General features: G+C 64.8%; 55 protein-coding genes, 1 tRNA gene and 1 pseudogene (2 of these 57 cut by a window edge). 40 read left to right on the top strand and 17 right to left on the bottom strand.

All coding sequences use genetic code 11. The features are described from left to right. Nucleotides 1–336 carry the 5' portion of a DNA endonuclease SmrA gene (smrA, locus tag EV688_RS08110; RefSeq protein ID WP_117315380.1) on the bottom strand. It extends 276 nt beyond the left edge of the window, so 336 of the gene's 612 nt are visible here — the first part of the coding sequence; the start codon lies at nt 334–336; its stop codon lies beyond the left edge, outside the window. 84 nt (nt 337–420) lie between these two features. Between smrA and cysZ the strand changes: the two genes are divergently transcribed. Beyond that, a complete protein-coding gene (cysZ, locus tag EV688_RS08115; protein WP_117315378.1) occupies nt 421–1,167 on the top strand; it encodes a sulfate transporter CysZ in 747 nt (248 codons plus the stop codon). Nucleotides 1,168–1,209: 42 nt separating this feature from the next. Here cysZ and rhlB read toward each other — a convergent pair whose 3' ends face one another. The 5 genes from rhlB to hemA all read right to left on the bottom strand — a co-directional run bounded on the left by rhlB (nt 1,210) and on the right by hemA (nt 6,563). Further along, nucleotides 1,210–2,361, bottom strand: coding sequence for an ATP-dependent RNA helicase RhlB (gene rhlB / locus EV688_RS08120; RefSeq protein WP_276309854.1), 1,152 nt, complete (start codon nt 2,359–2,361; stop codon nt 1,210–1,212). Between the two features lie 123 nt (nt 2,362–2,484). Beyond that, nucleotides 2,485–3,282: a HesA/MoeB/ThiF family protein gene (locus EV688_RS08125; protein ID WP_117315375.1), complete on the bottom strand. Its 798-nt coding sequence runs from the start codon at nt 3,280–3,282 to the stop codon at nt 2,485–2,487. Further along, nucleotides 3,269–4,105: a peptide chain release factor N(5)-glutamine methyltransferase gene (gene prmC / locus EV688_RS08130; protein WP_117315374.1), complete on the bottom strand. Its 837-nt coding sequence runs from the start codon at nt 4,103–4,105 to the stop codon at nt 3,269–3,271. The genes EV688_RS08125 and prmC overlap by 14 nt, the downstream gene beginning before the upstream one ends. After that, entirely contained in the window at nt 4,105–5,190 is a 1,086-nt protein-coding gene (gene prfA / locus EV688_RS08135; RefSeq protein ID WP_117315372.1) for a peptide chain release factor 1, read from the bottom strand. The genes prmC and prfA overlap by 1 nt, the downstream gene beginning before the upstream one ends. Then, entirely contained in the window at nt 5,187–6,563 is a 1,377-nt protein-coding gene (hemA, locus tag EV688_RS08140) for a glutamyl-tRNA reductase (protein ID WP_117315370.1), read from the bottom strand. Before hemA ends, prfA begins: the two co-directional genes overlap by 4 nt. Nucleotides 6,564–6,829: 266 nt before the next feature. On the opposite strand from hemA, the gene EV688_RS08145 reads away from it, so the two are divergent. The 8 genes from EV688_RS08145 to ychF all read left to right on the top strand — a co-directional run bounded on the left by EV688_RS08145 (nt 6,830) and on the right by ychF (nt 13,710). Then, entirely contained in the window at nt 6,830–8,617 is a 1,788-nt protein-coding gene (locus EV688_RS08145; RefSeq protein ID WP_162883805.1) for a tetratricopeptide repeat protein, read from the top strand. Between the two features lie 12 nt (nt 8,618–8,629). Continuing rightward, complete coding sequence (gene lolB, locus EV688_RS08150) at nt 8,630–9,247, top strand: lipoprotein insertase outer membrane protein LolB (RefSeq protein ID WP_117315366.1); 618 nt, start codon at nt 8,630–8,632, stop codon at nt 9,245–9,247. Next, nucleotides 9,244–10,104, top strand: a complete 861-nt coding sequence (gene ispE / locus EV688_RS08155) for a 4-(cytidine 5'-diphospho)-2-C-methyl-D-erythritol kinase (protein ID WP_117315364.1) — start codon at nt 9,244–9,246, stop codon at nt 10,102–10,104. The genes lolB and ispE overlap by 4 nt, the downstream gene beginning before the upstream one ends. Before the next feature lie 9 nt (nt 10,105–10,113). Further along, nucleotides 10,114–10,188 (top strand) — tRNA-Gln (locus EV688_RS08160). A 54-nt stretch (nt 10,189–10,242) separates the two neighbouring features. Further along, entirely contained in the window at nt 10,243–11,178 is a 936-nt protein-coding gene (locus tag EV688_RS08165) for a ribose-phosphate pyrophosphokinase (protein ID WP_117315362.1), read from the top strand. Between the two features lie 104 nt (nt 11,179–11,282). Beyond that, nucleotides 11,283–11,966, top strand: coding sequence for a 50S ribosomal protein L25/general stress protein Ctc (locus tag EV688_RS08170; RefSeq protein ID WP_117315361.1), 684 nt, complete (start codon nt 11,283–11,285; stop codon nt 11,964–11,966). Nucleotides 11,967–12,002: 36 nt separating this feature from the next. Then, a complete protein-coding gene (gene pth / locus EV688_RS08175) occupies nt 12,003–12,593 on the top strand; it encodes an aminoacyl-tRNA hydrolase (RefSeq protein WP_117315358.1) in 591 nt (196 codons plus the stop codon). A gap of 22 nt (nt 12,594–12,615) precedes the next feature. Beyond that, the gene (gene ychF, locus EV688_RS08180; protein ID WP_117315356.1) at nt 12,616–13,710 is read left to right on the top strand and encodes a redox-regulated ATPase YchF; all 1,095 of its coding nucleotides are present in this window, start codon (nt 12,616–12,618) and stop codon (nt 13,708–13,710) included. Between the two features lie 32 nt (nt 13,711–13,742). Here ychF and EV688_RS08185 read toward each other — a convergent pair whose 3' ends face one another. Then, nucleotides 13,743–14,507, bottom strand: a complete 765-nt coding sequence (locus EV688_RS08185; RefSeq protein WP_162883804.1) for a 4'-phosphopantetheinyl transferase family protein — start codon at nt 14,505–14,507, stop codon at nt 13,743–13,745. Nucleotides 14,508–14,605: 98 nt separating this feature from the next. On the opposite strand from EV688_RS08185, the gene EV688_RS17405 reads away from it, so the two are divergent. The 5 genes from EV688_RS17405 to EV688_RS08205 are packed head-to-tail and all read left to right on the top strand — an operon-like array spanning nt 14,606 to nt 19,779. Next, the gene (locus EV688_RS17405) at nt 14,606–15,550 is read left to right on the top strand and encodes a hypothetical protein (protein ID WP_162883803.1); all 945 of its coding nucleotides are present in this window, start codon (nt 14,606–14,608) and stop codon (nt 15,548–15,550) included. Further along, nucleotides 15,547–16,515, top strand: a complete 969-nt coding sequence (locus EV688_RS08190) for a diacylglycerol/lipid kinase family protein (protein WP_162883802.1) — start codon at nt 15,547–15,549, stop codon at nt 16,513–16,515. Before EV688_RS17405 ends, EV688_RS08190 begins: the two co-directional genes overlap by 4 nt. A 2-nt stretch (nt 16,516–16,517) precedes the next feature. After that, complete coding sequence (locus EV688_RS08195) at nt 16,518–17,471, top strand: hypothetical protein (RefSeq protein ID WP_117315352.1); 954 nt, start codon at nt 16,518–16,520, stop codon at nt 17,469–17,471. Beyond that, nucleotides 17,468–18,778 (top strand): O-antigen ligase family protein, encoded by a 1,311-nt coding sequence (locus EV688_RS08200; protein WP_117315350.1) that lies wholly within the window; start codon nt 17,468–17,470, stop codon nt 18,776–18,778. Before EV688_RS08195 ends, EV688_RS08200 begins: the two co-directional genes overlap by 4 nt. A gap of 56 nt (nt 18,779–18,834) precedes the next feature. Continuing rightward, nucleotides 18,835–19,779 carry a hypothetical protein gene (locus tag EV688_RS08205; protein ID WP_117315348.1) on the top strand — a complete coding sequence of 315 codons (945 nt, stop codon included), beginning with the start codon at nt 18,835–18,837 and terminating at the stop codon, nt 19,777–19,779. 322 nt (nt 19,780–20,101) lie between these two features. On the opposite strand, the gene EV688_RS08210 is transcribed toward EV688_RS08205, so the two are convergent. Continuing rightward, nucleotides 20,102–21,208 (bottom strand): mitochondrial fission ELM1 family protein, encoded by a 1,107-nt coding sequence (locus EV688_RS08210; RefSeq protein ID WP_131917587.1) that lies wholly within the window; start codon nt 21,206–21,208, stop codon nt 20,102–20,104. A gap of 111 nt (nt 21,209–21,319) precedes the next feature. Between EV688_RS08210 and EV688_RS08215 the strand changes: the two genes are divergently transcribed. Next, a complete protein-coding gene (locus EV688_RS08215) occupies nt 21,320–22,207 on the top strand; it encodes a glycosyltransferase family protein (protein WP_117315735.1) in 888 nt (295 codons plus the stop codon). 16 nt (nt 22,208–22,223) lie between these two features. Here EV688_RS08215 and EV688_RS08220 read toward each other — a convergent pair whose 3' ends face one another. Genes EV688_RS08220 through EV688_RS08230 form a run of 3 tightly spaced genes read right to left on the bottom strand, consistent with a single transcriptional unit; the run spans nt 22,224 to nt 25,378 of the window. Beyond that, entirely contained in the window at nt 22,224–23,387 is a 1,164-nt protein-coding gene (locus EV688_RS08220) for an aminotransferase class V-fold PLP-dependent enzyme (RefSeq protein ID WP_117315345.1), read from the bottom strand. A gap of 36 nt (nt 23,388–23,423) precedes the next feature. Next, on the bottom strand, nt 23,424–24,389 hold the full coding sequence (locus EV688_RS08225) for a sulfotransferase domain-containing protein (protein ID WP_117315344.1): 966 nt from the start codon (nt 24,387–24,389) through the stop codon (nt 23,424–23,426). Beyond that, nucleotides 24,386–25,378 carry a sulfotransferase domain-containing protein gene (locus tag EV688_RS08230; RefSeq protein WP_205686508.1) on the bottom strand — a complete coding sequence of 331 codons (993 nt, stop codon included), beginning with the start codon at nt 25,376–25,378 and terminating at the stop codon, nt 24,386–24,388. The genes EV688_RS08225 and EV688_RS08230 overlap by 4 nt, the downstream gene beginning before the upstream one ends. Before the next feature lie 143 nt (nt 25,379–25,521). Between EV688_RS08230 and EV688_RS08235 the strand changes: the two genes are divergently transcribed. Beyond that, on the top strand, nt 25,522–26,148 hold the full coding sequence (locus EV688_RS08235; protein ID WP_117315342.1) for a 2OG-Fe(II) oxygenase: 627 nt from the start codon (nt 25,522–25,524) through the stop codon (nt 26,146–26,148). 31 nt (nt 26,149–26,179) lie between these two features. On the opposite strand, the gene EV688_RS08240 is transcribed toward EV688_RS08235, so the two are convergent. Continuing rightward, nucleotides 26,180–27,304 (bottom strand): mitochondrial fission ELM1 family protein, encoded by a 1,125-nt coding sequence (locus tag EV688_RS08240; RefSeq protein ID WP_131917589.1) that lies wholly within the window; start codon nt 27,302–27,304, stop codon nt 26,180–26,182. Between the two features lie 3 nt (nt 27,305–27,307). Continuing rightward, entirely contained in the window at nt 27,308–28,249 is a 942-nt protein-coding gene (locus tag EV688_RS08245) for a sulfotransferase domain-containing protein (protein ID WP_162883801.1), read from the bottom strand. Nucleotides 28,250–28,520: 271 nt separating this feature from the next. Here EV688_RS08245 and EV688_RS08250 point away from each other — a divergent pair, with 271 nt between their 5' ends. The 5 genes from EV688_RS08250 to EV688_RS08270 all read left to right on the top strand — a co-directional run bounded on the left by EV688_RS08250 (nt 28,521) and on the right by EV688_RS08270 (nt 34,305). Beyond that, a complete protein-coding gene (locus tag EV688_RS08250; protein ID WP_117315337.1) occupies nt 28,521–29,729 on the top strand; it encodes a Bcr/CflA family efflux MFS transporter in 1,209 nt (402 codons plus the stop codon). Nucleotides 29,730–29,873: 144 nt separating this feature from the next. Beyond that, nucleotides 29,874–30,299: a type VII toxin-antitoxin system MntA family adenylyltransferase antitoxin gene (mntA, locus tag EV688_RS08255; protein WP_117315336.1), complete on the top strand. Its 426-nt coding sequence runs from the start codon at nt 29,874–29,876 to the stop codon at nt 30,297–30,299. Between the two features lie 68 nt (nt 30,300–30,367). Beyond that, complete coding sequence (gene lptF / locus EV688_RS08260) at nt 30,368–31,462, top strand: LPS export ABC transporter permease LptF (protein WP_117315334.1); 1,095 nt, start codon at nt 30,368–30,370, stop codon at nt 31,460–31,462. Beyond that, nucleotides 31,459–32,532, top strand: a complete 1,074-nt coding sequence (gene lptG, locus EV688_RS08265) for an LPS export ABC transporter permease LptG (protein WP_117315332.1) — start codon at nt 31,459–31,461, stop codon at nt 32,530–32,532. The genes lptF and lptG overlap by 4 nt, the downstream gene beginning before the upstream one ends. A gap of 51 nt (nt 32,533–32,583) precedes the next feature. After that, nucleotides 32,584–34,305 (top strand): ABC transporter ATP-binding protein, encoded by a 1,722-nt coding sequence (locus EV688_RS08270; RefSeq protein WP_117315330.1) that lies wholly within the window; start codon nt 32,584–32,586, stop codon nt 34,303–34,305. A 98-nt stretch (nt 34,306–34,403) separates the two neighbouring features. On the opposite strand, the gene EV688_RS08275 is transcribed toward EV688_RS08270, so the two are convergent. Further along, entirely contained in the window at nt 34,404–35,693 is a 1,290-nt protein-coding gene (locus EV688_RS08275; RefSeq protein WP_117315328.1) for a mitochondrial fission ELM1 family protein, read from the bottom strand. Nucleotides 35,694–35,767: 74 nt separating this feature from the next. Between EV688_RS08275 and EV688_RS08280 the strand changes: the two genes are divergently transcribed. The 4 genes from EV688_RS08280 (at nt 35,768) to EV688_RS08295 (ending at nt 39,548) form a co-directional block, all read left to right on the top strand. After that, nucleotides 35,768–36,046: an acyl carrier protein gene (locus tag EV688_RS08280; protein ID WP_205686507.1), complete on the top strand. Its 279-nt coding sequence runs from the start codon at nt 35,768–35,770 to the stop codon at nt 36,044–36,046. Nucleotides 36,047–36,133: 87 nt separating this feature from the next. Next, nucleotides 36,134–37,336 carry a serine palmitoyltransferase gene (gene spt / locus EV688_RS08285; RefSeq protein WP_205686506.1) on the top strand — a complete coding sequence of 401 codons (1,203 nt, stop codon included), beginning with the start codon at nt 36,134–36,136 and terminating at the stop codon, nt 37,334–37,336. Continuing rightward, a complete protein-coding gene (gene murA, locus EV688_RS08290) occupies nt 37,336–38,586 on the top strand; it encodes a UDP-N-acetylglucosamine 1-carboxyvinyltransferase (RefSeq protein ID WP_117315327.1) in 1,251 nt (416 codons plus the stop codon). Before spt ends, murA begins: the two co-directional genes overlap by 1 nt. Next, nucleotides 38,586–39,548, top strand: a complete 963-nt coding sequence (locus EV688_RS08295) for a metallophosphoesterase family protein (RefSeq protein WP_117315325.1) — start codon at nt 38,586–38,588, stop codon at nt 39,546–39,548. Before murA ends, EV688_RS08295 begins: the two co-directional genes overlap by 1 nt. Here EV688_RS08295 and EV688_RS08300 read toward each other — a convergent pair. Both EV688_RS08300 and EV688_RS08305 read right to left on the bottom strand, forming a co-directional pair. Beyond that, the gene (locus tag EV688_RS08300; protein WP_205686505.1) at nt 39,496–40,305 is read right to left on the bottom strand and encodes a nucleotidyltransferase family protein; all 810 of its coding nucleotides are present in this window, start codon (nt 40,303–40,305) and stop codon (nt 39,496–39,498) included. The genes EV688_RS08295 and EV688_RS08300 overlap by 53 nt on opposite strands. Before the next feature lie 6 nt (nt 40,306–40,311). Next, on the bottom strand, nt 40,312–41,454 hold the full coding sequence (locus EV688_RS08305; RefSeq protein WP_205686504.1) for a hypothetical protein: 1,143 nt from the start codon (nt 41,452–41,454) through the stop codon (nt 40,312–40,314). A gap of 265 nt (nt 41,455–41,719) precedes the next feature. On the opposite strand from EV688_RS08305, the gene EV688_RS08310 reads away from it, so the two are divergent. The 11 genes from EV688_RS08310 (at nt 41,720) to EV688_RS08360 (ending at nt 55,400) form a co-directional block, all read left to right on the top strand. Continuing rightward, entirely contained in the window at nt 41,720–43,495 is a 1,776-nt protein-coding gene (locus EV688_RS08310; protein WP_205686503.1) for a fatty acyl-AMP ligase, read from the top strand. A 38-nt stretch (nt 43,496–43,533) separates the two neighbouring features. Beyond that, nucleotides 43,534–44,460: an NAD-dependent epimerase/dehydratase family protein gene (locus tag EV688_RS08315; RefSeq protein ID WP_279388112.1), complete on the top strand. Its 927-nt coding sequence runs from the start codon at nt 43,534–43,536 to the stop codon at nt 44,458–44,460. A 4-nt stretch (nt 44,461–44,464) separates the two neighbouring features. Continuing rightward, entirely contained in the window at nt 44,465–45,463 is a 999-nt protein-coding gene (locus EV688_RS08320; RefSeq protein WP_117315322.1) for a lysophospholipid acyltransferase family protein, read from the top strand. Nucleotides 45,464–45,484: 21 nt separating this feature from the next. Continuing rightward, the gene (locus EV688_RS08325; protein WP_162883799.1) at nt 45,485–46,111 is read left to right on the top strand and encodes a sterol desaturase family protein; all 627 of its coding nucleotides are present in this window, start codon (nt 45,485–45,487) and stop codon (nt 46,109–46,111) included. 3 nt (nt 46,112–46,114) lie between these two features. Further along, entirely contained in the window at nt 46,115–47,077 is a 963-nt protein-coding gene (locus EV688_RS08330; RefSeq protein ID WP_117315320.1) for a lysophospholipid acyltransferase family protein, read from the top strand. A 55-nt stretch (nt 47,078–47,132) separates the two neighbouring features. Then, nucleotides 47,133–48,329 carry a hypothetical protein gene (locus tag EV688_RS08335; RefSeq protein WP_131917592.1) on the top strand — a complete coding sequence of 399 codons (1,197 nt, stop codon included), beginning with the start codon at nt 47,133–47,135 and terminating at the stop codon, nt 48,327–48,329. Nucleotides 48,330–48,414: 85 nt separating this feature from the next. Continuing rightward, nucleotides 48,415–50,373 carry a hypothetical protein gene (locus EV688_RS08340; protein WP_131917594.1) on the top strand — a complete coding sequence of 653 codons (1,959 nt, stop codon included), beginning with the start codon at nt 48,415–48,417 and terminating at the stop codon, nt 50,371–50,373. Then, nucleotides 50,373–51,362 carry an HlyD family secretion protein gene (locus EV688_RS08345; RefSeq protein WP_117315314.1) on the top strand — a complete coding sequence of 330 codons (990 nt, stop codon included), beginning with the start codon at nt 50,373–50,375 and terminating at the stop codon, nt 51,360–51,362. Before EV688_RS08340 ends, EV688_RS08345 begins: the two co-directional genes overlap by 1 nt. After that, the gene (locus tag EV688_RS08350) at nt 51,359–52,756 is read left to right on the top strand and encodes a TackOD1 domain-containing metal-binding protein (protein WP_117315313.1); all 1,398 of its coding nucleotides are present in this window, start codon (nt 51,359–51,361) and stop codon (nt 52,754–52,756) included. The genes EV688_RS08345 and EV688_RS08350 overlap by 4 nt, the downstream gene beginning before the upstream one ends. After that, nucleotides 52,749–54,053 (top strand): glycosyltransferase family 2 protein, encoded by a 1,305-nt coding sequence (locus EV688_RS08355; RefSeq protein ID WP_205686502.1) that lies wholly within the window; start codon nt 52,749–52,751, stop codon nt 54,051–54,053. The genes EV688_RS08350 and EV688_RS08355 overlap by 8 nt, the downstream gene beginning before the upstream one ends. 225 nt (nt 54,054–54,278) lie before the next feature. Continuing rightward, on the top strand, nt 54,279–55,400 hold the full coding sequence (locus EV688_RS08360; RefSeq protein WP_205686501.1) for a family 8 glycosyl hydrolase: 1,122 nt from the start codon (nt 54,279–54,281) through the stop codon (nt 55,398–55,400). Nucleotides 55,401–55,471: 71 nt separating this feature from the next. On the opposite strand, the pseudogene EV688_RS17795 reads toward EV688_RS08360, so the two are convergent. Further along, a pseudogene (locus EV688_RS17795) lies at nt 55,472–55,651 on the bottom strand (HigA family addiction module antitoxin); the annotation flags it as partial. A gap of 94 nt (nt 55,652–55,745) precedes the next feature. Between EV688_RS17795 and EV688_RS08370 the strand changes: the two are divergent. From EV688_RS08370 to EV688_RS08385, 4 genes are all read left to right on the top strand, one after another. Beyond that, nucleotides 55,746–56,045, top strand: coding sequence for a BrnT family toxin (locus tag EV688_RS08370; protein ID WP_117315311.1), 300 nt, complete (start codon nt 55,746–55,748; stop codon nt 56,043–56,045). Further along, nucleotides 56,032–56,301, top strand: a complete 270-nt coding sequence (locus tag EV688_RS08375) for a BrnA antitoxin family protein (protein WP_117315309.1) — start codon at nt 56,032–56,034, stop codon at nt 56,299–56,301. The genes EV688_RS08370 and EV688_RS08375 overlap by 14 nt, the downstream gene beginning before the upstream one ends. A gap of 152 nt (nt 56,302–56,453) precedes the next feature. Continuing rightward, complete coding sequence (locus EV688_RS08380; RefSeq protein ID WP_117315307.1) at nt 56,454–56,705, top strand: helix-turn-helix domain-containing protein; 252 nt, start codon at nt 56,454–56,456, stop codon at nt 56,703–56,705. 34 nt (nt 56,706–56,739) lie between these two features. After that, a protein-coding gene (locus tag EV688_RS08385) for a HipA N-terminal domain-containing protein (protein WP_117315305.1) crosses the window boundary here: on the top strand, nt 56,740–56,863 show its start. 302 nt of this gene lie beyond the right edge of the window; 124 of the gene's 426 nt are visible here — the first part of the coding sequence; its start codon is at nt 56,740–56,742; the stop codon falls past the right edge of the window.

Below are 56,863 nucleotides of genomic sequence, written 5' to 3' on the forward strand. Positions count from 1 at the left end.
GAACGCAAACAGCTCCGCCCGGGCCTGGCGCACGGTCATGCGGTGCATGTCCAGTCGCGCCTCGGCTTCATAGCGGCCCTGCTTCAGTTTGCGGAACACGCCGTTCTGGATGCCTGGACGCTTGAAATCAAGGACATACCAGGGATCAAGCGGGGCAAAGCCCTCTTCCGCGAGGAAATTGGGGTCGCGCTCCCGGGCCATTGCCGCGGCTTCGCGCCGCTTGGCCAGAGTGGCGGCATCGACAGCAGAATCGGGGGGACGCCGCACGCGGCGCTCGCGGCGGATCGGCGCCACGTCTGCCACCTCTTCCCAGAAAAGCTTTTCATCATCGGCCATAACGCACTCCTTGGCGCATTATACGCAATCTGACCCTCGTTTTCGGTAAACTGCCCGCAACGCCCATTCAACGGAGTTTTCACCATGCGCGGCAATGCCCTGCACGGGGCCGGCTATGTCATGCGCGGCGCGCGGCTGCTCTCGCACCCGAAACTGCGCATCTTCGTGCTGGTACCTTTACTGGTCAACATCGTCATCTTCGGCAGCCTGATCGGCTGGGGCTACGCCTGGCTGAGCGCAACGCTGGATCAGACCCTGGCCGCGCTGCCCGAGTGGCTGCGCTTTCTGGAATGGATCCTCTGGCCACTGGTAGTCATCGCCACCAGCCTGATCACCGGCTACCTGTTCACCGCCGTCGCCCTGGTCATCGCCTCTCCCTTCAATGCACTGCTGGCGGAAAAGGCCGAGGAACTGGTCACGGGGCAACCCGTGGCGGGCCTGGAAGGGCTAATGGGGGCACTCGCCAGCGTCCCCCGCGGCGTGTTCCGGGAAATCGCCAAGCTGCTGTATTACGTGCCGATGGCGCTGTTCGTGCTGCTGGTCAGCGTGATTCCGGCGCTCAACGCCATCGCGCCTCTGCTGTGGCTGCTGCTCGGTGCCTGGATGATGAGCATTCAGTTCGTGGACTACCCCATGGACAACCACCAGCGCTCCTTTGCCGACGTCAAGGAGGCGGTGCGCAGCCGGCGGCTGTCGAGCATGGGTTTCGGTGGGCTGGTCGCCCTGTGTACCGGCATTCCCATCGTGAACTTTTTCGTGGTGCCCGCCGCGGTGGTCGGCGCGACCCTGCTCTGGGTGGAGGAGCTGGCGGCGGTCAACCCCGGCCGCTGAGGCGCGGCGCCAGGGCTGGTGGCCGATAGTGGACCCGCAGGCTCAGGCGAGCAGCTCCGCCGGTGGGTGAGTGCAGGTGAGTTTTTCGCCCAGCAGCGCCTCGAGATCGGGCAGCAGGAAGGCATCGTCCTCACTGGCAAAGCTGATGGAAATGCCGCTGGCGCCGGCTCGGCCGGTGCGCCCGATGCGGTGCACGTAATCTTCCGGGTCCTCCGGCAGATTGTAGTTGACCACGTGGCTGACGCCGTCAACGTGGATGCCGCGACCGGCAACGTCGGTGGCCACCAGCACGGCGATCTCGCCCTTCTTGAACTGATCGAGGGTCTTGCTGCGCTTGGCCTGGGGGATTTCCCCGGACAGGATGCCGCAGCTGATGCCGGCGCGCTGCAGGCGTTCGTGCAGACGCCGCACCTGGTCGCGCCGGTTGGCAAATACGATGATGCTGGTGGCGGCGTCGCTGCGCAGCAGGTTGGTCAGGATACGGAAACGCTCCTCGCTGCTGGCCAGGTAGATCTTCTGATCCACCGTGTCGGTGGCCACGCTGTCGGGCTCGATCTCGACCTTGACCGGCTCCCGTGTCCACTGCGCGGACAGGTTGATGATGTCCTGGGTGAAGGTGGCCGAGAACAGCAGGGTCTGACGGAATTCCTTGGGCGGCGTCGCCCGCACGATGCGCTTGACCTGGGGAATGAAGCCCATGTCGAGCATGCGGTCGGCCTCGTCGAGCACCAGCACCTCGACACGATCGAGGAACAGGTCACGACGGGTCATGAAGTCGATCAGGCGCCCGGGAGTGGCGACCACCAGGTCCACCACGTGGTGCCCGATGCGGTTGAGCTGTTTCTGGTAGTCCATGCCGCCGATCAGCGTCACCGTGCGCAGACCGGTGTGACGGCCGAGTTCCTCGGCGTCGGCGCCGATCTGCATCACCAGCTCGCGGGTCGGGGCGATGACCAGTGCGCGCGGCTCGCCAATGAAGCGTTCTTCCTCTACCGGATTCTCCAGCAGATCGTTGAAGATGGTGATGAGAAAGGCCGCCGTCTTGCCGGTACCCGTCTGCGCCTTGCCGATGGCATCGTGACCGCGCAGCGTGAAAGGCAGAATCTGTCCCTGGATGGGCGAGCAGTACTCGAAACCGAGGTCGGCAATGCCGTGCATGATTTCCTGGCGCAGACCGAGATCGTGAAAGCGCACCTTGCCGTCGACTTCGGGTACCGGAAAGTCGTCGAGACTCCAGACGGTATCCGTGCTTGCGGCGCTGCTGTCGCGCCCCCCGGAGGCGCGCTTTGCGTCGGGATGCTTGCTCAATGGGCTTCCTTATTCATCGGTTTTACCGGCGCGAAGTGTAGCACTCTTGTCCGCGGCCTGTTCACCCCCGCAGTCGGGGCAGCCCGGGCGGGCCTGTAGCGCCAGGCGCTGAATCCGGTAATCGCCCAGATCCAGCGTCAGCAGCGCGCCCGCCAGGGAACCCGGCATGCCGCTGAGCTGCTTGATCACCTCCAGCGCCAGCAGACTGCCGACCACGCCGACAACCGGCCCCAGGACGCCGCTGTCGCTGCAGCGCAACGCCGACTCCGCGCCTTGCTCGGGATACAGACAGCGGTAGCAGCCGCCGCCGCTGGCCGGGTGAAATGTCGCCACCTGACCTTCCGTGCGCACCGCCGCCGCCGACACCAGCGGAATACCCGCGGCAATGCAGGCACGGTTCAGGGCAAACCGCGTCGGATAGTTATCCGTGGCATCCACCGCCAGATCGACCCTGGCGCAGGCATCGGCCAGACCGTCCATGCCCAGCCGCTCTGGCATGACCCGCACCCGCACCCCGCTGTTAAGGCGTGCCACCGCATCCGCTGCCGACTGCGCCTTGCTGCGACCCAGATCCGCCTCGCCGTGGGCGATCTGTCGCTGCAGGTTGCTCGCATCGACCGTATCGCCATCCACCAGGCGCACTTCTCCGACACCCGCCGCCGCCAGGTACAGCGCCGCCGGGCTGCCAAGACCACCGAGCCCGACCAGCAGGACGCGGGCACGACCCAGCGCCTCCTGCCCGGCAATATCGAAGCCCGGCAGCAGCAGCTGGCGACTGTAACGCTCGAGCTCGCTATCCGACAGCATGCCACTGGCCCGCGCTGACGCGCTCGTTGCCGCCGAGGTCCCTGCGGGTGGTGACGTTCCCGAAACCCTGCGCAGACAGCCGTTGGCGCACTGCCGCCGCCTGATCCCAGCCGTGCTCCAGCAGCAGGAAACCCGCCGACGCCAGGTGCGGCGGGGCGCCGGCGATAATGCGGGTCAGGTCATCCAGACCGCGTTCACCACTGACCAGGGCCTGGCGCGGCTCAAAGCGCACATCGCCCTCCCCGAGGTGGCGATCCCCCGCCGCCACATAGGGCGGATTGGCAACCACGAGATCAAAGCGCTGCGGCGGCAGCGCCGTGAACCAGTCCGAGTGCAGCAGCGTTACCCGACCCGGCGCGAGGGCGGCCACATTGCTGTCGGCCACGGCCAGTGCCGCGCGATCGGCGTCAACTGCCAGCACACGCCAGGCGGGACGCTCGCTGGCCAGCGCCAGCGCGATGGCACCGCTGCCTGTCCCCAGGTCGAGCACGCAGGCCGCTGCCGGCAGGGGCAGCTCGAGCGCCCAGTGGACCAGTGCCTCGGTATCGGGGCGCGGGATCAGGGTTGCGGGCGTAACGCGCAGGGGCAATGACCAGAATTCGCGCCGCTGGGTCAGGTAGGCGATGGGCACCCCGTCGCCCCGCTCCTGCAGAAGCCGACGATAGGCGGCGACAGCCGTTTCATCGACCTCGCCCTCGGGCCAGGCATACAGCCAGCTTCGGGGTCGCTGCAGGCAGTGGCAGAGCAGGATCTCGGCATCCCGGCGCGGGTCCTCGGTGGGCAATCCTGCGGCCTCGTACAGCAGGGCCTGTACCGTCGCCATTACTGGGCAGACAGCGCCGCCAGCTGGTCGGCCTGGTGCTCGTTGCGCAGTGGCTCTATCACGGCATCCAGATCGCCGCTCATCACCTCGTTCAGCTTGTACAGCGTGAGATTGATACGGTGATCGGTCAGTCGGCCCTGCGGAAAGTTGTAGGTGCGTATGCGATCGGAGCGATCGCCGGTGCCAACCAGGTTGCGGCGCTGCTCCGCCTGTTCCGCCGTTGCGGCATCCTCTGCGGCATTGTTCAGGCGGGCGTGCAGCAGGGACATGGCGCGCGCCCGGTTCTTGTGCTGGGAACGCTCGTCCTGGCACTCCACCACGATTCCGGAGGGAATGTGCGTGATGCGCACCGCGGAGTCGGTCTTGTTGACGTGCTGCCCACCAGCGCCGGAGGCACGGTAGGTGTCGATCCGCAGATCGCCCTTGTTCAGCTCGATCTCGGCCAGTTCCTCGGCTTCCGGCAGCACCGCAACCGTGCAGGCCGAGGTGTGAATACGGCCCTGGGATTCCGTGTCGGGCACCCGCTGCACCCGGTGCGCGCCGGACTCGAACTTGAGGAAGGCATAGACATCGCGTCCCTCGAGGCGGCAGATGACCTCCTTGTAGCCGCCGTGCTCGCCGGGGCGCTCCGACAGCAGCTCCACCCGCCAGCCTTTCGTTTCCGCGTAGCGTGAGTACATGCGGAAAAGATCGCCGGAAAAAATCGCCGCCTCGTCGCCGCCGGTGCCCGCGCGTATCTCGAGGAAAACGTTGCTGGAATCACGTGGATCACGCGGCAGCAGCAGGCGCTGCAGTTCCAGCTCAAGCACGGCGAGACGCGCCTCGGCTGCCTCGAGTTCATCGCTGGCCATGGCGCGCATGTCGGCATCGCTGTCATCCAGCATCGACCGGGCCTCGGCAAGATCGTTCTGCACCTTGCGGTAATCAGCGTAGCAGCGGACGACGTCTTCGAGTTCGCTGTATTCCCGGGAGAGATCGCGAAAGCGGGCCTGATCGGCGATGGTCTCGGCATCGCCGAGCAGCGCGGATACCTCCTCGTGGCGATCGCTGAGCGCATCGAGTTTCTCCAGCAGTGAGGCTTTCACTGCCGGCCGCGTCCGCTCTTTTCCGCCGCTCTCAGAATCGGTGTGATGGAGGCCGATACGGGAGGCTCGTCAATCCCCTCCTGCGCCACCGCCTCCATGGCCTGCTGCAGTTCAATGCCCAGCAGGCCCTGCGCGTGCGCCAGTACGTCCTGACGGCCTTCGGCACTGGCCTGCTTCAGTCCCTTGGTTGGTGCGTGGATGAGTTTGTTGGTAATGCCGCGCGACAGCTGTGTGACGACCTTGACCGGGTCGTCGCCGCGCTCCAGGCTCGCCAGAGCACGCTCGAGTTCCTGCTCCCGCACCTGTTCGGCGGACTGGCGGTAGGCCTTGACCAGATCGACCGCGGCCAGCGAGCGCCGCTCCTCGCAGTAGGCCTGCACGCCGAGCAGAATGATGTCGTCCGCCTTGCGCGCCTCGTGCTGACGGCTGCGCATGTTCTGTTCGACGATCTGCCGCAGGTCGTCCACCGTGTACAGATACACGTCGCGAAGCTCCCCGACCTGCGATTCGATGTCCCGCGGTACGGCGATATCCACCATCAGTATGGGGCGGTGCTTGCGCTTGCGGATGGCCTGCTCCACCGCTCCCTTGCCGAGAATGGGCAGCTGGCTGCCGGTGGCGGTGATGACAATATCGGACGTCGGCAGCTGATCGGGAATATCGGCGAGCAGGATCGCGTCGGCGCCGAATCGCTGGGCCAGTTCGCGGGCCCGCCCCAGCGTGCGATTGGCAATGGTGACGTTGTTGACGCCGGCCTCGATCAGGTGTCGCGTGACCAGCTCGATGGTTTCGCCGGCACCGACCAGCAACGCGTTGCACTCGGACAGGTCGGTGAAGATATGGCTGGCCAGATCGACCGCGGCATAGGCCACGGACACCGGATTCTCGCCGATGGCCGTATCGGTGCGCACTTTCTTGGCGATGGAGAAGACGCGGGGGAACAGACGTCCGAGTTCCGTTCCCACGGTGCCGGCCTCCGAGGCCACGGCAAAGGCCGACTTCAGCTGGCCGAAGATCTGTGGCTCGCCCAGCACCATGGAGTCGAGACCCGCGGCAACCTGCACCAGGTGGCGCAGCGCATCCTCGGCCTCGTGGTGATAGGCCGCGGCGCGCAGCTCATCGACGGAAAGATGGTGGTAGTTTGCCATCCAGGCAATGACCTGGGCCGATTTGTCCGCGAGAACGCTGCCCTCGCGTGCCACGGCGTAGATCTCCGTGCGGTTGCAGGTCGACAGAACAACGGCTTCGTCGAGCTCGGCGGTGGCACAGGCGTGTACCAGAGCTTCGCTCACCTGCTCGGGCGCGAACGCCACGCGCTCGCGGACCTCGACGGCCGCCGAATTGTGATTGATGCCCAGCGCAATAAGATTCATAGCGAGATGTCAGACTCTCCGCGATCATTGTGGGCAGCGGCTTCGCTGCCTCTGCCTGCCTGCTGTCGCGACACCCGATTGGCCGGACAGTGAATCAACCCGACACAATTTTACCAACTTGCGCAACAATTGATAGCGCGGCCTTGGGTTGCCGACAACTTTTCGGCATCGGGCCCCGGCCCTCGCCTGCCCGTCCGCGCTGTGGGTTTCGACGGGTGAGTATGTCATTATTGGGCAATACCCTATCGAGCGATCTAAGCGAGTCCATGACCCTGCGACCCCTCATTGCGAGCTGCTTCATTCCTGTCGTTCTGGCCTGCGCCGCGCAGCCACAGACGCCCGCCAACGCACCTGCGTCAAACCTGACTCAGGCTGCCGATGCTGCCGCTGTCTCCGTGCCGCGAGAACGTCCTGCCGAAACGGCCGATACCGCACCTCCGACGCTGGACGAATCGACCTACCGAAGGCTGCCGGACGACAGTGTCTACCCCCTGCTGGCGGCCGAGTTTGCCCTGCGCAAGCGCGATTACCCCACGGCGATGAACCTGTACATGGAGCAGGCGGCGAAACTGCGCGACCCCGCGGTGAGCGCACATGCCACGCACCTCGCCCAGTATCTCCAGCGCGAGGATGCAGCGCGCGAGGCTGTCACCCTGTGGGTAGAGCTGGAGCCCGACAATCCGGAGCCACACAACACGCTGGCAACGCTGCTGGTTCGTGAGGGACGCCTGCTGGAGGCGGTCGAACACCTCGCCATCGTGGCCCGTGACGACGAGTCCAATGCCCGTTTCCCCATTCTCATGAACGGCTTCGGCGACCTTGATCCAGAGGAGCAGCAGGCAATGGTGGAGGCGCTCGATGCGCTGATGCCCGACCTGTCCGACAGTATCTCCCTGCTCATGACCCGGGCTCTGGTCGCCGACGAGATGGGTGACCCGGAGCGCGCTCTGGCCCGGCTCGGCGATGTCTTTGCGCAGGAACCGTTCCAGCACCAGGCGCTGCTGCTGGAGGCACGCATGCTGCAGGAGCAGGGCAGCGAGACGCCCTTTGCGCGCATCGAGCAGGCGCTTGAAGACGATGCCGGACGCGACCGGCTGCGACTGCAGTACGCCAGGCTGCTGGCGCGGGACGACATGGATGCGGCGCGGGAGCAATTCGAGATTCTGTCCGCGGGTAACCCGGAGGACGGCGACCTGCTGTTTTCCCTGGCGCTGATCAACGAGGAGCTCGATGATCCGGAGGCGGCCAAGCGCTATCTGCAGCAGCTGCTGAAGCAGCGCCAGCGTACCAGCGAAGCGTATTTCGTGCTGGGTCGCATCGCCGAAAGCGAGGACGACACCGCACAGGCGATCGAGCACTACATGCAGGTTGGCGACGGCAAGGATCTGCTGGCGGCCAGCATGCGCATTGGTGTGCTGCTGCTGGCGCAGGACCAGCAGGCGCGCTTCAGCGGCTACTTTGCCACGCTGCGCCAGAGTTATCCGGCGCGCAGTGAACAGCTGTATGCGCTGCAGGCCAATCTGCTCAATGAGGCGCGCCGTGACGATGCCAGCCTGGCGTTGCTCAACGAGGCCATCAACACCTTCCCGGATTCCACGTCGCTGCGCTACGCGCGCTCGGTGGTCTACGAGCGACGCGACAACATCGACGCTGCCGTCGCCGACCTGCGCAGCATTATCGGGCGCGAGCCCGCAAACGCCACGGCACTGAACGCGCTCGGCTACACGCTGGCGAACCGGACGGACCAGCTCGACGAGGCCCACAGCCTGATCCGCGAGGCCCTGGCACTGGAGCCCAACGAGCCGGCCATTCTCGACAGCATGGGCTGGGTTCTCTACCGGCAGGGCGAGTACGATGCCGCCATCGATTACCTCACCCGCGCCTATGCCGGCTTCCCCGACCCCGAGGTGGCCGCGCATCTTGGCGAGGTGATGTGGATGAACGACGACCCGGAAGGCGCCCGCAACATCTGGCGCGGCGCCCTGCTCCAGGATCCGGAACACCCGGTGCTGCGCGAGACCCTGCAACGGCTGGGGGTGGATGATCTGCCCTGAGGACAGCGCGGCGTGAGCACAGGCGGGAAACGCGCGTACAACGCGCTGCCGGTCATCGCACTGTCCATCCTGGCTGGCTGCGCGATACAGCCCGCCGGCCCACCGCCGGCAACGCAGTGGCAGACCTACCAGGAGCGCGCGGCGTCCCTCACGCACTGGGATCTGTCGGCGAAGGTAGCCCTGCGCTGGCGCGGCGGCGCGGAAAACGCCAGCCTCAACTGGTCGCAGGCCAACGACCGCAGTGAAGTCGACCTCTCGGGCCCCTTCGGCGCCGGCGCCGTGCGCATCACGCAGCAGGGCGACCGGCTGGAGGTGGAGCGCGGTGGCGACCGCAGCGCCTACGACAGCAGCACGCCTGAAACGCTGGCAGCGGCGACCGGCTGGCCGATACCGGTGAGCGCCCTGCCCTTCTGGCTGCGTGGCCTGCCGGACCCCGATCAGTCCATTGAACAACTGTCGCTGCAGGACGGGCGCGCCGAGGAGATCCGGCAGGGTGGCTGGAAGATTTCCTACACCGCCTACACGCCGGCGGGAAGCGGCTCCCTCCCGGCAACGCTGCGCATCACCCATGCCGGCGACAACATCAGCCTGCGCCTGGTCAACGCGCGCTGGGCGCTGCCAGACCAATGACTGACGGCCGTCGCCTGCGCATCCATGCGCCCGCCAAGATCAACCTCTTCCTGCACATTACCGGGCGCCGCGACGACGGCTACCACAACCTGCAGACGGTCTTCCAGTTGCTCGACATCGGCGACTCCCTTGTTGTCGAGACGAATCGCAGCGGCGTTATCGCACTCGACGGTCCCGATCTCGGCATCGCCGACAGCGACAACCTGGTGGTGCGTGCGGCAATGGCGCTGAAAGCCCTGCCGGGTACCCCCGAGCACTGCGGTGCGACAATACGCCTGGAAAAACAGCTGCCCAGCGGCGGCGGTCTGGGCGGCGGCAGCTCCGACGCGGCGAGCACCCTGCTGGCGCTCAATGCGCTGTGGGGGCTGCGGCTGTCCACCGCCGCGCTGCAGCGCACCGGCGCCGCCCTGGGTGCGGATGTGCCGGTATTCGTGCTTGGACGCAGCGCCTGGGCCGAGGGCATCGGCGAACAGCTGACACCGCTGGATCTCCCCCCGGCGTGGTATCTTGTCCTCAAACCCGACTGCGCCGTGCACACCGGGGAAATATTTTCCCACCGGCAATTGACACGCGACACACCGCCCATCACAATGCACGCCTTTTTCGCGGGGGACTCCCGGAACGATTGCGAGCCGATTGTGCGCCAGCTCTACCCTGAGGTGGATAATGCACTGAATTGGCTGCAGAATTTCGGGGAAGCGAGATTGACCGGCACAGGGGCGTGTATATTCTGCCGCTGCGGGTCCGAGGTGCAGGCAAGGCGCATCGCGGAGCAGGTGCCAGCGCGCTGGAAAGCGTGGGTGGCAGCGGGCATCAACCGGTCTCCCGCCGTGAAAAACACAGAGTTGTTACTCTGAGCCAGCTTTTGGGGTGTCGCCAAGTGGCAAGGCACCGGGTTTTGATCCCGGCATTCGCAGGTTCGAATCCTGCCACCCCAGCCAATTTCCGGAATCCGACAACGTTCTCCTGGGGTACGCGCCGTGTCCGCAAAAATGATGGTTTTCACCGGCAACGCCAATCCCGAGCTGGCGCGCCGGGTGGCCAGTCGCCTGTATCTTTCCCTGGGCAAGGCCGATGTCGGTCGCTTCAGTGACGGCGAGATTGCGGTCGAGCTGAACGAGAACGTGCGCGGCAAGGACGTGTTCGTGCTGCAGTCCACCTGCGCGCCCACCAACGACAACCTCATGGAACTCCTGGTAATGATCGATGCGCTGCGCCGTGCCTCTGCCGCGCGCATCACCGCCGTCGTGCCCTACTTCGGCTACGCGCGACAGGACCGCCGGGCACGCTCGTCGCGGGTGCCGATTTCCGCCAAGGTGGTAGCCGACCTGATGGTCGCCGTCGGCGTCGACCGCGTACTGACAGTCGATCTGCACGCCGAGCAGATTCAGGGTTTCTTTGCCTGCCCGGTGGACAACGTCTACGGCTCGCCGGTACTCAACGACGATATCGTGGCCTGCCACTACAACAACCTGGTCGTGGTATCGCCGGATATCGGCGGCGTGGTGCGCGCCCGGGCCATCGCCAAGCAGCTCGACGACGCAGAGCTCGCTATCATCGACAAGCGCCGTCCCCAGGCCAATGAAGCCCAGGTCATGAACGTGATCGGCGCGGTGGATGGCCGCACCTGCCTGCTGGTAGACGACATGGTCGATACCGCGGGCACGCTGTGCAATGCTGCCGACGCGCTGAAGGCGCGCGGCGCCACAAAGGTTGTTGCCTACTGCACGCACCCCGTGCTGTCCGGCCGCGCCCTGGACAATATTCGTGGCTCCGCGCTCGATGAGCTCGTGGTCACCGATACGATTCCCCTGAGCGACGAGGCCCGGGCCATCAGCAAGATCCGCCAGCTCACCATCTCGGATCTGCTGGCGGAGTCCATCCGCCGCGTCTCGAACGAGGAATCCATCAGCGCGCTGTTCTCTGCCTGATAGCCCTGCCCTTCCCGGGCAGGGCGCAGAGAGAGCGCTTACGTAGCCGTGTCGGCAAGGCTGGTCGCAAGCCTGCCGGCATTTGAAGCATAGGAGTCACGACAATGTCTGACCAACTGGAAATCAACGCGATCCCGCGCGACGACCTGGGGAAAGGTGCGAGCCGCCGCCTGCGTCGCCTCGCGAACCTGGTACCGGCCATTATCTACGGCGCGGGCAAAGACCCACGTCCGCTGAGCATCGTCAGCAAGGATCTCGAAAAGGCCCTGGAAAACGAAGCCTTCTTCTCCCAGGTCATTGCCGTAAAAATTGGCAGCGACACCGAGAAAGCCATTCTCAAGGACCTGCAGCGGCACCCGGCAAAAGAGCTTGTGATGCACGCGGATTTTCTGCGCATCGACGAGAAGGTGGAGCTCAAGGTCAACATCCCGATCCACTTCATGAATGAAGACTCCTGCAAGGGCGTCAAGCTCGAAGGCGGTGTTATCGAGCACCAGGCCACGGAAATCGAGCTGCTGTGCCTGCCGGCAAACATTCCCGAATACATCGAGATCGACATGCAGGATCTGAGCATCGGCGACAGCATCCACCTGTCCGACGTGAAGCTGCCGGAAGGCACCGCATCGGTCGCGCTGTCACTGGGCGAAGACCACGACATGCCAATAGCCGCCGTTGTGGCGCCGCGCGTCGACACTGAGGAAGAGGACGATGCCGAGGGCGAGGATGCGCCGGCTGCGGACGAAGTGCCCACGCAGGATGACGACGAGGATGGCAAGGGCGACGAGTAATCCGCGCCCCGTCATTTGCACCGGCGTTTCCGGGGTATGTCTGCCGCAGTGGCACTGATCGTCGGCCTCGGCAATCCCGGAGACGCCTACCGCGGCACCCGGCATAACGCCGGTGCCGACTTTGTGGAAGCCCTGCTGCGCCGCCACGGCGGCGCACTGTCCTCCGAGAGCCGTTTTTTCGGCCAGACCGCCCGCCTCACCATCGCTGGACACGACGTCCGCCTGCTCATTCCGGACACCTTCATGAACCGCAGCGGCCAGGCCGTGGGCGCCATGGCAGGTTTCTTCAAGCTGGCGCCACCGCAAATTCTCGTTGCTCACGATGAGCTGGATCTGGCTCCCGGCGTCGCGCGCTTCAAGCGGGACGGCGGTCACGGCGGCCACAACGGGCTCAGGGACATCGTGCGTGCGCTGGGCAACGCCACCGACTTCCAGCGGCTACGCATCGGCATCGGCCACCCGGGCAGCGCGGATCGCGTCAGCCCCTATGTTCTCGGGCGCGCACCCACGGCGGAGCGCGAGATGACCGATGCGGCGATCGCGGCGGCGGCTGACGCACTGCCGCTTCTTCTGGATGGCGATCCGGTCAAGGCCATGACACAACTGCACAGCTTCAGCGCCAGCTGACGCTGCCACCAAGGAACACTGTATGGGATTCAAATGCGGGATTGTGGGACTGCCCAACGTCGGCAAGTCCACCCTGTTCAATGCGCTCACGCGCGCCGGGATCGACGCGGAGAATTTTCCGTTCTGCACCATCGAACCGAATGCCGGCATCGTGCCGGTGCCGGATCCGCGCCAGGCGGCAATCGCTGCCATTGTGAAACCGCAGCGGGAAGTGTCGACAACGATGGAGTTTGTCGACATTGCCGGGCTGGTGGCGGGAGCGTCAAAGGGCGAGGGCCTCGGCAACCAGTTCCTCGCCAACATTCGCGAGACCGATGCCATTGCCCATGTTGTCCGCTGCTTTGACGACGATAACGTGATTCACGTCGCCAACCGCATCAGCCCGGCCTCCGATATCGAGGTGATCAACACCGAGCTGGCGCTGGCAGACCTGGAAAGCTGTGAAAAGCAGCTGCAGAAGGTAGTGCGCACCGCCAAGGGCGGCGACAAGCCCTCCATTGCCATGAAAGCCCTGCTGGAAGATCGCCTGCTGCCGCACCTCAACGAGACAAAACCTGTGCGCGGCCTTGCGCTTGACGACGCAGAGCGCGCCCTGGTCCGCCAGCTCTTCCTCCTCACTGCCAAACCGACCCTGTACATTGCCAACGTCGACGAGGACGGCTTCGACAACAACGCTCACGTGGATGAGGTGCGGCGCATCGCGGCCGGGGAAAACGCCGAGGTCGTGGTGGTGTGCAACAAGCTGGAATCGGAAATTGTCGAGCTCGAGGACGCCGAGCGCGCGGAGTTTCTCGCCGATCTCGGCATGGAGGAGCCCGGCCTTGACCGCGTGATCCGCGCCGGCTACCAGTTGCTGAACCTGCAGACCTACTTTACCGCCGGGGAGAAGGAAGTGCGCGCCTGGACCGTGCGCGTGGGCGCCACCGCACCCGAGGCCGCCGGTGTGATCCATACGGATTTCCAGAAGGGCTTTATCCGCGCCGAAGTGGTTGGCTACGCGGATTTCATTGCCTATAACGGCGAGCAGGGCGCGAAAGACGCCGGCCGCTGGCGCCTCGAAGGCAAGGACTATGTCGTGCAGGACGGCGATGTTATCCACTTCCGGTTCAACGTCTAGCGAAGCGGTCTTGAACCGACAGCGAAGCGGGTTTACACCGACAGCGACCCGGACCAGCCGCGCAGCGACATCCGCGACCAGTCGCCCCGCGGCATACCGATCCAGGCATCCACGCTGACCGGCTGAGCCTCGCCAGCCAGCACACAGAGCGAGGCACAGGCATCGCCGTCCGTCTCGCCGTGGAGGAAACGCCCGGTGTCGTGCTGGGTGGCGTTCGCCACCGCCAGTGCACCGTCCTGCAGGCTGAACGACACGGCTCCCAGCTGTGGGGCCAAGGCAAGCCCGTGAGCTTTCACCCACGCCTCCTTCAGGGTCCACAGTCGGTAGAACAGGGCCTCCCGGGCAGCGCCCGCGAGCGCTTCCAGCGCCAGCTGCTCCGGGTGGCTGAAATAGCGCCGCGCCAGGCGCATCACGTCCCGCCTGCCGGCCGAGCGCTGCTCCACATCCACGCCGAGGGAAAGCGCGTCGCGTCCCGTGTGCCAGGCCAGCGCCACCCACTCGCCGCTGTGACTCAGGTTGAACGCCAACGGCCGGGGCGGATCCAGAAGCGCAGGCTTGCCGTGGCGTCCCGCGACAAAGACCAGGCTCGATGGCGTCACGCCGAGGGCCGCGGCCAGCTCCGTGCGCACCAGGGCGCGCGCGACAATGGCCCGGCTTGCATGGATAGCCGGCAATCGCGCACAGCGCTCCTGCTCCGCCAGGGACAGGAGCGGCAACAGCGGCTGCGCCGGATCGGCATCGGCTGCGCCGTTTCGCTGTGCCGACAGGCGGCAGAAGCGCAAAGAGACTGAAAGCAACGAATTTGTCCTGAAAATTACCACGGGGTGCCCCGACGCCGGACCCGCCGGCCCGATGTATGGTAGCTTTGCGCCCCAAATCGACGGGATCATTGCATATGCTCTCAATCCGGCACAACTGGCACAGCGCGATGCCGCTGCAGTGGATGGCTCTGCTGCCGTGGCTTCTGGTGTGCCTGCTGTCCGGTTCCGCACGGGCCATGCAGATGCCGCCCTGGCAGCAGCTCGTGTTTGAACAGAAAAGTTTCTGGGCTACCGCCCGCGGCGTTCTCACGCTCAGCGAATTTACCGACGCCCGCGGCGCACGGGACCTCGACTCGGCGCAGGCCAGCGATACCCAGCGCTCGTCGGGCTACCTGTCGCTGGAGGTCAACAACTATGTGGCCAGCAACAGCGAACAGATCACGCTGACGCTGGATGCCGCCACCGGCGCCGCGCAGTTCCGCTGGCGTCTCAGCCGCGGGCGGGACTCGCGCGTGAAGATCCATGAGTACCACGATACGCTCATCGCCCGCGAGCGGCGCGAACCTCCCGCGGGGGATGACAGCGTATCCCCCGCAGACTGGCCGGCCACCCACGAGATGAACCTGCCGCTGCCGCCCCAGGCGGAGGGGCGACACATCGTCGCCACGCACGCCCTGCTCGTTCTGCTGCCGACCCTGCTGGAGGATCCGTCGCGGGCAGACAACTACCTGGTGCATACCGACCTCAACTTCTTCCGGCTGGAAGCGGACCTGTCGGACAAGATCGTGACCATCGGCAACACGCTGACGGTGGACGGCGAGCGGCGCCGCAAGGACCGCCGCTGCCAAGTGCTGACACTGCGCCTGGTGCCACTGCCGGGCAACCCCGAAGAGCCGGACGTCATGCTCATGGGCATGAGCGGAAAAATTCACGTGTTCATCGACACTGCCACCGGCCTGCCGCTGCGTCTGCGCGGGGATGCACCGCGGATTGGCAGCGCAGAACTGAACCTGATCGAGGCCAGCACCCGAAACACTCGCAATCCGGCCCAGCGCCTGCGGCCCTCGCCCCCGCCGTGAGCAGGCCCGGCGCCCGCGTCGGCGTGATCAGCAACCCCACCAGCGGCCACAATCGCGATCACTTCGGCGCCGTCGAGACGACCCTGGCATGCTGTCCCGGCGTCATACAGCATGCCGTAACCGCCACCCCCGCCGACATTCCCGCAGCCCTCGCCCGTCTCGCTGACTCCCGGGTCGACACCCTGGTGGTCAACGGCGGCGATGGCACGGTGGCAGCGGTTCTCGGCGCCATGCTCGAGGGCGCTGCATTTCCCCGACCGCCGGCGGTGATCATCCTGCCGGCCGGAACCGCGAACATGACGGCCGGGGACGTCGGCGTCCGCGGCAGACTGCGGCCGGCTGTCGCCCGGCTGTGCCGCTGGGCCACGTCTCCCGCCGCCGGGCAGAGCGCCGGCGAACGCACGCAGCGGTGCCTGATGCGCCTCGACATGAACGGGACGCGGCATTACGGCATGTTTCTCGGGGCGGGCGCGATTATCGGCGGCACCGAGTTTGCCCACCGGGAAATTCATGCGCGGGGCGTGCGCGATGATGCGAGTCTGGCGCTGAGCACGCTGCGCACTGTCTGGGGTGTCCTGCGACAGGATCCAGCTTTCAGCAGGTGCAGCCGGGTTTCCATCCGCAGCGATGGCGCTGCTGTACGCGAGCACGATGCGCTGATTCTGGCACTGTCCACCCTGCAGCGACTGTCATTTGGCATGCGCCCTTTCTGGGGCGAGGGAGACGGCCCCCTCAGATTGACCGTCGTCGACCGGGAGTGTCGGCGCTTTTTACCCAATTTTATCCGTATCATAGCCGGCAGACCCGGCCGCGGAGCACGCCCCGAGCGCGGCTACCACTCCACCAATGCAACGGAGCTGCATATGGATATCGCAGGCCCCATCAATCTGGACGGCGAGGTGCTGACGCCCACCGGCCCGCTGGTCGTGGCAGCGACTGCGCCTGTCACCTTTCTGCGTCTGTAGCCATGCAGCAGGAGCACATCGACCCGTTCTTTGCCGACCTGCCCCTGGATAACGACGACCAGCAGGCGCTGAATGCCTTGCTGGATGCGCTTGAGGCGCAGTACAACCAGTCCGTACTGGGCATCATCGTCTACGGATCCTGCCTGCGCAGCGGCGATATCTTTGACGGCCTGCTGGACATCTACCTGCTGTGCAGCCGTTACCGTGACGCCTACGGCGCCGGCGCACTCGCCGCCGGCAATCGCCTGCTGCCGCCCAACGTGTTTTACGCCCAGCAGGAAACGGCCGGCCGCATGTTGCGCAGCAAGGTCAGCGTCCTGTCGCTGAAGGACTTTCGGCGCGCCTGCAGTCCCGGCCATTTCGAATCCTATTTCTGGGGCCGCTTCGCGCAGCCGGTCGCGCTGCCGCGGGTTCGGGATGACAGCGTGCGACGGGGCATCGCAACGGCGCTGCGCGATGCGTCGCGGACACTGCTCAAGCGCAGCCTGCCGGCACTGCCTCCCAGCGGCTGCATCAGTGACCTCTGGGTAGAGGCGCTGCAGCTGAGCTATGCCACCGAGCTGCGCACGGAGCGTCCGGGACGCACCCGGGAGCTTGTGCTTGCCTCGGAGACTTTCTACCTTGAGGCGGCCCGGCGGGCCGCCGAAGATCCGTCGCTGCAGCTTGTCCTCGATTTTTCGGTATCTCCCCCTATCTACCACAGCAGTGCCTCCTTGCGACGCCGCGGACTCTCACGGCTGGCCTGGGCGCTGCGTCGCACCAGCGGCAAGCTGCGTTCCATTGCGCGCCTGGTGAAAGCGCTGTTCACTTTCGGCAACGGTCTGGACTACATCGCATGGAAGCTGGAGCGTCATTCGGGTGAGCCCATCATCATCCCGCCGCGCGTGCGGCGCTGGCCACTGCTTTACAGCTGGGGCTTTTTCTGGCGGCTTTACCGTCGGGGCATCTTCCGGTGATTCAGCGCCTGTCGCGCGCAGCAACACAGGACAGCGGCAGCATCGGTCTTTACCTGTTTGCCTTCACCGCTTTCAGCCAGCGCGCACTCGCGGTCATCGGCTGCCTCCTGATGCTGTACGCACTCTGGCGCGACCGGCGTGCGGCGTGGCCGCAGCTGCGCCAGGCGCCGCTTTTCTGGTGCACGGCGGCACTGGCTGCCTATACCGTGGCCCGGACCGTGCTCGCGGTCGCGAACGACCCCGGGAACGCTGCTCTGCACGCCAAGGATGCAGCGAGAATTCTCTATCTCTGCGCCTTTGTGGCAGTTGCCTGGGCGCTGCGCGGCGACCACAGGCGGATACTGCGCTTTCTCGTCACCGCCGCGGCAGGCTTCGTGATCGCTCGCCTGTGGCACTTCGACTGGCAGTTCGACTACCCGCAGCCCTGGTGGCAGATGCGGCTCGGACTCGGGCTGGAAACCATAGGTCTGGGCTATTACGCCGGTACGCTGCTGATCGGACTGCTGCTGTTTGCGCCGCGCGTGCTTGCCCATGCCCACGGGCCCTGGGGCCTTGCGGGTACCGCCCTGCTGCTGACCGTGGGCGTGGCTGCCAGCCTGCAGTGGGTGATCCTGTCGCAGTCTCGGGCCGCCTGGCTCGGACTACTGCCCCTCGCGGCTCTCGCGGCGCTGTTTGCCCTGCGCAGCAGCTGGCAGCGCGGCGGTCTCCCGGCGCTGGCACGCATGAGTGCGCCGCTGGTCCTGCTGCTGGTGATCGCCGGACTCAATGCACCCAACCTGATACAGCGCCTCAGCGAGGAACAGCACACCATAGGGTTTTTGCTCAGTGGCAACCTGGACGCGATCAGCAGCGCCGATGAGCGCGGCTGGGAGCACAGCATTGGAACCCGCATTCAGATGCTGGAGGCAGGCTATCGGCAGTGGCTTGAAGCGCCCCTCCTGGGTGCCGGCCCGGCGGCGAGCAAGCTGACGCTGCTCGCCAGCGACGATCGGGTGCTGCAGCAGTACAACGATTACCACAATGTCGCGCTGGACCTTCTTGTCCGCCTTGGCATGGCTGGACTGCTGCTGTTTCTGTTTTGTGTCAAATACACGCTGAGCAGTGGCTGGCAGGCCTGGCGCCGCGGCCAGCTGCCCGCCGATACTGCGCTGTTCCTCGCCGGCGCCCTGTGCCTGCTTCTCGCCAGCAGCCTGAGCAACTTCCGCCTTCTCAACTTCGATTTCCGCTATTGGCTGTTTATCGTCACGGCCCCCCTGACCACCTTCGCGATCTGCGGTTCAGGCGCACGCAACAGCCCCCGCGGATAGAAAAACCCGCTGCCTTGATTTATAGTTCGCGACGTCATTGCAACGGTGGAGCGGGCATGCGGGCCGGCGTTTTCATACAGACCAACCACAAGCAGATCACCGGCGCGATAGTGGCGGCACACGCGCTGCGGCGCTATTCGTCGAACAACGACCGGTTCGACGTAACCCTGATGGACACCGCCGACTATCCCTTCTTTCAGGAATACGAGGGTCAGGAATACCTGCGCGACGGGGTACCCCGCACCTGGCTCAACGATGATCTGCAGTCCTTCACACCTACCCGCTTCATGCCCCCGCAGCTGATGGGCTATGAGGGTCGTGCGGTGGTCATCGACCCGGACATCTTTGCCACCACGGATATCTGGGACCTGCTTTCCCGCGACATGCAGGGCAAGGCCATCATGTGCCGCATGCGCTCGGGGCCCAAGGGACTGGTCGACAAGTGCATGGCCTCCAGCGTCATGCTGCTGGACTGCGCGAAGCTCTCCCACTGGGATGCCGAAGCCAGGTTCCGCGCCATGTTCACCTTCGAGCAGGACTACCAGCCGTGGATCTGCCTGAAGGAAGAGCCGCGGGACAGCATCGGCTTCTTCGAGCCGGAGTGGAACGACTTCGACAAATTCACCACCGACACGAAAATGCTGCACACCACGCGCCGCCGCACCCAGCCCTGGAAGACCGGTCTGCCAACGGACTGGCGCCCCGCCGAACGCTTCCGGCTGTTCCCACCGGCGGCCTGGATCATGCGGGCGCGGCGCAAGCTGTTCGGTGAATATGCGTTTCTGGGCAACTACCGACAGCATCCCGATATCAACCAGGAGCGCTTCTTTTTCGGGCTGCTGAAGGAGTGCCTGGCCGAGGGCAAGATCACGCAGGAGCAGCTGCGGGAGGAGATGGCGCGGAATCATGTGCGGCATGATGCGCTGGAGGTGCTGGCGCGCACGCCGGATCTGCCGCCGGCGCCGGTGCATCCGCTGGCGGGGGTTTCCCGGGCGGCTTGATCGCTCTTTCCTGATTACCGATTGATCGCCGGCCTCACCCGTCCCTGATTGCGCTCCGATCGCCGGCCTGCCCCTCGCGTCCCCGTTCCGCCGACACGCAAAGATGCCATCCATGGCGGCTCGTCTGCGGCCATCCTGGCCGCAGACGGTCGGCGGAACGGGGACGCGAGGAGCAGACCTGGTTTAGAGCGGGAGCCAGGGGAAGTGGTATCCGTCCTGCTAGCGAGAGCGGAATTGCGGGCTGTTCAAACTGTGGATTCAGACCTGGCCATCAAGCGCGCACGTGATCGATTCGAACGTTCGAATTGAAAATCAGTGTCAGCTAATGCCCTTCCAGCAAGGTTCTGACTTTCTGTGCCGTGATCGCGAGTTCGTTGGCTCCGGGTGGAGGAGCAGCGCAGCTATCAACAACGGCGCCAAGCCCCTCTTCGGCTGAGGCAGTATTCAACCACTGTGCCTCGCCGGCGCTTACCAGGGCGTTCTGTATGCGTCCGATATCGCGGCGCATGCGCTGGGGTGCAAAGCGCATGGCGAGTCGGTGGCTCACGGGTTTGTAGCGCCAGGCGTGGCGGTGGCGCCACCAGCGTGTTTTCGGGTCGTCGTGCATGTCGAAGATGTAAAGCGGCTTTCGCTGTGCCCGGGCCTCGGCCAGCATGGACATGGATTCGCCGGTCACGATAAAGGCGTCGGCGCTGGCCAGGATGCCGCGGTAGGGGTTGGGGGCGTCGGCGGACCAGCGGTGCACGAAGGCGGGTACATCAATGGCTTCAACGCAGGCATCCATGGCGGCACGCGGCGTTCGCGGGCTGTCGGTGAGAATGATGGATCCCGACGAGGCCCGCGCCAGGGTACTGGCCAGCTGGCCGAGGCGCCGACCCTTCTCCGGGGTAAACACGAACTTGCCGCTGTCGCCGCCGAGCAGCAGCGCGATGCGCGGTGAGGGCAGCGTCGCCAGCTGTGGTGCCAGCGCCGCGGCTTCCTGATCCAGCGCATCAGCATCGTGGTGAAACAGCGGCAGGCGATTGTGCCGGATGTTCGGCAGATCCGGCAGGAGATACTGGGGTGTAGTCACGATCAGGTCGTAGGTCGAGAGTGGCGCCCAGGGCCGGCCGACATGCACCAGTCGGGTCGCGCCAGCGCTTTGCGACTGTATCCACCTCGCCACGGGCTCGTTGCGACGACCCGCGCTGATCAGCAGATCGGGCCAGGGGGGTAGCAGTTCGCTGGATCGGCTGCGGTCGATACCGGCAAGGGTAGCGCGCAGGGCGAGATGCGTGGTGAGTTCCCAGGGCCTTGCGTGAATGCGGATAGGACTCCAGGGCCAGCCAAGGGCATCGGCCAGCGCGGTCACCTGCGTATTGTCGCCGGCCTTGTAGCCGAGCAGGCACCAGACCCGTGGCGGCGACTTGTCGGGCATCTCAGGGGACACGTGAAATCCTTGCTCAAGGGTGTAGACGCAAAACCGGCGATGGGTTCGGGCATTTATGCCGGCGCCGCTAGCGCGTAAACTATCGCACAGGACAGACACCGGGTGAACGCCGTGAAGCCAACCGTTTTCATACACACCAACCACAAGCAGATGCTCGGCGCACTGGTCAGCCGCTACTCGCTGCAGAAGAACAGCGCCGACGCCGATGCCTTCGATGTGCGCTTTATCGAGGTCAAGGACTTCCCCGTCATGGCAGAGCATGAGGGCCGTCGCTACCTGCGCGATGGCGAGATGCGGCCCTGGCTCAACGACGACCTGCAGTCCTTCACCCCACTGCGCTTCGCCCCGCCGCAGCTGATGAATTACGAGGGCCGGGCCATCGTCATGGACCCGGATATCTTTGCCGTCGGCGACATTCTCGAGCTGCTGCAGCGAGACATGCAGGGCGCCGCCATCCTGTGCCGCCCCAAGTCCGGCAACAAGGGCCGCAAGGGCGCCTATGCCTCCAGCGTCATGCTGCTGGACTGCGCGAAGCTCACGCACTGGGATTTCGAGCGCGACTTCACCGCCATGTTCGAACCGGCACAGCGTGACTACATGGACTGGATCTCACTCAAGCTGGAGGATCCGGCGACCATCGGCCTGTTCGAGAGCCACTGGAACGACTTCGACCACCTGGACGGGAACACGAAGCTTCTGCACAACACCAAGCGCAAGACCCAGCCCTGGAAGACCGGCCTGCCGATCGACTATCGGCCGGCAGACACCTTTCAGCTGTTCCCGCCCCGCCACTGGCTGCGGCGGGCGCGCCGGGCACTGTTTGGCGACTACAAATTTGCTGGTACTTATGCAGCGCACCCCGACCCTGCTCAGGAGGCGTTCTTCTTTGGACTGGTGCGCGAATGCATCGAGAAGGGCGTGATCAGCGAGGGACAGCTACGGGATGAGATCCGGCAGGGGCATGTAAGGGGAGATGCGCTGGAGCTGGTAGGCGCCTGACAGCGCCCCTGTGAGGTCAGCCCCCGCTCGGATCTGATCCCGGAACCAGCAACTCCCCATGGCTGTCCAGGGCCGCAAACAGCGCCTCGATGTCCTCCACACTGTTGTAGAAATGCGGCGAGATGCGCAGATTGCCGTCGCGGCAGGACACGACGATGTCCACCTCGGCCAGCCGCTGCACCAGGGTATTCATGTCGGTAGAGCGCAGCGCGATCATCGCGCCGTGGGGCCAGTCGCCGGTTGCCGAAATCCAGCCGCGGGCAGCCGCCTCGCGCTTGATGGCATCGGTAATCGCAATGTTCTGCGCCTCGACCGCCTGCATGCCGACCTCACGCAGGATCGCAAGCCCGGCGCGACAGGGATTGATAGCGCTGACATCCGGCGTGCCGGCCTCGAAGCGCCGTGCCGAGTTGGCGGGCACGTTCCCGGCGATGCTCATGGCGGCCACGTCTTCCTGGGCAAACCAGCCGCTGGTGGTCGGCAACAGCTGCGGCACAAGGTCTGCTTTCACATACATGAAGCCGAGCCCTGCGGTGCCCATCAGGTATTTCAGATAGCCCCCCAGCAGCACATCGACATCGATCGTCGTCACGCCCACCGGAAAGGTGCCAATGGCCTGATAGCCATCCAGCACCACCATCGCGCCGTGCGCCCTGGCAATCCTCGCGATGGCGTTGACGTCGAGCCGGCGGCCATGGCGGTAGCACACCCAGGGAATCGCCACCAGCAGGGTCTTGTCGTCAATGGCATCGACGAAGCGCGCCGTGGCATCGTCTGCATTCGCGCAGTCATCCAGCTCGACGCAGTGCACCTGCGCGCCTCTCCGCTTCTGTGCATGCCAGATCTGCGCGGTGGTCGGGAAGTCGTGGGAGGTCACCACTACCCTGCTGCGCTCGCCGGTGAAGTCCAGGCAGCTGGCCAGGGCATTCACCGCGGCAGACAAGGTGGGCACCAGCGCGATTTCCTGCGGCCCGGCACCCAGCAGCGATGCGGTCTCCGCGCGCAGGGACTCCAGATCCCCCACCCATTGCTCCCAGCAGGCACCCTGGGTGTCGCGGTCGTCGAGATACTGCTCCATCGCCCGGCGTACCGACACGGCCAACGCGCCATAGGAACAGCTGTTCAGGTAGGTCTTGTTGTGCAGTATCGGAAACTGGCTGCGTATGCTGTCAATGTCCATGCGAATTGCCTTGCCTCTTGCCGCGGGTACGCGCTGTCATCGGGTCTGTTCCCGGGTCGCGTCCCGCGAATAGCCGTACAGCGCATCCAGTGAGTTGCGCAGCTGTTGATCAATCGCTGCAACCTGTTCGTCATCAAAGTAGTCGCGGTAGCCGCCCACCTTGGCGCGGCGCACCTTGTAGCTGTCCGGGTTGTCCCGGTCCCGTGCGCGCATGCGGCCCGCGAAGCGGAAGGTATCGGCGCCCTCCATTTTCTTCATATTGTCGAACGACGCATGCTCGATGGCAGCTGCCTGCTCTTCCGGCGTGGCCTCCACCTGCATGAAGGCCAGCAGCGTTGCCAGCTCGCCCTGCGGATCGCTGCGCAGATCCTCATAGCGCAGCACATGCAGGCGCTTCACGCGCGGTGCCTCCGCCGCCCAGACGTTCAGGTACTCCACCACCGCGCGCAGACTGCCGCCGTCATTGTCGCCGGTGACGAACTCGAACAGGCTGGTGTCACGGTCCCGGGGTGGGTAATTGTTCAGCGTCACCTTGTTGGGCTTGAGGCGGAATTTCCACTGGAAAAACTGCGACACGGCGACATCGCGCGGGTCCCGGACCATCAGCACCACAGGCTTGTCGTAGAACGGTGCCTTGCTGGCAGGGTCGTCAATGACATCCTTGATGTAATTGTCGTGGGTGAAGAAGATCTTCGGGACCGCCGGATTCATGTTGTGGAAGTTGTCAAAACCCAGTAGCGCATTCTCCGGCAGGCCGTGCTGGATGCGGAACAGGTGCGACAGCATGACCCGCAGCCAGGTGCGCCCGCTCTTGCCGAAGGACACCACCACGATGTCGGCCTCGCGCAGGCGCGCCAGCTGCTCGCGGCCCCGCAGCCTGCGCTCTGCAGTAACCACCTCCGCCCCGGACGCATTGCGCAGGCGCCAGTTGAGCACGCGGCGCGCCAGTTTCTTGCGCAGCGTGGAGGCTGCGTGGCGCAGCTGCTGGACCGCGTATTTCACGAGGCCTTCGTCCCGACATGGCTCTCAACCTCGGGGGTGACCCCTGCGCCATCTTCACCGTCGGCATAGCCGAACACCGGATCGAGCGTTGCCACTATGCTGGCGAGCTCGGCGCACTGCGCCTCGTCAAAGTGCTCGCGATAGCCGCCGACCTTGGCCTTGCGCACCTTGAAGGAGGCCGGGTTCGCCTGGTCACCGGGCTTCACCCGCGCTCCGCTGCCCTTGAAAAACTGCTCCTGCTCCATCTTCTTCATATTGTCGTAGGCAGCAAATGCCACCGCCTCGGCAACCTGGGCCTCGGTGGCCGGCGTTCCCGTGAACGCCAGAATGCGGGCGAGCACCGCACCGGGGTCGCTGCGCATATCCTCGTAGCGCACGATCAACAGGTCGTCGAGCTGATCCTGCGAGCGGGCCCAGTCGTTGAAATAATCGACAATGCGCGGCACACCGACCGCAGGGTCGGTCACGAAGGTCCAGGCATCGATGTCCGCGCCATGCGCCGGGTAATCGTTGATGAACTTCTTGACAGGACGCATGCGGTACTGCCACTGGAAGTACTGCGATACCGCCACGTCCCGCGGGTCACGCACCAGCAGCACCATCTTCTTGCCGGCGAAATGCGCTTTGCTGTCGAAATTCCCGGTGTAGTCGCGAAGATAGTTGTTGTGGGTAAAGAATACGGCGGGAAGATGCGGGTCGCGTCGCCGCAGGTTGTCGAAATCGAGCAGTTCGCTGGCGGGCAGGTCACCGATCAGCGTGTAGGCGCGGGACAGCATCACGCGCAGCCAGGTGCGGCCGCTCTTGCCCCAGCTCATGAGTACCCAGTCGGCACGCTGCAGCCGGAGAAATTCCTCGCGCCCGCGCAGCCATCGCTCCAGGCGCTTGCGTCGGGCGGCGGGCAGCCAGAAGAGCATTCCCAGCAGACCGATGCGTCCCGCGGCGCGCAGGTTATCCACAACGAGCAGGTCGGCCATAGAGGCGTTGGCCATGCGCAGCAGTACTCCCGGTGTCGAAAAAGCAGGCTCGCGATCATACCGGAATCCTTGACCTGCCGCAGCAAAGCGGCATTTTCACACGGGAATCCCGGGGCGCAGGCTGCCACTGTCGCGACGATCCGGGGTAATATTGCGTCATGGATATGATCAATCTTGCAGCCCTGCAGCAGGCAACCATAAGCACCGATCCGTTCCCCTACACGGTGGTGCCCGATTTCCTGTCTGCCGACGCACTCGCCGCGGCAAACGCCGACTACCCGGCCATCACCTCGGCGGCCAACCACGCACTGGACGACCTGTCCTACGGCCCGGCCTTTGCACGACTGATCAGCGAACTGGAATCGGACGACTTTGCGCGCGTTCTGGGTGACCGTTTTGACATGTCGCTGCAAGGGCTGCCCACGACAATTACCGTGCGCAAATTCTGCGAGCGCACCGACGGCAATATTCACACCGATCACAAGAGCAAGATCATCACGGTGCTGGTGTACTTCAACGAGAACTGGAGTCACAGCGAGGGCCAGCTGCGCATGCTGCGCTCAAACCGCAGTCTGGACGATTACGTTGCCGAGGTGCCGCCGCTGGGAGGCACGCTGCTGGCCTTCAAGCGCACGCCGCATTCCTGGCATGGCCACAGCCGCTTTGTCGGCGAGCGGCGCATGCTGCAGCTGAATTATCTCGACCGCAGCCCGCTGGCCGTCGTTGCCCAGCGCATCAGCCGCACGGGCACGCATTTCGCGAAGAACGTCCTCGGGCTGCGTTAGTGGCGATACGTTAGCGGGGATCTTTCTGAGCTCAGGGCCCAGCGGAGCCTGACCCCGGCGCGAATAACGCCCTGATGCGCCGCACAACCTCACCGAGATCATCAGGTATCCCGAGGCCACCTTTCGCAGACGGCTCACCTGCCCAAACGGCGAGGCCTCGCTCTATCAGTTCTCGGTGGAACGCCTCAAAATCGCGGGTCACCGACACCACGCCGAACACGTCAACGCGATACAGCCCGCGCGCCGCGGCACGGCGGAACCGGTGGAACACGCCCGCGCCATCGGGATTGTTCAGCCAGGTCGCAAGTCGCCTGCGCCACAGATCCGGCGCACCAAAACGCCCGGCGGGCAACGGCAGAATCGCCAGCGGCTTGCCCAGCCGCATGACCTCCACCTGCATGGAAATACTGTCGGCGGTGACGGCGAACGCATCCGCGGTGCCCAGCAGTGCAAGGTAGGGATTGTCCTCGGGCAGCGCCTCTGCGGAGAACGTGTAGAGTCGCGCCTGCGCCGGCAAATCGCGTTTCAACACGTCCACCACATCGGCCGTGGTGCGCCGACTGGTGGTGATCCAGGGCGTGCCACCGTCGGCAATAACGCGCTGCGCCTCCGCCACCAGCCGGTGCGCGACCCCGGCATCCATCACAAAGGGGTTGGTCTCGCCGCCCACGAGAATGGCAACCAGCGGCCGCGGCAGCCCGGATAGTCGCGCGGCCCAGTCCCGGGTGGCGGCCTGCACCGCGGCCACATCGACCTGCATAAAAGGCAGAACGGTGGTGACCACGTTGGCAAACGGGGGCAGCTGGTTTTCACGGCTGGCAACGATCAGGTCGAAATCGCGCAGGTAGCCCGAGGGCTTGCCCACCAGAACCACGCGCGTGCGGCCACCGCTCTGCCGGCGCACCCACAGCGCCGCCATCGAGGGCCGGCGGCCGCAGGTGATGATCAGGTCGGGCCAGGGTGCGCCAAGGGCATCGGAGCGCGCAGGGTCCAGATGCGACAGGGTGGGTTCAAAGCGCGGCTTGCCGTATATCCACTGCGGCAGGGGCTGCAGGAACTTGCGCTCTACCGGCCAGCCCAGCGCCTCGACAATCGTCTCCACCTGCCCATTGTCGCCGCGCTTGTCGCCGAGCATCACCCAGGTGCGCGGACTCACGGCTCAGGCTTTGGCGTCGTCGCGGCAGTAGCCGAGCCCGGGATCAATCCGCTCCCGCACCAGCGCCTCCAGATCCTCGACCTGGTCCGGCGCAAAGTCCTCGCGATAGCCGCCCACCTTGCCGCGGCGCACCTTGTAGGTGCTCGGGTCATTGCGATTGACCAGCTTCATGCCGCCCTGGCGGAAGGTGCCGCTGGTTTCCAGTTTCTGCAGGTTGTCAAAGGAGCCCCACTCCACCGCGGCGCGAATCTCGTCATCCGAGAACGACTCGCCAACGTGCTCGAGAATCCGCGACAGGGTCGGCACCGGGTCACTGCGCAGGTCCTCGTAGCGCACCAGCAGGCCGTGGGGCAGCGCCGCGATATTGCGCACCCAGGTGTTCTGGTAATCGATGAGAAACGGCAGGCCGATATCCGAGTGCCTGACGAACTCCCACATCTGCACCTTGCGCCGATCAATGGGGGTCTCGATAGCGTGGTTGATCAGCTCCTGCTTGGCGCGGGACTGGCGCTTGGTGAACTGGTGATACCAGGACACGGCGATATCAATCGGGTTGCGGGCCAGGAACACCACCGGCTTGTGCCGCATCGGGTTGTCCGGCGCATCGGCCGCCAGAAGCCTGCCCACCTCGCCCTCGTAGCTGTAGCAGCCATTGGTTGCGGCGATGCGCGGAATCTCGGGAATGCGCCGGGCAAATTCGTCGGTGTTGATGAGCGTCGATTCCGGCAGGTCATAGCGCAGCTGGTACAGCCGCGACAGCATGACCTTGAGCCAGGTATTGCCGCTCTTGGGATGGCCGATAATCAGAAAACTGGCCCGCGCCGCCTTGGCCAGCTCCAGTTTCGCCAGACCACGGCGCCGCAGGCCCACGCGCCACCGCGCTGGCAGTACTTCCGTGGGGGCGATGATAAGTGCCTTTTTGACGCCGTCACTCAGGTTCAACATGCGTTTCCACCGCTGGCGCGCGCGCAGCGCGTTGCCGAAAAGCGCCGGATTATGCGGTAAACTCCTGAAAATCGCCAGTTGCCGCAGCCCTCGCTTCCAAGCGAGAGCCGTAAAAACTCCGCGGAGATTTTGCACCCGCCACCGCATCTCCTAGCGGAGCCACCGGCCCAAGCCGCAGGCGCGAAAAAAGCGGTGACAGACGCGACATGTTACAATCCCGGTGTTAACGCCCTGCAGCCATCGCCGGGCACACGTACCGCCCGGAATCCGCATGACCCAGTCACAACACACGCCGCTGGCGATCGTGTTCGCTCTCGGCTTCACCATGATGCTGGGGCCGTTTGCGATCGACACCTACCTTCCCGCGTTTCCCATCATGGCGGAGGCGCTTGGCGTCGACATCCGGCAGGTGTCCCTGAGCATCTCTGTCTACATGTTTGCCTTCGCGATCGGTCAGCTTATCGGTGGGGCACTGTCGGACAAGTTCGGCCGCCGACGTGTCCTGATCAGCGGACTGTTGTTGTTTGCCGGTGCCAGTTTTCTTCTTGCAGAGGTCGAGTCACTCGAGTGGCTGCTACTCGGGCGCATGCTGCAGGCGATTGGCGGCGGCTGGACCGGCGTGTCCATCCCCGCGCTGGTGCGGGACAGAGTACAGGGCCAGCAGGCCGCAAAGCTGTTTTCGATGATCGGCCTGGTGGCGATCATTGCGCCCGCCATTGCCCCGGCGATCGGCAACCTGCTGCTGCAGTTCGGCGGCTGGGGCCTGATCTTTCAATTCCTCGGCGTTTACGCGCTGTGCATGCTGCCACTGCTGGCAGTGACCGTGTTTCGCAGTCCGCGACGCCCACCGCCCCAGCGTGGGGCGATGACGATCATGGCGCGCTACCTCGAAGTGCTCAGAGAGCGCCGCGCCCTGCCCCACATCGGCTGGCAGACCGCCGGCTTCGGCGGCCTGATCATATTCGTGACCTGGTCTGCCTACATTTACCAGGTGCACTACGAGCAGTCACCGCGGGCATTCACACTGCTGTTTGCCTGCAACATCATCACCATGTTCGCCTGCAACCTGCTGAACCGCTTCCTGCTCAACCGCATGCCGTCGCTGCAGATCCTGCGCGGTGCAACACAGGTGCAGGCCCTGGCCGCGGCCTGGCTGCTGGCGGTCGCCCTGTTCGACGGTCCCGTACTCGCCTTCCTGCCCGGCATGATGCTGTACGCCGGCACGCTGGGGGCCATCAGCCCGAACAACCAGGCCTGTTTCCTCGAGTACTTCCCCAGCAGCAGCGGATCGGCGGCGGCGCTCATGGGTACCGCCACCTTTGGCCTCGGCGGCCTCGCCAGCGGCCTGACCACGCTGTTGCCGCCCTCGCTGCTGACCGTCACCCTGTGCATGATGGCCTGTGCACTGGCGAGCCTTGCCTTTATGGCCTTGCGTGGCAGGGAGAGTGATGCGGCGCTGGAGGCAAGCGGCGCAACGTAAGGTGCGGTATTCGAAAGCATCAGTTCACATCACATCTGCTATTATCTTCTGCGCGGCAATCAGGCAAGCATTGGAGGAGCCCTCTGAGCGCCGGCGCATCAGTTTTAGCCACCAGAAGTCTGTCCACAGCCGATAGAGGCCTACATGGAATCACCGGCAAGAAACGAGATCCATAACGAAAGCGCATTGCTCGAAGCACTCGCTGAACTCGCTGCTGAGAATGCAGATATTGCGGTGCTCTGGCTGTATGGCTCCCGAGCCACGGGACATGCCACGGCCATCAGCGATATCGACCTGGCGATAGCCTTTGAACGACACGATGAAAGTGCCTGGGAGCACAGGCTGCGTCCAGAAACCCTGGCACTTGAATGGGCGCAATCACTCGAACTGCCGTCGAGCCAACTCTCCATCGTCGATATCAATACCGCCCCAATTCATCTCGCCCTGAATATCATAAAGGCCGACCGTGTCCTGTACGTCAGGGACCCTTCGAGGCTGGCGCGTGAAGAGAATCGCATCAGCTCAATCTGGGAAATCGACCATCTTCACCACCAACGTCAGGCTGAATAGCGGCTACGCGCCGTCTATCGACCAGTTCCTCCCGCACTGAGCGCACCAGCTGCGCTACAATCCCCCCGATGATCATAGACCGCTACCTGAGTCGCGAAATCCTGCGCCCCTTTGCCGTCGGCCTCGGCCTGCTGGTACTGGTGTTCGTGGGCTTTTCCCTGGCGCGGCAGCTGTCCTTCGCCGCGGCGGGCCAGGTCGACCTTTTTACCGCCCTCAAGCTGGTGGCGCTGAACACCCTGGTGACGCTGGAAATCCTGCTGCCCTCGGCCCTCTTTTTTTCGGTGCTCGCCGCGCTCGGCAAACTGTACAGGGATGCGGAGATGAACGCCCTGTTTGCCGCCGGCGTCAGCCCCATGCGCGTCATGGAATCGGTGTTCAAGTTCGCGGTGATCTTCGCAATCATCACCGGAGTGATTTCCATCGCCGGCCGCCCCTGGGCCTTTCGCGAGAGCTACCGGCTGGAGGCGCAGGCCGCAGCGGAGTTCGACCTGCGAAAAATGGCCACGGGCGAATTCGTCACCATGGGCAACAGCGACTACGTGTTCATCGCCGACGGCCTGGACCTTGAGCAGGGTATCCACGAGGGCGTGTTCCTGCAGAAGCTGCACCGCGGCGGCGAGCGCTCGGAGCTGATCTACGCCGAGTCCGCCGCGCTGCCCATGCTGAACCCGAACGAGCCCTTCACCGCGCAGTTCTTCCGCGGTTTTCACTACCTGCTGGACAACCGCGAGACGCTGGACGTCACGACAGAGTTCGAGACGCTGACTATCCGCCTGCCGGCCACCGAGGCGCAGGAGCGCTACCGGCGCAAGGCGGAGTCGATGCAGGCGCTGGCGCTGTCGGGCGACCCCAAGGACACCGCCGAGTACCAGTGGCGACTGACAACGCCGCTGGCCACGCTGCTGCTGGCGCTGATCGCGGCGCCGCTGGCGCGCTCCAACCCCCGGGAGCCGCGCACGCGCAGCTTTTTTATCGCCATCACCACCTATATCGGCCTGTTCAGCCTCACCAGCATGGTGAAAACCTGGATCGAGCAGGAGCGCATCGGTGCTTTCCCGGGACTCTGGGGCGGCTATGCGCTGTTCCTGATCCTGCTGGTCCTGCTGCTCTACCCGCCGCGCCTGCGCCGGCGTCCACCGCGTGACGCGACGGCAAAAGCATGACGGTTCTCACCCGCTACCTGGCCATTACGCTGCTGCGCGGCTGGCTGACCACCTTTCTGGTCATCGCCGCCGTGTTTGGCCTGCTCGGCTTTATCGGTGAGCTGGACGCCGCGGTGGGTGACTATCGCGCACCCGCCATCGGCCTGTACACGCTGATGATTCTGCCGCAGCAGCTGATCAGCCTGGCCCCGGTCATCATGCTGCTGGGGACGATCATTGCCATGGCCGGTCTGCAGCGTGGCAGTGAGCTCACCGTCATCAGCTGTGCCGGCGTGCCACCGCGGCAGCTACTGGCGGCCATCTCTGTCCCCACCGCGGCCCTCATGCTGGTGCTCTGGCTGGCGATGGAATACATAACGCCGGCGCTGCACCAGCGTGCCGAAGAGCTGCGCCTCGACCTGCGCTACGACAACGCGCACAGACTGCCTTCCGGTGGCCTGTGGTCGAAAAGCGGCCGGCGCTACATCCACCTCGGCGCCATGAAGGATGACGGCCAGCCGGCGGATATCGATCTCTACGAGTTCGGAGAGAACGGGCAGCTGCAGCGTGCCGTGCGCGGGGAGACCGCCCGGGTGGGCGCCGACCGCACCTGGGAATTCAACAACGTGATGGAAAAGCGCCTGGTGGACAACACCCTGGAAACCTCGCGCACAGCCTCACTGGCCATCGACAACCTGTGGGCGGCGCGCGAGCTGCCGGTGATCTCGCTGTCCCAGGACAGCATGCGCCTGTCGGTGCTGCTCAGCTATGGCGGCTACCTGGCCGACAACGAGCGCGACGCCAAGCAGTATCTGAGCACGTTCTGGCAGCGACTCACCATGCCGCTCACCGTCGCGGCCATGATTCTTCTGGCAACGCCGGTGAGCGCAGGGGTTGGCTCCCAGCGCGGCGGCAACTTCGGCGCCACGCTGGCCATCGGCGCAGTGATCGGCATCGGCTTTTACCTCGGCTCGCAGATCCTGTTCGCGCTGGGACAGCTGTTCAACCTGAGCCAGCCGCTGGTGGCGCTGGCGCCGACCGCGATCATCAGCGCCGTTGCCTGGCTGCTATTCAGGCGCATGCACTGGTAACATGCGCCCGCGCCCGGCGGCGCCACGACCTTTGCCGCGAACGGAATTTCCATGCGACTGATGCTCAGCTTCTTCCGCGCCTATCGCGGACCGACCCTGCTCATGCTGCTGGCGCTGCTGCTGTCGGGCCTGGCCGAGGGCATCGGGCTGTCGGCGCTGCTACCGGCGCTGAACATCGCCCTGGGCACCGGCCGCATGGACACCGGCGCGGCGGACCTGTCGGGCTACGAGGCGGTGATTGTCGAGACACTGCACAGCCTCGGCATCGCCACCACCCTGGGCAACATGCTGCTGCTGGTTCTCCTCGGCATTTTCTTCAAGAGCGTGTTCCTGCTGCTGGCGCAGCGCCAGGTGGGCTACACCGCCGCCCAGGTGGGCACCGACCTGCGCCTGAACATGCTGCGCGCCATCCTGCGCAGTCGCTGGGAATACTTTCTGCACCAGCCGGCGGGACGCCTGACCAACGCCCTCGCCACGGAGGCAGAGCGCTCCTCGCAGTCCTTTGTCCACGGCGCCACCGCCATCACCTTTCTTATACAGTCCATGATCTACGGCGCGGTGGCTTTTGCCCTGTCCTGGAAGGCCTCGCTGGTGGCCATTGTCGCCGGCGCCATTGTCATCGGCCTGTCGCACTTCCTGGTGCGCATTACCCGGCGCGCCGGGCGCCGCCAGACCAGTCTGCTCACCTCGCTCATCGGCAACCTCACCGACATTCTGGCCTCGGTGAAGGCGATGAAGGCGATGGCGCGGGAGGGCCAGGCGGATCGCGTGCTGGCCAGCGATACCGGCAAGCTGAACAAGGCACTCAGGCGTCAGGTCATTGCCGCGGCGGGGCTGGACGCGGGGCAGGAGCTCATGTTCGCCGGCTTTATCTGCCTCGGCATCTATGTGGCGCTCGGCATCTACGACATGGAGCTGCCCACGGTCATGGTGCTGGTGGTGGCCCTGGGACGCGCCTTTTCCTTCCTCGGCAAGGTGCAGAAGCAGTACCAGAAGCTGGTGCAGGGCGAGAGCGCCTACTGGGCCATGCTCGACAGCATCTCAGAGGCCCGGGACGCGGCGGAGAGCGCTGGCGGCGCCGCGCCGCCGACCCTGGCAACAGGCATACGTTTCGAAGGCGTGGGCTTCAGCTACGGGGAAAATGCCTCGGTCTTTCACGATCTGACTCTCGACATCCGCGCCGGCAGCCTGACCACGCTGGTCGGCCCCTCGGGCACAGGCAAGACCACCCTGGTGGATCTTGTCATCGGCCTCCTGCAGCCCACGCAGGGGGAGATCCGGGTCGACGGTGAGCCGCTCTCGGGGCTCGACCCGCGCGCCTGGCGCCGACAGATCGGCTACGTCCCCCAGGACACGGTGCTGCTGCACAGCAGCATTCGCGACAATGTCACCCTGGGCGATCCGGACCTGACCCCGGAGGCCATAGAACAGGCGCTGCGGGATGCCGGGGCCTGGGATTTCATCCAGGCACTGCCCGACGGGGTGGATACCGTGGTCGGCGAACGCGGTGGCAAGCTTTCGGGCGGACAGCGCCAGCGCGTGGTGATCGCCCGCGCGCTGATCAACCAGCCACAGCTGCTGATTCTGGACGAGGCCACCAGCGCCCTGGACCCGGACAGCGAACAGGCGGTGCGCCAGACCATGGAAGCCCTCAAGGGGCGCATCACCCTGCTGGCGATTTCCCACAACCGCGGCATGGTCGAGGCGGCAGACTGTGTCTATCGCCTGCGCGACGGCCGCGCCGAGCCGGTCATCGCCGGGGATGTTGCCTGAGCGCAGCGGACGTTGACTCAGGGTCCCGCCGTCTTCCAAAGCGCTGCCGTCTCCAGAAGCGCGGCCATCCCCCGAAGCACGACGACGCCGTTATCGGCTCAAGGGTCAGCCCTGTCCCTGACCAGCGCCTCGAGTCGCGCCAGCGCACGCTGCATGTCGGGGGAGCTGAGAGTGCCCGGCGAGGAGAGAGTGCCCGGCGAGCTGCAGGAACCAGGCGGCAATATCGTGTTCGTCGAAGCGGGATCGCCAGGGCACGGGTCCCCGTCAGCACCAAAAGCCAACCCGCCCGGTTCCAGCCACCTGGCCCGCCCGCTGTCCGCCAGCGCGCGGTGCACCAGGGAAATGTCACGGCTCCAGGCATCGGGAAACCAGCGGATCAGCTGTGCGAACAGCGCGCCGCCGAGGCGCCAGTCACGCGGGCCATCCACTGGCAAATCCGCCGGCACATTCGCCGGTGCACCCGCCAGAGCCCCCTCACCGCCGGCGTGACGCGCTGCATCGCGGCGCATGCCGCCGCTGTCGAACATGCACACAGGGCGACCGGTGGCACAGGCCTCGGACAGCATGGCGATGCTGTCCGCGCTCACCACGAAGGCATCCGCGAGGGCCAGAATCCCCGGGTAGGGATTGCCGTCGCGCTCACCGGAGCCCTGAGCGCTGCCCGCGCCGGAATGTCCGCTGCCGCCCTCCGTCCAGCAGTACAGGTCATGCGGGCAGGCCGCCGGCGCGGCAGCCAGACGGCGCTGCAGCCGCGCGTTGACCGACGGCGCCGTGCGCGCGCTGGTGGCAATCAGCAGCGACCCGCCACAGCGCCTCGCCGCCGCCATCGCCTGATCCAGCAGCCGATCCGCCGCCCGGGGTCCGAAGGTGTAGGGGCCGCTGTCACCGCCTATCAGCACACCGATCCACGGCCGCGGCAGCGGCGCAAACCGCGGTTCCCAGGTCGCCGCACTGTGCGCGAGTCCCCCGGCGGTGAGATCGTGCAGGGTAAGGTCGTTGTGCAGGACCTTCGGGTGCCGCGGCACCCGGTACTGCGGCGTGGTCACCAGCAGATCGAAGTCCTGCAGTCGCCCCCAGGGCCGGCCCACGTGCACATAGCGCGTGCGGCCGCCGGAGGCCCGCCGCAGCCAGCGAGCCACCGGCTCGTTGCGTACGCCGGCCGTGATCACGAGATCGGGCCAGGGCGCGGACAGCTTGTGCCGGTCCGCGCGCTGCACGCCAGCCAGCGACGCCTGGCGTAGCAGGTGCGGCCAGAACACGCCCTGCCGGTAGCCCAGCTGCAGCGTCCGGCAGGGCCAGCCGAGGGCCCCGGATGCCGCCGTCGCGAGGGCGCGCACCTGCCGCCGCTCCCCTGCACGGTAAGCGTCGATTAACCAAATGGCTGGCATTCACAGAAGTCCGTGGGTATAGTTTCCGGCGTGGATTCTGGCGCCTGGGGGGCGCTGGCGCAAGGAGGGTCTCCGTGACGACGTTCGGGGAAAAGGCCGTAAACGACAACGGATCGGGGTACCAGACCTACCTCGCATTCCTGTGTGAGCTGCTGCAGAAGCACAACCGCCAGCAGGTGACGATCGGCGAATCGACCGGGCTGGTCACCGATCTTGGCCTCAGCTCGCTGGAAGTCATGGAGCTGATCGAGCAGACAGAGGACCACTTCGATATCTCGATCCCGCTGAACATCCTTCCGGACGTGAACACCGTGGCGGATCTGGCGCAGAAAATTCAGCAGCTCAGAGGCTGAGCACGGCACCACCCGACTGGCGCAATACGACCAACGCAATACGACAAAGCGATTATCCTTGCACACCGACACAACCCGGTAACTGGCATGCTGTTTGACAAATTCCAGGCGATGGCCGACTTCCAGACCGAACTCTCGCGCCGGGACGTCAAGCCCTTCGGCGCCATCACGGATGAGGTTATCTCCGCCACCGAGGGCGTGGTGCAGGGGCGGCGGGTCATTCTCGCCGGCACCAACAACTACCTCGGCCTGTCCTACGACCCGCGCTGCATCGAGGCGTCACAGGCCGCCGCGGCCCAGTGGGGCACCGGCACCACCGGCTCGCGCCTGGCCAACGGCAGTTTTGCCGAGCACGTGGCGCTCGAGGCCGAAATGGCCGATTTCTACGGGGTCGGCCAGGCCATCGTCTTCTCCACCGGCTACGCCGCCACCATGGGCATGTGCGCCACCGTCGCCGGCCCGGATGATGTCATCCTGCTGGATGCCGACAGCCACTCCAGCATCTATTCCGGGGTCAAGCTCAGCGGCGCCGAGATCATCCGCTACCGCCACAGCAGCCCCGATGACCTGGCCAAGCGCCTGCGGCGCCTGGGCGATCGCGCCGGCCGCACCCTGGTCATCGCCGAAGGCATCTACAGCATGCTCGGCGACGTGGCGCCACTGCAGGAGATAGCCGCCATCAAGCGCGAATACGGGGCCTACCTGCTGGTGGACGAGGCGCACTCCATGGGCGTGCTCGGGGAGACCGGCCGCGGCGCCGCGCAGGCCGCCGGTATCGAGGACGACGTGGACTTCATTGTCGGCACCTTCAGCAAGAGCCTGGGCGCGGTGGGCGGCTTTGCCATCAGCCGCCACGCCATCCTGGACACCATCCGCTACTGCATCCGCGCCTATATCTTCACCGCCTCGTCGTCGCCCTCGGTGGTGGCCTCGGTGCGTCAGGCACTGCGCATCGTGCGCGAGGAACCAGAGCGACGTGAGCGCCTGTGGGACAACGCCACGCGTCTTTACAACGGCCTGCGCGAGCTCGGTCTGCCGGTGGGCCCGGCGGTCAGCCCGGTGGTTGCAGTGGAATTCACCGACCGCGAGCAGGCCATCGCCGCCTGGTACCAGCTGTTCGACAGCGGCGTCTACGTCAATCTTGTGGTGCCCCCGGCGTCGCCCTCCACCAACTTCCTGCTGCGCAACAGCATGAGCGCGGCGCATACGCCGCAGCAGATCGACCACATCATCACGGCCTATCGCGGTCTGCTCGACGCCGGGCTGGCCACGCCGAAAACCGCCGCCTGATGGCTCGCCTGGTCATTACCGGCAACGGCCCGCTGCGCGGCGAGGTGCGGATCGCAGGCGCCAAGAACGCGGCGCTGCCGGTGCTCGCTGCGGGACTGCTCAGCGCAGAGCCGCTGCAGGTGAGCAATGTCCCCGGCGTGCGCGATATCGACACCGCCATCCGGCTGCTGGAGCTGCTGGGCTGTGTGGTGAAACGCCAGGACGACAGCGTGCATATCGACAGCAGCGGCGTGAACAACGTGCGCGCCCCCTACGAGCTTGTCAAGACCATGCGCGGCGCGGTGCTTCTGCTGGGGCCGCTGCTGGCGCGTTTCGGTGAGGCGGACGTTTCGCTGCCCGGCGGCTGCGCCATCGGCGAGCGACCGGTGAACGAACACATCGAGGGGCTGCGCGCCATGGGTGCGGAGATCACCATCGACAGCGGCTACATCAAGGCCAGGGCCTCGCGGTTGAAAGGCTGCCGCTACGCCTTCGATATCCCGTCTGTTACCGGCACCGAAAACCTGCTGATGGCGGCCACCCTGGCCGAGGGCGATACCGAACTGGAAAACGCCGCCATGGAGCCGGAGGTGGCCGACCTGGCGCGGCTGCTCAACGGCATGGGCGCGCGGATTCAGGGGGCCGGCACCAGCATCATCCGCATCCGCGGGGTCGAGGCGCTGCACGGCACGCGCCACGCGGTGCCGCCGGACCGCATCGAGACCGGAACCTTTCTCGCCGCCACCGCCGCCACCCGCGGCAAGGTCACGCTGCGCAACACCGACCCCTCCTTCCTGCTGCATGTGCTGACCAAGATGCAGGCGGCGGGGGTCAGGCTGACCTGGGGCGATGACTGGATCGAGGTCGACAGTGAAAATACCCGCTGTCGCGCCATGAATGTCTCTACCGCGCCCTACCCGGCCTTCCCCACCGACCTGCAGGCCCAGTTCATGGCGCTGAATGCCCTCGCCGACGGCGTGGCGACAGTGGTCGAGAACATCTTCGAGAATCGCTTCATGCACGTGGCCGAGCTGCGCCGCATGGGAGCGGACATCGAGCTGCAGGGCAATACCGCCATCGTGCGCGGCCGTGAGCGCCTGCAGGGGGCGCCGGTCATGGCCACCGACCTGCGTGCCTCCGCCTGCCTGGTCATCGCGGCGCTGGCGGCGGACGGCGATACCACCATCGATCGCATCTACCACCTCGACCGCGGCTACGCCGGCATTGACGACAAGCTGGCCCGCCTCGGCGGCATTATCCGGCGCGTGTGATGACAGGTGGCGACGAGGTTGCCTTCGTCCATTTCAGTGATCCGCACCTGACGGCGTTGCCGCCCCTCTGGGGTCAGGTCCCATCGGGGCCCGATCCCGAAAACCGCATGAAGCGGCGCCTGAGCCACCTGTCCTGGCAGCGCAAGCGGCGCTTCGAGCACCGCCACGAGGTGCTGGCGCTGCTGGTGGCGCATATCCGGCAGGCCAGCCCCGCACAGATCCTGCTCACCGGCGACCTCACCCACATTGGCCAGGAAGACGAATTCCGCGAAGCGGCGCAGTGGCTGCGCTCGGTGGCCTCGCCGCGGGATCTGGCCCTGGTACCCGGCAACCACGACGCCACCGCCAGTGACAGCCGCCGGTTCCAGCGCGAGCACTGGGCCGATTACCTGCGCGGCGACGACGGCAGCGACAGCTGGCCGTCGCTGCGCGTGCGCCAGGGCGTTGCCTTCATCGGCCTCGATTCCGCCGTGGTGACGCCACCGCTGCTGGCCGCCGGCCGCGTCGGCGACAGTCAGCGCCAGCGCCTCGGGCAGTTACTTGAGGACTGCCGCGCGCAGGGCCTGTTCCGCGTGGTCTACCTGCACCACTGCCCGCTGCCGGGACTGGAAAAATGGCGCAAGCGGCTGGTGGATGCCGGGCAACTGCGCGACACGCTCACGCAGGCCGGCGTCGAACTTGTGCTGCACGGCCACGGCCATCGCTATCACCAGCACGATCTGCAGACAGCCACCGGTACCGCCCGGGTGATCGCCGCCCCCTCGGCATCGGCCCGCGGCCTTCACGGCAAGGACGTCGCCGCCTGCAACGCGTTTAGCCTGGGCAACACGGCAGACGGTGCGCGGGAGCTCCGGCTAACCCGCTGGGGGCTCAACGCCGGGGAAAACGCCGTGGAAGTGATCGAAGAGACTAGCTGGCGTTATCCGTTAACGACTCCTGCACCAGATCCAGATCCGCAATAGAGTCCACGTCGATCGACGCATTGGCGTAGGGCAGAATGACCGCACGGATGCGCAGGCCCAGCCGCTTGCCGAGCTTGGCCAGCGCCTCGTCCAGCGGCAGCAGGCCCAGCCGGTAGCGGATCACCGCCCACCAGCCGAGCATGCCGATGACCCGCAGGGGCTTCTTGCGCTGCTGCTCGATGCGGCGCCAGAAATCGGCCACGCTGCGGCCCTCCGGAGTCAGGAAGGCAAACAGGTTGCAGCCACAGAACTCGCCGTCGCTGAAGCGCAGCACGGTCTTGCGCATGTTCGGGTAGGCCTCCTGCACCAGCGCGTAGGGGGCAAGGCCCACGGTCACGTCAACGTCGTCAGCCAGGCTCTGGCGGCCGAAGGCGTCCACCATTTCCGCGGTCAGCAGCGGGTGATCCGCGGTGGTGAGCAGCACCGGCCGGTCGCTGTCGATATCCTGCATCACGCTGTGGGCACTGGTGCAGGGTGACGCGCCGGGGGGCTGCCAGTCGAGGCTGCCCTCGTTGATCCAGACCCGCAGATCGGGGGCGCTGTCGAGGGCCGACTGCTCCGGACCGGCGAGAATCATGCGCTCGACAATGCGCGACTGGCGCAGCGCCCGCAGCACGCGGTAGACCATCGGTTCGCCGCCGATCTCGATCAGGGCCTTGCAGCCGCTGCTGGAGTGACGGGAAAGGGCATCGCTCTTGTTGCGGTCTCCCGCCAGTACGATGGCGGTCATGCGGTGGCTGTCGATATCGAGTTGCATGGGTTCCTACAGGTCTTTTTCATAAACGCGGTAACGCTTGTAGGCCTCACCGCCGATGGTTTCAATAATGTTGCGCATGCCGTCGTTGTCCTCGAGGATCCAGCTCATTTCCACCTCGGTGACACCGCGGGCATGCAGCGGCTTGCGTACCGCATCGATGACCATGAAGGCCAGCGCCGGGCCCAGCCGGGAATGCTGGAAGGCCTGCTTGACGCCCATCAGCGGCACGCGGGCGGAGCGCGGGTGGCGAACCTTGAGACGCCACAGCAGCTTCGCCCAGCCGAAGGGCAGCAGCCGACCGTTCAGGTCGCGGGCCGCTTCGTTGATATTCGGCAGCGCGACAATGAAGGCCACCGGCTCGCCATCCACCTCCGCGATCTGCAGGTAGTCGGCGGGCAGCAGCTTCGCCAGCGAGCTCACGGTGTGGCGCCACTCATCGCGATCCAGCGGCACAAAGCCCCAGTTGTCCGCCCAGGCGTCATTGAAGATTTCGCGCAGGGTGTCGGCCTCGGCTATGAGCTGAGGCCGGCGCAGCGCGCGCACCGTGACCCGGGGCGCGGCGTGGCGGGCCAGCCGGGTCATGACCCGGGGTGCGTCGAAATCCGGGCGGATGCGGTAGGCCAGCAGGTCGCGCACACCGGCGAAACCCACCGCCTCCAGCGCATCGCCGTACCAGGGCTGGGCGTGACCCATCATGACACTGGGGGGCGTCTCGAAGCCCGCCACCAGCAGGCCCACCTCGTCGTTGATGTGCAGGTTCAGCGGGCCGCGCACCCGCTGCATGCCCTCGCTGCGCAGCCAGTCAGACGCGGTTGCCAGCAGCAGGCGCAGCGTCGCCTCGCTGTCTGCCTCGAGCATGCCGAAATAGCCGAGGCCGGCCTGCGGCTCCAGGTCATCGATCTGCGCGCTGATGCGGCCCACCACCTGCCCCTGCCGGTGCGCCGTCCAGGCCTGCCAGCGCGCGTGGCTGGCGTAGTGGGAATCCTTCGCAAAGCGCGAGCGCTGCTCCACCGCCAATGGGGCAATCCAGGCCGGATCGTCGCGGTAGAGCGCCTGCGGACAGCGGATGAAGTCGTCGAGATGCCGACGCGAGGTGACCGGCACCGTCTCCACAACGACATCCGGCACTGCCTGTTCCCGCTCCGCCACTCGCCCCCCTGCGTCTCTTGTTCCAACACCCCGGCTGACGAGTATACCGGCAGAATCCGCGGTTTTCGCGCGGCCGGGAACAAAAGCCCTGCCTGCACAGTCTCAACGCCGGTTTGCCGACGTTAGCCCCGGCTTGATGGGTTATCGATAGGTCATTGACTGGCTTGGTATTTTTACCTTTTTACAGAGACGGCCGAGATGTTACCATGCGGCGCAAAAAGGGGAGATGTGCGCCGGATGGCGCACACAACGGGAGAGGGATCTTTTGCATATCGCGGCCACACCTACCGAACACGCGCTGCCCTTCCGGGCGGGTGACTTCGCGACCCTCACCGAGGCGCTCGACTACGCCAGCGGCGGTGACACCGGATTCAACTTCTACACGGGTCGCGGACACATCTACGCCATGCTGTCCTTCGCCACTCTGCGCGAGGAAGCCACCACCCTTGCGCGACAGCTGCTCTCGCTGGGCCTGTCACGCGGTGACCGGGTGGCACTGGTCGCGGAAACCGACCCGCATTTCGTCCGCTTTTTCTACGCCTGCCAGTACGCAGGCCTGATACCGGTCGCACTGCCGGCATCGGTGAAACTCGGTGGCCACGAAACCTACGTCGCACAGCTGCGCCGCCTGCTCGAGGCCAGCGACGCCGCCGTCGCCGTCGCCTCCGAGGGCTATCTTGGCTTTCTCAGCGAGGCCGCCGAGGATCACGGTCTGCTCAGGGTGGACACCCCCGACGCGTTCTATGCCCTGCCCGTCGATGCCGATATGCCCCTGCCCGACGTTGCCCCCGGCGACATCGCCTATCTGCAGTACACGTCCGGCAGCACGCGCTTCCCCCGCGGCGTTATCATCCGCCACGAAACGGCCATGGCCAACCTGCAGGGCATCATCCAGCACGGGCTCAGCATCAACGGCAGCGACCGCCTCATGTCCTGGCTGCCCTTCTATCACGACATGGGCCTGGTGGGCTTTGTGCTCACGCCGGTGGCCGCGCAGATCTCCGTCGATTACCTGGACACCCGGGAATTCGCCATGCGCCCGCGGCAGTGGCTGAAAATGATGACCCAGTCGAAAGCCACCATTTCCTTCGCCCCCAGCTTTGGCTACGACCTCTGCGCGCGCCGCGTGCGCGAAAGCGACCTCGCGGCTTACGACCTAAGCCACTGGCGGGCCGCGGGCATTGGCGCCGAAATGATCCGCCCGCGCACCCTGGAATTCTTTGCCGAGATGCTCGCCCCCTGCGGTTTTGACCGCCGGGCCTTCGTCGCCTGCTACGGCATGGCCGAATGCACCCTCGGCGTCAGCTTCTCGCCGCTGCAGTCGGGCTACACCACGCACCATATCGACAGCGATCACCTGGCCGATCACCACGAAGCCGTGCTGATGGACCCGGGCGAGAGCGACGGTCGCGGCCGTCACTTCGTGAACTGTGGCGTGCCGCTGCCGAGCTTCGAGGTGGAGATACGCGATGTCGACGGCAATGCCCTGCCCGACTGGAAGTCCGGCGTGATCCACCTGCGCGGCCCCAGCGTGATGTCCGGCTATTACAACCTGCCGGAGGAGACCGCGGAGGCCCTGTGCGGCGACGGCTGGCTGAACACCGGCGACATCGGCTATCTCGCCGACGGCGTCCTCACGATCACCGGCCGCAAGAAGGACCTGATCATTATCCACGGCCGCAATATCTGGCCACAGGACCTGGAGCATCTGGCAGAGACCCTGCCGGAGGTCCGCGTCGGTGACGCCCTCGCCTTCTCCGCGCCGGACCACGAGGGCGAGGAGATGTGCGTGCTGGTGGTGCAGTGCCGCGACACCGATCCCAACCGCCGCCACAGCCTGGTGCGCCGCCTCACCGCCATGCTGCGCCAGGAGCTGGGGCTGGACTGCTACGTGCGGCTGGTGCCGGTGCACTCGCTGCCGCGAACCTCCTCCGGCAAGCTGTCCCGGGCCAAGGCCCGCCTCGACTTCATTGCCGAGCACGATGCCGACGAGCTGGGCGCCGTAGCCGAAGAGCTGCGCCTGCGCGTCGCATCCGCCTGAGCATCACCGCGCCGCTGCCATCGGACATCACCATCGCCCTGACCGGGGGCACCGGTTTTATTGGCCAGGCGATTGCCCGGGCGCTGCGGGAGCGCGGTCACGCTGTGCGCGCCCTCGTGCGACAGCCGGCCGCGGCCGGCGCCCTGGACGCCCTCGGCTGTGAACGGGTGCCAGGCAGTCTGGAAGACCGCGACGCCCTGGCACAGCTCACGGACGGCGCCGACAGCGTGATTCACTGCGCCGGCGTGGTTCGCGGCGGACGCTACGCGCACTTTCACCAGGGCAACGTCAACGGCAGCGTCAATCTGTTTGAGCGCCTGGCTGCCGCCAGCCATCCGCCGCGGGTGATCTTCTTCAGCTCCCTGGCTGCCCGCGAACCCCAGCTGTCCTGGTACGCCCGCAGCAAGTTTGCCGCCGAGCAGGCGCTGCTCAATACGGCTCCGGCACAGGTGCCCTTCGACTGGACCGTGCTGCGCCCGCCCGCGGTCTACGGCCCGGGAGACCGGGAAATGCTGCCGCTGTTCCGGCTCATGGCGCAGCGCGGCATCGCCCCGCTTCCCGGCAGCGCACAGGCGCGGGTATCTCTGCTGCATATCGACGATCTGGTGGCGGCGACGCTGGCCATTCTCGACAGCCCCCACGGCAGCGGCAGAACGCTGACGCTGCACGATGGCAAGGCCGACGGCTACAGCTGGCAGGAGATCGCCGATACCGCCAGCCAGGCCTGGGGACGCCCGGTGACGCTGCGACCGGTGCCGCCCCTGCTGCTGAACCTGGTGGCCAGCAACAACCTGCGCCTCGCCCGCCTGACCGGCCGCGCGCCCATGCTGACTCCCTCGAAGCTGCGCGAGCTGCGGCACGACAACTGGGTCTGTGACAATGCGGCCATCCAGAGCGTCTGCGACTGGCAGCCCCGCATCGGCCTCGCCGCGGGCCTCGCGTCCCTGACCGGGGCGGTCGCCTGAGTCGATGGCAGAGTTCATCCTCGGCAGTCCACTGAAGCCCCTGGCGCGGCGCCTGCCACGCCTGCGTCGCGCTCTGTGGCGACTCGATGAAGGTTTCATCCGTCTGCTGCTGGCCCTGATGCGCCGGCTGCCGGTGGATCGCGCATCGCGCCTGGGCAGCCGCCTGGGGGGGCTGGTGGGGCCGCTCCTGCGCAACAAGAGTCGACTGCTGAAAGAGAACCTGGCCATCGCCTTTCCCGAACGCTCAGGCCAGGAGCTGGATGCGCTGGTGCGCGACTGCTGGCGCCAGAGCGGACGCATTCTCGCGGAATATCCCCACCTGGAACGGCTGACCACGGACACCACACGTTTCGAGCTGGACACGCGCCTGTGCAATCCCGCCGCGCTGCAGCCCTGCGTGGTGCTGTCGGCCCACCTCAGCAACTGGGAGGTGATCGGCATCGGCCTGAGCCAGCTGGGCGTGCCTCACATGGCGCTGTATACGCCACCGAGCAATCCCCATATCAATCGCCTGCTGCGCGATTCCCGCGCCGTCATGGGCTGCCAGCTGCTGCCGCGGGACAACAGTACGCGACGACTGCTGCGCGCGATGAAAGACGGCAATTCCGTCGCCATGGCGGTGGACAGACGCGTGGATGAGGGGACGGACATCACTTTCTTCGGCCATCCCAAGACCAGCACGCTCATGCCCGCGCGACTGGCGCTGAAGCAGGGCTATGCCTTCATTCCCACGCGGGTGCAGCGACTGGAGGATGCGCGCTTTCGTATCACCTTTTACCCGCCGATAACGCCGGCAGATGCCGACGCGGACGAACGCGAGCGCGCCATCGACCTCATGCAGCAGCTGCATCGGCAGTTCGAAAGCTGGATTCGCGAGCAACCGACGCAGTGGCTGTGCTCGAAGCGGCTGTGGCCGCGCGGCACGGCATCGGCAGGCGATACTAATGCCGCGGGCCATGCGGTGCAAAGCGCCGGCGCGACACGCTACAATAAGGCTTCCTGAGTACCGACCCGCGATACTGCCATGGCGACCGAGACACCCCACCAGTCTATCCGCCTGTTCGAGAATGACCTTCTCGAGCGGCTTTCGCACGTGCATCCGATCACCCCGCTGCTGTTCTGGGGCCCGGTAGCGGCCTGGCTGCTGTGGCGCGGCGCAACGGGTCATGATCTGGGCGCGGGTACGCTTGCCCTGCTGGCCATCGCCGGGCTTGTCACCTGGACCTTCACCGAGTACCTGCTGCATCGCTTCCTGTTTCACTTTCCCGCGCGCGGCCGCCTCGGCCAGTGGCTGGTGTTCCTGTTCCACGGCAACCACCACGACGACCCGAAGGACAAGACCCGGCTGGTAATGCCCCCCGCCGGCGCCATTCCCATCATGGCGGTGCTGTACCTGCTGTTCAGCGCGCTGCTGCCGGCGGCCTGGCTGGATGCCTTCAGCGCCTTCTTTATCGTCGGCTACCTGGTTTACGACTACATCCACTACGCCAGCCACCATTTTCCCATGCGCAACCGGGTGGCGAAATTCCTCAAGCACTACCACCTCAAGCACCACTTCTCCGGTCAGAGCGGACGCTATGGCGTCAGCAGCCCGCTGTGGGACATGGTGTTCGGCACCCGGCCCGCCGAGACGCCCCGCGACAGCCGCTGACCGGTGGCGCAGTACTACCTGATTCCAAAATCCCTGGCGACGCGCTATCCGCCGCTGGGCCGACTGGCACAGCAGATCGAAGCACGGTTCTTTCAGGCGCTGTTCTGGGGTGTGCAGCGCCTGTCGCCGGAGCGCGCCACGCAGGTGGCCCGCGCGCTGTTCGGCCGCTTCGGTCCCCTCTCCGAGAAAGCCCGCAAGGCCGACGCCAATCTGGCCATCGCCTTTCCCGAGCGCGACGCCCGCTGGCGGCGCGACACGGTGCGCGAGATTTTCCGCTCCCTGGGCGAGTCCGCCGCCGAGCTGATCAAGCTGGAGCAGATCTGGCAGGAGCGCGAGCAGCGCATCCAGTTCAGCATCGACCCGCAGGCGCAGGCGGCAATGGACCGCGGCCAGCCGATGGTGTTTGTCTGCGCCCACGTCGGCGCCTGGCAGCTCACCAACCTTATCGCCCGCCACGCCGGGCTGACCATCTCCACGGTGATTGCGCCGGAGTCCAACCCGCTGATGCACCGCTCCCTGCAGCGCCTGCGCAGCGCCTTCGGCGTTGGCCTCATTCCCACGGACGCCGGCGTTCGCCCGCTAATCCGCGAACTGAAGGCCGGCCACTGCATTGGCCTTGCCACCGATACGCGGCTGAACACCGGCACCCTGCTGCCCTTCTTCGGCCGCGAGGCCCTGACCAACACCACCGCCGCGCGCCTGGCGCTCTCCACCGGAGCGGCGCTGGTGCCAATCCACTGCGAGCGGCTGGGGGCCGCGCGCTTTCGGGTTCAGGTGCTGGCGCCGCTGTGGTCACCGGCTCACCTGAGCGGGGCTTCTTCAGCCGACGAGACGGCGGCGGCAACAGCCACTGATGCCAGTACCCTCAGCCTGGGGATCAACCGGCAGTTTGAGGACTGGATCCGCGCCACCCCCGGCCAGTGGATCTGCCTGAAGCGGCGCTGGCCCAAGGCGCACAGGCTGTAGTCAACCCAATATCAGGACATAACACTGCCCACGCAAGATGGCCGGTCAAACGGTGATGACGGTAAAGGCCCACGCCTTGCAGATTTCGCCGCCGTTCGCGAATCCCGTCACAATTTTACCCAGCATGCTCAGCGCGTCTGTAAAAAAGTTGACGGTGTTCACCATTCTGAATTGCCCCGGGGCACCGCTGCCCCTAGTATGCCGGTCGCGTCCTGATGTCTCGTCCAACGGTTTTCACGCTAACTACCTGGCAACCCTGCGAACCGACGACGTCAGGGCCGCCTCGACTCACGATGACCCTGGAGAAAAACGTATGCAACTATTAGGTCTGGAAATTTCCAATGCCTTCCGAAGCCTCGGCACTGCAAATTGTGGCTTCCGCATACGCTTTGCCGGGCTGTTATTCATTTCCTGCCTGACAGCAGCACCCAGCAAAGCGGGAATCATGCTGTGGCAGGATCGCGCCGCATTCGAACAAGACATGCAAACCCGGAACCAGCTTGCAAGCTGGAATGAGGGTTTCGAGCATGCGAATTTGGAGAATTTCAAGACCGGCTCGCCCAGAGAGGACTTCGAGCAAGACGAGAATATGACACTGACCGTCTCGTCATCACGTTTCAGCTTCACGGACAACGCTGAGCGCTATGTTAGTGAGGGAAGCCAAGCCCTAAAAGCAGTGCCCGGAGGCTGGAATCGGTATCACGGACACGACAAATGGGACGCCGCGAATGATCAGTCAAACAATCCTTATGGCCCCCTGCGCCTGAATTTCACAGCCCCCATCAATTTCCTGGCCATGGACATCACGGACCTGGGCAGCTCGGACGGCGAGTCGACTCTGACTGCGCGAATCTGGGATAACGAAAGCCCTTTGGGCGACCTGTTTAAATTGCTCGTTGGCGGCACACCACACGGTGATTCACACGCGGGAGGTAGCGGGGTGTCTGGGAGTTGTGTGCCTGGAAACCTGAGCTGCAATGATCACGAAGAAGGCAGCCTACGCTTCTTCGCAATGGCAAGCGATACACCCTTCAGCTTCGTGGAACTCGGCCTGATTGAGGACAAGACGGGCGACGGGCAGGGTTTCGTGCTCGATGACTTCGTTGGTTTTGACAATTTGCAGTTCGGCACCCTATCTCAGCAAGTGCCGGCAACAGGAAGCCTCTGGCTGATGCTCGCGGGTATACTTTTCTTTACGCGCCACCTGCCGCGCGGCGGCAACACGAAAGTGGAGCCGGCAAGGGCATTATGATCATCAGACAATGGCAATGAAGCTTATTTTCACATTTTACGCAGACACCGCTATCCGCGCCTCCATAGCAACAGCAATTGTCACGATGACATTACTCATTGCGCTGCCCGAGCCGGCCACAGCCCAGACCGCGACGCCAGAGAACGAGCGCGACCCCCTATGGACGCTGCTGGAGGATATCGACGCAAACGTGCAACGTCTCCTCTCGGGACCGCGCACGCCGGCAGTGTTCACAACGCTTGAGCGCTGCGAGGGCGAGAGCCCCCGTCGTCATCTGGCGGATGCGCTGGACAGCGAGGCCAGCCTACAGGATGCGGACCAGGGCTTTCGGCTCAACGGTTTCTACACCGGCAACGACATCGTCAACGAAGATGGAAATCCCGGTCGCGGCTTCGTGGAATTAAGTTGGGAACTCCTCAACGGCGGATATGTCGGCAACAACCGGCAAGCAGACCTGCTGCGCTCCCGCGCGGAAATGGAAACACTACTCGCCGAGGAGGAGACCCGCTCGCAAACACTGCGCTGTCAGCGAGACAGGGTGCACGGGCTGTTCGCGCCACTTCGGCTCGACATTCAGAGTCTGCTCCTGCGCCTCATGGCTCCTGTGCATGCCTATGAGCGTCGCGCCTACTTTCAGGGCTGGTCCCATCTCGACGAGTTGCTGGTCAGTGAGCGGGATCTCCTGCTGGCGCAGCGCGAAATCGACTATCTTTCCAGTATCGTTCGGGAAGGTTCAGTAGGACTGCCGCCGGTCATTGATATCGATATGCCGGCGCTGATGGACGCTATCGAGCGCGACAATCGCTTCCAGCGCGCTCGCGAGCTCAGCGACGACATCAGCAGAGCACGTTACGACGCGGCGCAGCAAAATCGGCTGCGCGTATTCCTGCGCCAGGAGGTCGATGGCAGCGGCAATCCCGATGATGTAGTCGCCGGACTTCGCTTCAGCGTACCCCTAGGCGCGCCGCGAACGGTCGCTCTTGAGGAGCGTCGCCGCTACAACGCGGCCAGTGCGTCACTGGCAAGCGCAGAGCGCAGCGCGATCGTCCGCTCGGCCTATCTAGAGGTACGCGAGCAGCTGCAGCGGGTGATCGATGCCTACTATGCCGTCAGCCGGGCCGCCGAACGAGCCCGGAGGTCGCTCGCGGAATATCGGCTTCATGGAGAAGGCAGCCTCCCCGTCGCCATTACCCGGGTGAAATCGCTGCTGCAAAGCGCCGACACCGCCGCCTCCGGCCAGGAAGTCCTGTATCGACGGATTTTCGAGACCCTGGCGCATGCCCGCGTGCCTTTCGATGACAAATTCCTGCAGTTCGTTCCACTGACGCCGGAGCTGAGGGCCCGCAGTGGTCATCGGGCCCTGTATCTCTGGTCCGGAGATTTCAATGGTGCACCCAACGAGGTGTTGCTGGACCTTGCGGCAGCAAAGCGCCTGGATCGATTCAGCATTTCCGCCGGACGGCAGACAGACCTGGAAAAGTTGCGTGCCCTGCTGGCGCAGCAGGCTCGCCCGGAAGTGGAACTGCTGATGGGCGACGTGGCCTGGCTCGACCCCGACGCTTTCCCGCGCACCAGAGACCGGATTCTCAACACCCTGGAAGCTGCCGGGGTAACGCGCGATATGGCGCTTCACCTGGACGTGGAGCCACAGCAACACCCGGACTACTCTAGGGATCGGGACACACTGATTGACGAGTATCTTGCACTGATTGGCGGCATCCGCAAAGCATTGCCACAGGACATGCCCCTGCGACTGTCGCTACCGGCGCACTGGCCGGAGTCGCGCTACGCCGAGCTTGCGCTGATCGCCGACGAGCTCTCCATCATGGCATACGGGCAATCCCGGGAAGCCGGTATCGGCAAGGCCATGATGCTGGCGCAAACAATACCGGGACACAAGCTTCGCTGGGTGCTGCGTGCAAGCGATTTCCCAAATGAACTGGCGCTGGAATCGCACATGCGCGACCTGCAGAGACTGGTGGGCATTGAGCGCTTCGCCGTCCACGGCTATGACGACTGGCTCGCGCTGGGCAGCGCAGACTGATGCGCCTTCACAACCGAACCAGCACAGTCTCCATCGGTCCCGAACCCGTCGCGACGAAGTCACGTGGCGCGCAGTTCACACAGTTTCTTTATCTCGCCATCCTGGTGGCATTCCTCGCTTACCTGCTGCAGCTGGGCTGGCGCTACGCCACCAGACTTGAGTTAACAGGGCAGGTCATGGTTGAGACGCGGGTTCTCGGCGCACCGCTGTCCGGACAGGTAACGCCCAAGGTGATGCGCGCACAGACTGTCCGGCAAGGCGATATACTCGCACTGATCGACCCGCAGCTGGCCTGTGAAGAGCGTCTGCTCGAGGATCGCAGGCTCGAGCAGGTTCGTCATGACCTGCGTCTCGCCAAAGCCGAGAACCGACTCCTCGATGAACGACTGCAACGCCTGCAACAGCAGTCGCCAGCGTCAACCGTGCAGCGCGCGCTGGAGCTCGATAACAGCCGCGGTGATCCCTTGATTGCCTGGCGTGAGCGCGTTCAGGCGCTTGAGGATGAAAAGGAACTGGGGCGTATCGCGACTGTCTCGCTGGAAGCGCGCCTCGCCGAGATTACTGCCCAATCCGAGCTGCTGACGCGTCTCGACCCGGCCTGTCTGACCCAGGCACTGCGGGCACCTGAGGACGGCACGGTCATCGCGTTACGTCGCGAGCCCTCGGAGTTCATCGAGCGGGGTGAGCCACTGATACTTTTCCGGGAGACGACACCGCGCGTGTGGATAGAGGTGTTTGCGGCCGGCGATGAGCTGTCGGCATTGGTCGGCCAGGCCACGGCGAAAGTGACTCTGCCGGATGGTCGCGAGAGCGAGGGTCGGGTGAAACGGGTGGAGTCTTCAGCGGCGGACGCGCCGCGTCTGGAAACACAGGACTATGTCCCCGTCGCTGCGGCGCTGCGGGTGGTCCTTGCTCCGGCGGACGCGGCAACCGCCGCCGAGTGGGCATCCTACTCCCGCATGAATGTGAAAGTGATGGTAAAACGATGAGTCAATTGCTACAGCTGACCGACGATGCCGACAAAGCGGTGCACGGCGATGCACAGCGAGTGCTGGCGGAACAGGTGCACGACTATGGGGACTCGGGACCAGCTCTCTGGCTTATCGATGAAGCGAATGTCCGAGACCCGCTCGAGCTCATGACCGCGGTGCGGCAACAGCCATCACCCGCAGCCTATCTGCAGCCGATACTGCTGCTAACGGCCAAGGGGGGCCAGTCATCCCTGTCTTGCCGAGCCGCGGACGGCGCCGTATCGCCGGAAAGTTTTGATAGCAGCCACTGGTTGTCCCATTTCGCGGACCTGCAGCGCTGGATAGCGGAGCTGCCGGACCCCAATGAGACCGACGGGCAAACAAGCATGCGTGTGCTCAGACACCTTGCCAGCCGCCACCTCAGTATCGAACCGATGATGACGGCGCAGATGCCGTCGGGCTTCGTGTATCCGCCGCTGCTGCCCTACTTCGGCGGCGCCGCCATCGGCACACTGGAAATCCTCCAGTTTCTCGAGACCCAGCAATTCCTTGAGGCCGAGTTCAGCGCCAGTGCGTATCTGTGTTTTCATTGCCGCAGCGCCTTCCTCGCCTTTGAGGAAACCTGCAAGCAGTGCGAATCTGCGGATCTCGATATTCAAGAGCTCGTGCACCACTTTCGCTGTGGTCATGTCGCGCCAATTGACGAATACCGCAACGACGACAAGCTGTCGTGCGGGAAATGCGGCCGCGATCTGAAGCACATCGGCGTCGATTACGACAAACCTTCCCTTATCTACCATTGCCGAAGCTGCGACCACCGGTTTCAGGAAGCAGACGTGCGCACGACCTGCTTCGCCTGCGGCCGTCGAACGGCACCGGAGAATCAGCACCGGGAAACCATCAATCGCTTCCGTCTCACGCCACTTGGCGACAACGCCGCGCGCTTCGGGGTGGAAAGCCTGTTTACACATCTGCTGGAGCGCGATATCGGGCTCGTACCCTGGTCCGTCTTTCAGCGCTTCGTACACATCGAACAGTCGCGGATAAAGCGATTCGGGAAAACCCGCAGCACCCTGCTCTTTCTCAGCATCGACAACATGGAGCAGATTTACGCGCAGCTGGGCGCCCGCGCCGTGGAGCTGTTCGAAGCGCTGAGTTCGGTGATGGCAGGCATCGTACGCGACACCGACGTGGTGACATCGCGCGAGGAACGGTTTTACCTGTTTCTGCTTGCAGAAACCGGCCTCGAGAACGCCGAGGTGCCCCGGGAACGTCTGATCAGCCGGTTGACCGAGGTCATGAGCGCCAATCTTTCTGCAAACCCAAGACTGGAAAGTCACTTGCTGGAGTTGACGGAAGACGTGGATCTCGAGGCGCAACTGCAAAGCATGGCATCGCGCCCGCGTGATTGAAGACGCCTTCACATTCTTTTTCAATCTTGAGCCGCGCCAGCTGCTGTTCTATTTCTGGCCGTTTTTTTTCTTTGATTTCGCGCGTTACGTTCTGCTCGATCTTCTCGTTCTGGTGGTCTACCTCCCGGGACTCAGGCGCCGACGCCGGGGTTGGCTGTGGGCACGCAAACGACTGTACAAGGAACGCCCCCTGGTCTCGATTCTGGTGCCGGGCAAGAACGAGGGCAGACATCTGGAACGCCTCGCACACTCCCTGCGCAGGCAAAGCTACTCAAATTTTGAAGTGGTGGTGGTCGACGATGGATCCGACGACGACACCCCGGCAATTGGCGGCCGGCTGCTTCGCCAGGGCCTGATCCATCAGTTCATTCGCAACGAGACGCGCGGTGGTAAAGCATCTGCGGCCAATACCGCCCTGTCGTTCTCGCGCGGCACGTACATTGTGCACCTGGACGCGGATACCCATCTTTCCCCGGGGGCCCTGGAAGAAGTGCTGATTCCCTTCTATCTGGATAGTCGGGTCGGCGCCGTGGGCGCCGATATTCGGGTCGCCAACAGCGACCACTCGCTGACCACGCGGCTGCAACACATCGAATACATGAAGACACTGTCGACGGGGCGCACGGTCTCCTCCATCCTCGGCATACTTCGTATCGTATCCGGCGCCTGTGGCGCGTTTCGACGCGACATGCTCATACAGCTTGGCGGCTGGGACGTCGGACCGGGCCTGGACGGGGATATCATCCAGAAAATCCGCAAGCTGGGCTTCCGAATCGTTCACCAGCCTCGCGCGGCCTGCTACACCCATGTGCCGGAGACATTCACCTCGCTGGCGCGGCAGCGGTATCGGTGGGATCGCTCACTGATCCGTTTCCGGGTGCGCAAGCATGCCAACGTGTTGCGGCCAGACCGAAATTTTGCCCTGCTCAATTTTTTGTCAACCGCAGAGAATCTTTTTGCCAACGTCGCCTTGAATCTGAAATGGTGGGTGTATCTGGTGCAGATGATACTCTTCGCGCCGCAGCTGATGTCGAAGATCTTCATTATCAATTACTTCCTGTACACGGTGTGCAACGTGATTGGGTATGGTGTGGCTACAGTACTTTACGGTCGAACCATGACCCATCGTGAGTGGGCGCTTATCCCCTTCATTCCCCTCATGCCGCTCTACACAGGCATCTATCTCAGAATTGTCCGGACCTACGCCTATCTCATGGAGCTGTGCCATCGCACCTCCTATCGCGACCGCTGGAATCCCTGGAAGGTGTCAGCCGCAGCTTTGCGCGACAGGCTCTGACATCGGCGGTACCGAGGTGGCATCGCTCATCGTTCACTACCTCGGCGTCCACATCCTGTGTGTCGTCGGTGATCCGGAACAGCCGGTCGCCACCCCGCGCGTGTAGCTGTCCAACAATCCCTGGTACTCGGCGCTCCGCGTACTCGTTTTTGTCACGCTCTCCGCCTGTTTGTTGTATCGTCTGTCGCTCGGGCGTAATCGCCGCCAGCAAACACAACGGGAACAATGAGCGAGACAACAGGCACAACGGCCAGAACGAGGGAAGACATCCGCATCATCACGACAGCGAGTGGCGTGGCACGACGCAGCGCGGGACTGCTGGTCGCGGTGCTGATGCTGCTCAGCGCCTGTGACGGGTCCCGCCACCCGGGGCCGGCGCCCACGCTGGAAGCCGCCCGCTGGGAGAATTTCCAGCAGCGCTTCGTGCACGGCGGGCAGGTAATTGACTCCGGCAATGCCGACATCTCCCACTCCGAGGGGCAGGGCTACGGCATGCTGCTGGCGGTCGCCGCAGGCGACCAGGGTGCCTTTGACAGGCTATGGCGGTGGACTTCGCGGGTGCTGCAGCGCAGGGATGGGCTGTTGAGCTGGCGCTATGCGCCCTGCCCGGCGGCGGACACGAGCTGCGTGACCGACAGCAACAACGCCAGCGACGGCGATCTCCTGGTGGCCTGGGCACTGCTGCGCGCCGGCGATGCCTGGGGCAATGCCGATTATCACTTTGCCGCGCTCACCATCATGGCGGCGGTGGCAGAGAAGCTGGTGCTGACGCATGAGAACCGCACCCTGCTGCTCCCGGGCGAGGTCGGCTTTCGCCACGACGATGCCATTACCGTGAACCTTTCCTACTGGGTGTTCCCGGCGCTGCAGGCCTTTGATCGCGAGCAGCCAACCGGACCCTGGCAGGCGCTGATCGACAGCGGTGTGGACCTGCTCGACAGCGCACGCTTCGGCGATGCGCAGCTACCCCCCGACTGGCTGGAAATCGGCCCCGACGGGCTGCGACCGAGTCCGCGCTTTTCCACCCGCTACGGCTTTGATGCCGTGCGCATTCCCCTGTATGCCACCTGGGCCGGGCTTGCACCTGAGGACAACTGGCGCTCCCTGAAACAGCTGTGGCAGCGCGATCCCGTCCCCGCCTGGGTTGATCTCGACGATGGCAGCACGGCGGAATACGCGTGGAGTCGGGGGATGGCGAGCGTGGCACGCCTGGTGGATTTGCAGCACGCCGAAGGGGAGATCGGCCGCGCGCAGGACGACGCGGCCGACGCCACCGCCGACGCCGATTACTACAGCCAGACACTGGTGCTGCTTTCCCACCTGGCCGGCGCAGAACGCCGGTCGTGACGGCAGCACCCATGCAGTGTCGTCCCGTGTCGACCTGCGCTCAGGCTGGCGTAAAGATTTGACGCGCTGCTTCAGGCAGCGACAAGCTTTCTGACCTTGAGCTCTTTACGGTATTGCTCGGCATGCCAGAGTTCATACTGGGACTGCTGGTTCAGCCAACTCTCTGCGGACGTATTGAAGGCAATAGATAGCCGAATGGCCATCTCCGGACTGATGCCAGCCTTGCCGTTCAACACAGCACCCAGCGTTTTTCGGCTGACCCCTCATGCCTGTGCGGCGGCCCTTTCGGTCATTCAGAGCTGAAGCGTCTTGACTCATAATGTATGTTTTAACAATATACATACGATGATTGAATTCAAGAACATTGTCGGTTTCGACTGGGACGAAGGAAACGCCAGAAAAAGCGATGAGAAACATCATGTTAGCCAAGCCGAAGCTGAGCAGGCGTTTTTTAATGATCCATTGCTGCTTCTGGCGGACGAGAGCCATAGCCAGGAGGAAACCAGATACCACGCATACGGTAAAACCAATGCTGGCAGAAAACTGCACATTACCTTTACTTTCCGGGACCGCAATAAGTTAATCAGAGTCATTTCGGCCCGGGATATGCACAAGAAGGAAAGATTGATGTATGAAGAAGCTTAAGAGAATACCGCACTTCAAAACGGAAAAAGAGGAACGCGAATTCTGGGAGAGCCATGATTCCAGTGACTACGTGGATTTTCGCAAAGCCGAACGGACAATGCTGCCGAACCTGAAACATTCGACGAAGACCATTTCGCTGAGGCTCCCCGAAGGCCTGCTCGATAGCATCAAAGTTGAGGCAAACAAAAGAGATATGCCCTATCAGTCCCTGATAAAGGTATGGCTGGCGAAAGAAATTCAGGAAAGCCGAGGATGACAGATCGAGACTCCATCAAGGACCACCACTGCCTCAATTGCGCGGCGTAGAGTCGCAAACCACCCGGTGATCCTCATAAAGATGACATTACGAGACATACCATAATATTGGTAATTATTGCGTTATTAAGCAATTTTTACTATTTTACTGGTATGCACTCACACCTATCCGCCCTTGGCCAACGTCTGCGCCGCGCCCGCCGGCGGCACTTCCCGCGCGATGACCTCGCCGCCTTCGCCCTGCGCATCGGGGTGAGTCGTGCCACGCTACAGAAAATGGAAAAGGGTGACCTGAGCGTCAGCATGGGCCGCTATCACGCAGCGGCACGGGTGCTCGGGCTGGCACACACCTTCGACGCGCTGCTCCATGAACCCGCGAGCCTGTTTGATGACGACGTACGATGATGGCTGTCACAAGCGTCATTAAAGGCAGCGGGTGATGGCCCCGCCCGGACAGGTCAGGCAGCGGCTGGACCTCTACCTCGCCACGCACGCCCTTGGCGTTCGTCACGCCGCGGATGTCGTACTTGAGGAAAATAACGGCCAGCTTGGCCGCGTGGGCT

The organism is Chromatocurvus halotolerans (assembly GCF_004340525.1).
Taxonomy (GTDB): Bacteria; Pseudomonadota; Gammaproteobacteria; order Pseudomonadales; family Halieaceae; genus Chromatocurvus; species Chromatocurvus halotolerans.

Bases quoted from the DNA above. Each gene is read 5' to 3' on its own strand.
- murA (WP_117315327.1), top strand. From the start codon at position 37,336: ATGGCTCGCCTGGTCATTACCGGCAACGGCCCGCTGCGCGGCGAGGTG.
- ychF (WP_117315356.1), top strand. From the start codon at position 12,616: ATGGGATTCAAATGCGGGATTGTGGGACTGCCCAACGTCGGCAAGTCC.
- hemA (WP_117315370.1), bottom strand. From the start codon at position 6,563: ATGAATCTTATTGCGCTGGGCATCAATCACAATTCGGCGGCCGTCGAG.
- EV688_RS08245 (WP_162883801.1), bottom strand. From the start codon at position 28,249: ATGTTGAACCTGAGTGACGGCGTCAAAAAGGCACTTATCATCGCCCCC.
- EV688_RS08300 (WP_205686505.1), bottom strand. From the start codon at position 40,305: ATGCAACTCGATATCGACAGCCACCGCATGACCGCCATCGTACTGGCG.
- spt (WP_205686506.1), top strand. From the start codon at position 36,134: ATGCTGTTTGACAAATTCCAGGCGATGGCCGACTTCCAGACCGAACTC.
- prmC (WP_117315374.1), bottom strand. From the start codon at position 4,105: ATGGCGACGGTACAGGCCCTGCTGTACGAGGCCGCAGGATTGCCCACC.
- EV688_RS08270 (WP_117315330.1), top strand. From the start codon at position 32,584: ATGCGACTGATGCTCAGCTTCTTCCGCGCCTATCGCGGACCGACCCTG.
- EV688_RS08275 (WP_117315328.1), bottom strand. From the start codon at position 35,693: ATGCCAGCCATTTGGTTAATCGACGCTTACCGTGCAGGGGAGCGGCGG.
- lptF (WP_117315334.1), top strand. From the start codon at position 30,368: ATGATCATAGACCGCTACCTGAGTCGCGAAATCCTGCGCCCCTTTGCC.
- EV688_RS08220 (WP_117315345.1), bottom strand. From the start codon at position 23,387: ATGGACATTGACAGCATACGCAGCCAGTTTCCGATACTGCACAACAAG.
- lptG (WP_117315332.1), top strand. From the start codon at position 31,459: ATGACGGTTCTCACCCGCTACCTGGCCATTACGCTGCTGCGCGGCTGG.
- mntA (WP_117315336.1), top strand. From the start codon at position 29,874: ATGGAATCACCGGCAAGAAACGAGATCCATAACGAAAGCGCATTGCTC.
- EV688_RS08165 (WP_117315362.1), top strand. From the start codon at position 10,243: ATGGTTTTCACCGGCAACGCCAATCCCGAGCTGGCGCGCCGGGTGGCC.
- EV688_RS08230 (WP_205686508.1), bottom strand. From the start codon at position 25,378: ATGGCCAACGCCTCTATGGCCGACCTGCTCGTTGTGGATAACCTGCGC.
- EV688_RS08125 (WP_117315375.1), bottom strand. From the start codon at position 3,282: ATGCTGTCGGATAGCGAGCTCGAGCGTTACAGTCGCCAGCTGCTGCTG.
- EV688_RS08205 (WP_117315348.1), top strand. From the start codon at position 18,835: ATGCGGGCCGGCGTTTTCATACAGACCAACCACAAGCAGATCACCGGC.
- EV688_RS08320 (WP_117315322.1), top strand. From the start codon at position 44,465: ATGGCAGAGTTCATCCTCGGCAGTCCACTGAAGCCCCTGGCGCGGCGC.
- EV688_RS08195 (WP_117315352.1), top strand. From the start codon at position 16,518: ATGCAGCAGGAGCACATCGACCCGTTCTTTGCCGACCTGCCCCTGGAT.
- EV688_RS08145 (WP_162883805.1), top strand. From the start codon at position 6,830: ATGACCCTGCGACCCCTCATTGCGAGCTGCTTCATTCCTGTCGTTCTG.
- EV688_RS08250 (WP_117315337.1), top strand. From the start codon at position 28,521: ATGACCCAGTCACAACACACGCCGCTGGCGATCGTGTTCGCTCTCGGC.
- EV688_RS17405 (WP_162883803.1), top strand. From the start codon at position 14,606: ATGCTCTCAATCCGGCACAACTGGCACAGCGCGATGCCGCTGCAGTGG.
- ispE (WP_117315364.1), top strand. From the start codon at position 9,244: ATGACTGACGGCCGTCGCCTGCGCATCCATGCGCCCGCCAAGATCAAC.
- EV688_RS08325 (WP_162883799.1), top strand. From the start codon at position 45,485: ATGGCGACCGAGACACCCCACCAGTCTATCCGCCTGTTCGAGAATGAC.
- pth (WP_117315358.1), top strand. From the start codon at position 12,003: ATGTCTGCCGCAGTGGCACTGATCGTCGGCCTCGGCAATCCCGGAGAC.
- EV688_RS08360 (WP_205686501.1), top strand. From the start codon at position 54,279: ATGAGCGAGACAACAGGCACAACGGCCAGAACGAGGGAAGACATCCGC.
- EV688_RS08170 (WP_117315361.1), top strand. From the start codon at position 11,283: ATGTCTGACCAACTGGAAATCAACGCGATCCCGCGCGACGACCTGGGG.
- EV688_RS08335 (WP_131917592.1), top strand. From the start codon at position 47,133: ATGACGGTAAAGGCCCACGCCTTGCAGATTTCGCCGCCGTTCGCGAAT.
- EV688_RS08345 (WP_117315314.1), top strand. From the start codon at position 50,373: ATGCGCCTTCACAACCGAACCAGCACAGTCTCCATCGGTCCCGAACCC.
- EV688_RS08380 (WP_117315307.1), top strand. From the start codon at position 56,454: ATGCACTCACACCTATCCGCCCTTGGCCAACGTCTGCGCCGCGCCCGC.
- EV688_RS08295 (WP_117315325.1), top strand. From the start codon at position 38,586: ATGACAGGTGGCGACGAGGTTGCCTTCGTCCATTTCAGTGATCCGCAC.
- EV688_RS08375 (WP_117315309.1), top strand. From the start codon at position 56,032: ATGAAGAAGCTTAAGAGAATACCGCACTTCAAAACGGAAAAAGAGGAA.
- EV688_RS08370 (WP_117315311.1), top strand. From the start codon at position 55,746: ATGATTGAATTCAAGAACATTGTCGGTTTCGACTGGGACGAAGGAAAC.
- cysZ (WP_117315378.1), top strand. From the start codon at position 421: ATGCGCGGCAATGCCCTGCACGGGGCCGGCTATGTCATGCGCGGCGCG.
- EV688_RS08235 (WP_117315342.1), top strand. From the start codon at position 25,522: ATGGATATGATCAATCTTGCAGCCCTGCAGCAGGCAACCATAAGCACC.
- EV688_RS08350 (WP_117315313.1), top strand. From the start codon at position 51,359: ATGAGTCAATTGCTACAGCTGACCGACGATGCCGACAAAGCGGTGCAC.
- EV688_RS08340 (WP_131917594.1), top strand. From the start codon at position 48,415: ATGACATTACTCATTGCGCTGCCCGAGCCGGCCACAGCCCAGACCGCG.